This window comes from Shewanella fidelis ATCC BAA-318 (assembly GCF_000518605.1).
In the GTDB taxonomy this organism is placed as follows: domain Bacteria; phylum Pseudomonadota; class Gammaproteobacteria; order Enterobacterales; family Shewanellaceae; genus Shewanella; species Shewanella fidelis.
In genome coordinates this window covers 57,672-115,342 of the sequence record NZ_JADX01000011.1, presented here as the reverse complement: position 1 = coordinate 115,342, position 57,671 = coordinate 57,672, and the positions used below count along the sequence as shown (strand labels likewise).

At 44.3% G+C, this 57,671-nt stretch carries 49 protein-coding genes, 2 pseudogenes and 1 riboswitch (2 of these 52 cut by a window edge); of the genes and pseudogenes, 16 read left to right on the top strand and 35 right to left on the bottom strand.

Annotated features, from left to right (window positions below; genetic code table 11):
- Nucleotides 1-854: the 5' portion of a GTP 3',8-cyclase MoaA gene (gene moaA / locus L884_RS0106480; RefSeq protein ID WP_028766726.1), read on the bottom strand. It extends 127 nt beyond the left edge of the window; 854 of the gene's 981 nt are visible here — the first part of the coding sequence; its start codon is at nt 852-854; the stop codon falls past the left edge of the window.
- Nucleotides 842-978, bottom strand: a riboswitch (molybdenum cofactor riboswitch). Its footprint overlaps the gene before it by 13 nt.
- Before the next feature lie 254 nt (nt 979-1,232).
- Between moaA and L884_RS0106475 the strand changes: the two genes are divergently transcribed.
- Nucleotides 1,233-2,882: an electron transfer flavoprotein-ubiquinone oxidoreductase gene (locus tag L884_RS0106475; protein WP_028766725.1), complete on the top strand. Its 1,650-nt coding sequence runs from the start codon at nt 1,233-1,235 to the stop codon at nt 2,880-2,882.
- A gap of 288 nt (nt 2,883-3,170) precedes the next feature.
- Nucleotides 3,171-5,087, top strand: coding sequence for a methyl-accepting chemotaxis protein (locus tag L884_RS0106470; RefSeq protein WP_028766724.1), 1,917 nt, complete (start codon nt 3,171-3,173; stop codon nt 5,085-5,087).
- Between the two features lie 59 nt (nt 5,088-5,146).
- On the opposite strand, the gene L884_RS0106465 is transcribed toward L884_RS0106470, so the two are convergent.
- The 4 genes from L884_RS0106465 to L884_RS0106450 form a co-directional block, all read right to left on the bottom strand.
- Nucleotides 5,147-5,509: a DUF4870 domain-containing protein gene (locus L884_RS0106465; RefSeq protein WP_028766723.1), complete on the bottom strand. Its 363-nt coding sequence runs from the start codon at nt 5,507-5,509 to the stop codon at nt 5,147-5,149.
- 23 nt (nt 5,510-5,532) lie between these two features.
- Nucleotides 5,533-6,234, bottom strand: a complete 702-nt coding sequence (locus L884_RS0106460) for an MOSC domain-containing protein (RefSeq protein WP_028766722.1) — start codon at nt 6,232-6,234, stop codon at nt 5,533-5,535.
- Between the two features lie 90 nt (nt 6,235-6,324).
- A complete protein-coding gene (locus L884_RS0106455) occupies nt 6,325-7,782 on the bottom strand; it encodes a sensor domain-containing diguanylate cyclase (RefSeq protein ID WP_028766721.1) in 1,458 nt (485 codons plus the stop codon).
- Between the two features lie 237 nt (nt 7,783-8,019).
- Nucleotides 8,020-8,865 (bottom strand): PfkB family carbohydrate kinase, encoded by an 846-nt coding sequence (locus L884_RS0106450; protein WP_028766720.1) that lies wholly within the window; start codon nt 8,863-8,865, stop codon nt 8,020-8,022.
- 348 nt (nt 8,866-9,213) lie between these two features.
- Between L884_RS0106450 and L884_RS0106445 the strand changes: the two genes are divergently transcribed.
- The gene (locus tag L884_RS0106445) at nt 9,214-9,405 is read left to right on the top strand and encodes a hypothetical protein (protein WP_028766719.1); all 192 of its coding nucleotides are present in this window, start codon (nt 9,214-9,216) and stop codon (nt 9,403-9,405) included.
- Between the two features lie 61 nt (nt 9,406-9,466).
- On the opposite strand, the gene L884_RS0106440 is transcribed toward L884_RS0106445, so the two are convergent.
- The 17 genes and pseudogenes from L884_RS0106440 to L884_RS0106355 all read right to left on the bottom strand — a co-directional run bounded on the left by L884_RS0106440 (nt 9,467) and on the right by L884_RS0106355 (nt 30,769).
- Nucleotides 9,467-10,795: a coproporphyrinogen III oxidase family protein gene (locus tag L884_RS0106440; RefSeq protein WP_028766718.1), complete on the bottom strand. Its 1,329-nt coding sequence runs from the start codon at nt 10,793-10,795 to the stop codon at nt 9,467-9,469.
- A 299-nt stretch (nt 10,796-11,094) separates the two neighbouring features.
- Nucleotides 11,095-12,078: a formate dehydrogenase subunit gamma gene (locus tag L884_RS0106435; protein WP_028766717.1), complete on the bottom strand. Its 984-nt coding sequence runs from the start codon at nt 12,076-12,078 to the stop codon at nt 11,095-11,097.
- Between the two features lie 80 nt (nt 12,079-12,158).
- Nucleotides 12,159-12,728 (bottom strand): formate dehydrogenase FDH3 subunit beta, encoded by a 570-nt coding sequence (gene fdh3B / locus L884_RS0106430; protein WP_028766716.1) that lies wholly within the window; start codon nt 12,726-12,728, stop codon nt 12,159-12,161.
- Nucleotides 12,729-12,757: 29 nt separating this feature from the next.
- Nucleotides 12,758-15,631, bottom strand: a pseudogene (locus L884_RS21835) (formate dehydrogenase subunit alpha).
- A gap of 18 nt (nt 15,632-15,649) precedes the next feature.
- Complete coding sequence (locus tag L884_RS0106420) at nt 15,650-15,847, bottom strand: twin-arginine translocation signal domain-containing protein (protein ID WP_028766715.1); 198 nt, start codon at nt 15,845-15,847, stop codon at nt 15,650-15,652.
- A gap of 1,070 nt (nt 15,848-16,917) precedes the next feature.
- Nucleotides 16,918-17,845: pseudogene (locus L884_RS21830) on the bottom strand (formate dehydrogenase subunit gamma).
- Nucleotides 17,846-17,925: 80 nt separating this feature from the next.
- Nucleotides 17,926-18,495 (bottom strand): formate dehydrogenase FDH3 subunit beta, encoded by a 570-nt coding sequence (gene fdh3B / locus L884_RS0106410; protein ID WP_028766714.1) that lies wholly within the window; start codon nt 18,493-18,495, stop codon nt 17,926-17,928.
- Nucleotides 18,496-18,524: 29 nt separating this feature from the next.
- A complete protein-coding gene (locus tag L884_RS0106405; RefSeq protein ID WP_028766713.1) occupies nt 18,525-21,380 on the bottom strand; it encodes a formate dehydrogenase subunit alpha in 2,856 nt (951 codons plus the stop codon).
- A gap of 18 nt (nt 21,381-21,398) precedes the next feature.
- The gene (locus tag L884_RS0106400; RefSeq protein ID WP_028766712.1) at nt 21,399-21,596 is read right to left on the bottom strand and encodes a twin-arginine translocation signal domain-containing protein; all 198 of its coding nucleotides are present in this window, start codon (nt 21,594-21,596) and stop codon (nt 21,399-21,401) included.
- A 635-nt stretch (nt 21,597-22,231) separates the two neighbouring features.
- Nucleotides 22,232-23,242, bottom strand: a complete 1,011-nt coding sequence (locus tag L884_RS0106390; RefSeq protein ID WP_028766711.1) for a formate dehydrogenase subunit gamma — start codon at nt 23,240-23,242, stop codon at nt 22,232-22,234.
- 51 nt (nt 23,243-23,293) lie between these two features.
- Nucleotides 23,294-23,881, bottom strand: coding sequence for a formate dehydrogenase FDH3 subunit beta (fdh3B, locus tag L884_RS0106385; protein ID WP_028766710.1), 588 nt, complete (start codon nt 23,879-23,881; stop codon nt 23,294-23,296).
- Between the two features lie 26 nt (nt 23,882-23,907).
- Nucleotides 23,908-26,757 carry a formate dehydrogenase subunit alpha gene (locus L884_RS0106380; protein WP_028766709.1) on the bottom strand — a complete coding sequence of 950 codons (2,850 nt, stop codon included), beginning with the start codon at nt 26,755-26,757 and terminating at the stop codon, nt 23,908-23,910.
- Between the two features lie 15 nt (nt 26,758-26,772).
- Nucleotides 26,773-26,973 (bottom strand): twin-arginine translocation signal domain-containing protein, encoded by a 201-nt coding sequence (locus L884_RS0106375; RefSeq protein ID WP_028766708.1) that lies wholly within the window; start codon nt 26,971-26,973, stop codon nt 26,773-26,775.
- A gap of 172 nt (nt 26,974-27,145) precedes the next feature.
- The gene (locus L884_RS0106370; protein ID WP_028766707.1) at nt 27,146-27,820 is read right to left on the bottom strand and encodes a TorD/DmsD family molecular chaperone; all 675 of its coding nucleotides are present in this window, start codon (nt 27,818-27,820) and stop codon (nt 27,146-27,148) included.
- Nucleotides 27,821-27,830: 10 nt separating this feature from the next.
- Entirely contained in the window at nt 27,831-29,510 is a 1,680-nt protein-coding gene (locus L884_RS0106365; protein ID WP_028766706.1) for a 4Fe-4S binding protein, read from the bottom strand.
- Nucleotides 29,511-29,657: 147 nt separating this feature from the next.
- On the bottom strand, nt 29,658-30,305 hold the full coding sequence (locus L884_RS0106360) for a DUF3306 domain-containing protein (RefSeq protein WP_028766705.1): 648 nt from the start codon (nt 30,303-30,305) through the stop codon (nt 29,658-29,660).
- A complete protein-coding gene (locus tag L884_RS0106355) occupies nt 30,302-30,769 on the bottom strand; it encodes a DUF3305 domain-containing protein (RefSeq protein ID WP_028766704.1) in 468 nt (155 codons plus the stop codon). The genes L884_RS0106360 and L884_RS0106355 overlap by 4 nt, the downstream gene beginning before the upstream one ends.
- A 284-nt stretch (nt 30,770-31,053) precedes the next feature.
- On the opposite strand from L884_RS0106355, the gene L884_RS0106350 reads away from it, so the two are divergent.
- Both L884_RS0106350 and L884_RS0106345 read left to right on the top strand, forming a co-directional pair.
- Nucleotides 31,054-31,896 (top strand): formate dehydrogenase accessory sulfurtransferase FdhD, encoded by an 843-nt coding sequence (locus L884_RS0106350; protein WP_028766703.1) that lies wholly within the window; start codon nt 31,054-31,056, stop codon nt 31,894-31,896.
- A 47-nt stretch (nt 31,897-31,943) separates the two neighbouring features.
- Nucleotides 31,944-32,849, top strand: a complete 906-nt coding sequence (locus L884_RS0106345; RefSeq protein WP_028766702.1) for a helix-turn-helix transcriptional regulator — start codon at nt 31,944-31,946, stop codon at nt 32,847-32,849.
- A 33-nt stretch (nt 32,850-32,882) separates the two neighbouring features.
- Here the strand turns inward: L884_RS0106345 and L884_RS0106340 are convergent, their stop codons facing one another.
- The 3 genes from L884_RS0106340 to L884_RS0106330 form a co-directional block, all read right to left on the bottom strand.
- Nucleotides 32,883-33,254, bottom strand: coding sequence for a nuclear transport factor 2 family protein (locus tag L884_RS0106340; RefSeq protein WP_051435566.1), 372 nt, complete (start codon nt 33,252-33,254; stop codon nt 32,883-32,885).
- Nucleotides 33,255-33,351: 97 nt separating this feature from the next.
- Nucleotides 33,352-34,452 (bottom strand): 23S rRNA (adenine(1618)-N(6))-methyltransferase RlmF, encoded by a 1,101-nt coding sequence (gene rlmF, locus L884_RS0106335; protein WP_028766700.1) that lies wholly within the window; start codon nt 34,450-34,452, stop codon nt 33,352-33,354.
- Between the two features lie 73 nt (nt 34,453-34,525).
- Nucleotides 34,526-34,927, bottom strand: a complete 402-nt coding sequence (locus tag L884_RS0106330; protein WP_028766699.1) for a flagellar basal body-associated protein FliL — start codon at nt 34,925-34,927, stop codon at nt 34,526-34,528.
- Nucleotides 34,928-35,070: 143 nt separating this feature from the next.
- Between L884_RS0106330 and L884_RS0106325 the strand changes: the two genes are divergently transcribed.
- Nucleotides 35,071-35,634 carry a chorismate--pyruvate lyase family protein gene (locus tag L884_RS0106325; RefSeq protein ID WP_028766698.1) on the top strand — a complete coding sequence of 188 codons (564 nt, stop codon included), beginning with the start codon at nt 35,071-35,073 and terminating at the stop codon, nt 35,632-35,634.
- Between the two features lie 41 nt (nt 35,635-35,675).
- Here the strand turns inward: L884_RS0106325 and L884_RS0106320 are convergent, their stop codons facing one another.
- Entirely contained in the window at nt 35,676-36,272 is a 597-nt protein-coding gene (locus L884_RS0106320) for a YhgN family NAAT transporter (protein ID WP_028766697.1), read from the bottom strand.
- Nucleotides 36,273-36,489: 217 nt separating this feature from the next.
- Between L884_RS0106320 and L884_RS0106315 the strand changes: the two genes are divergently transcribed.
- Both L884_RS0106315 and L884_RS0106310 read left to right on the top strand, forming a co-directional pair.
- On the top strand, nt 36,490-38,067 hold the full coding sequence (locus L884_RS0106315; RefSeq protein WP_028766696.1) for a ZIP family metal transporter: 1,578 nt from the start codon (nt 36,490-36,492) through the stop codon (nt 38,065-38,067).
- A gap of 83 nt (nt 38,068-38,150) precedes the next feature.
- Nucleotides 38,151-38,915: an NRDE family protein gene (locus L884_RS0106310; RefSeq protein ID WP_028766695.1), complete on the top strand. Its 765-nt coding sequence runs from the start codon at nt 38,151-38,153 to the stop codon at nt 38,913-38,915.
- 62 nt (nt 38,916-38,977) lie between these two features.
- Here L884_RS0106310 and L884_RS0106305 read toward each other — a convergent pair whose 3' ends face one another.
- Nucleotides 38,978-39,400, bottom strand: a complete 423-nt coding sequence (locus tag L884_RS0106305; RefSeq protein ID WP_037410504.1) for a YybH family protein — start codon at nt 39,398-39,400, stop codon at nt 38,978-38,980.
- Nucleotides 39,401-39,541: 141 nt separating this feature from the next.
- Here L884_RS0106305 and L884_RS0106300 point away from each other — a divergent pair, with 141 nt between their 5' ends.
- Together L884_RS0106300 and L884_RS0106295 are read left to right on the top strand one after the other, a co-directional pair.
- Nucleotides 39,542-40,093, top strand: a complete 552-nt coding sequence (locus tag L884_RS0106300; RefSeq protein ID WP_028766693.1) for a lysophospholipid acyltransferase family protein — start codon at nt 39,542-39,544, stop codon at nt 40,091-40,093.
- A 75-nt stretch (nt 40,094-40,168) separates the two neighbouring features.
- Entirely contained in the window at nt 40,169-40,795 is a 627-nt protein-coding gene (locus L884_RS0106295) for a LysE family translocator (RefSeq protein WP_028766692.1), read from the top strand.
- A gap of 58 nt (nt 40,796-40,853) precedes the next feature.
- On the opposite strand, the gene L884_RS0106290 is transcribed toward L884_RS0106295, so the two are convergent.
- Nucleotides 40,854-42,107 carry a mechanosensitive ion channel family protein gene (locus L884_RS0106290; protein WP_028766691.1) on the bottom strand — a complete coding sequence of 418 codons (1,254 nt, stop codon included), beginning with the start codon at nt 42,105-42,107 and terminating at the stop codon, nt 40,854-40,856.
- Nucleotides 42,108-42,294: 187 nt separating this feature from the next.
- On the opposite strand from L884_RS0106290, the gene L884_RS0106285 reads away from it, so the two are divergent.
- Nucleotides 42,295-42,831 (top strand): hypothetical protein, encoded by a 537-nt coding sequence (locus L884_RS0106285; RefSeq protein ID WP_028766690.1) that lies wholly within the window; start codon nt 42,295-42,297, stop codon nt 42,829-42,831.
- Nucleotides 42,832-43,163: 332 nt separating this feature from the next.
- Nucleotides 43,164-44,315 carry an iron-containing alcohol dehydrogenase gene (locus L884_RS0106280; protein ID WP_028766689.1) on the top strand — a complete coding sequence of 384 codons (1,152 nt, stop codon included), beginning with the start codon at nt 43,164-43,166 and terminating at the stop codon, nt 44,313-44,315.
- A gap of 125 nt (nt 44,316-44,440) precedes the next feature.
- Here L884_RS0106280 and L884_RS0106275 read toward each other — a convergent pair whose 3' ends face one another.
- Nucleotides 44,441-44,683, bottom strand: coding sequence for a hypothetical protein (locus tag L884_RS0106275; protein WP_028766688.1), 243 nt, complete (start codon nt 44,681-44,683; stop codon nt 44,441-44,443).
- 289 nt (nt 44,684-44,972) lie between these two features.
- Here L884_RS0106275 and L884_RS0106270 point away from each other — a divergent pair, with 289 nt between their 5' ends.
- A complete protein-coding gene (locus tag L884_RS0106270) occupies nt 44,973-45,617 on the top strand; it encodes a DUF3157 family protein (RefSeq protein WP_028766687.1) in 645 nt (214 codons plus the stop codon).
- A gap of 509 nt (nt 45,618-46,126) precedes the next feature.
- Here L884_RS0106270 and hutH read toward each other — a convergent pair.
- From hutH to hutC, 3 genes are all read right to left on the bottom strand, one after another.
- Nucleotides 46,127-47,659, bottom strand: a complete 1,533-nt coding sequence (gene hutH, locus L884_RS0106265) for a histidine ammonia-lyase (RefSeq protein WP_028766686.1) — start codon at nt 47,657-47,659, stop codon at nt 46,127-46,129.
- Between the two features lie 40 nt (nt 47,660-47,699).
- Nucleotides 47,700-49,364 carry a urocanate hydratase gene (hutU, locus tag L884_RS0106260; protein ID WP_028766685.1) on the bottom strand — a complete coding sequence of 555 codons (1,665 nt, stop codon included), beginning with the start codon at nt 49,362-49,364 and terminating at the stop codon, nt 47,700-47,702.
- Between the two features lie 95 nt (nt 49,365-49,459).
- Nucleotides 49,460-50,164 carry a histidine utilization transcriptional repressor HutC gene (hutC, locus tag L884_RS0106255; RefSeq protein ID WP_028766684.1) on the bottom strand — a complete coding sequence of 235 codons (705 nt, stop codon included), beginning with the start codon at nt 50,162-50,164 and terminating at the stop codon, nt 49,460-49,462.
- 163 nt (nt 50,165-50,327) lie between these two features.
- On the opposite strand from hutC, the gene hutI reads away from it, so the two are divergent.
- Both hutI and L884_RS0106240 read left to right on the top strand, forming a co-directional pair.
- Nucleotides 50,328-51,554: an imidazolonepropionase gene (gene hutI, locus L884_RS0106250; RefSeq protein WP_028766683.1), complete on the top strand. Its 1,227-nt coding sequence runs from the start codon at nt 50,328-50,330 to the stop codon at nt 51,552-51,554.
- Nucleotides 51,555-52,532: 978 nt separating this feature from the next.
- Nucleotides 52,533-53,579, top strand: coding sequence for a murein transglycosylase domain-containing protein (locus L884_RS0106240; RefSeq protein WP_028766682.1), 1,047 nt, complete (start codon nt 52,533-52,535; stop codon nt 53,577-53,579).
- 80 nt (nt 53,580-53,659) lie between these two features.
- Here the strand turns inward: L884_RS0106240 and L884_RS0106235 are convergent, their stop codons facing one another.
- A complete protein-coding gene (locus L884_RS0106235) occupies nt 53,660-54,820 on the bottom strand; it encodes an alpha/beta hydrolase-fold protein (protein WP_028766681.1) in 1,161 nt (386 codons plus the stop codon).
- 327 nt (nt 54,821-55,147) lie between these two features.
- Here L884_RS0106235 and mtnC point away from each other — a divergent pair, with 327 nt between their 5' ends.
- A complete protein-coding gene (mtnC, locus tag L884_RS0106230) occupies nt 55,148-55,828 on the top strand; it encodes an acireductone synthase (RefSeq protein ID WP_028766680.1) in 681 nt (226 codons plus the stop codon).
- 51 nt (nt 55,829-55,879) lie between these two features.
- On the opposite strand, the gene L884_RS0106225 is transcribed toward mtnC, so the two are convergent.
- Nucleotides 55,880-56,827, bottom strand: a complete 948-nt coding sequence (locus L884_RS0106225) for a hypothetical protein (RefSeq protein WP_028766679.1) — start codon at nt 56,825-56,827, stop codon at nt 55,880-55,882.
- Nucleotides 56,828-56,926: 99 nt separating this feature from the next.
- On the bottom strand, nt 56,927-57,671 hold the 3' portion of the coding sequence (locus L884_RS0106220; protein ID WP_028766678.1) for a DUF4344 domain-containing metallopeptidase. Its footprint extends 2 nt past the window's final position; 745 of the gene's 747 nt are visible here — the last part of the coding sequence; its start codon straddles the right edge of the window (only 1 of its three bases is visible, at nt 57,671); the stop codon is at nt 56,927-56,929.

Genomic DNA, 57,671 nt, shown 5'->3' with positions numbered 1-57,671 from the left:
TGCAGCAAATCACGCAAGTCCACACCATTTTCAGTAAATAAACACAGGTGTAATTTACCTTTAGCAGAGACTCGCAATCGATTACAGCTGGCACAGAAGTTTTTCGCGTATGGCATGATAAGACCAATACGGCCTTGATAGTCTTGATGACTAAAGTTTTGTGCAGGACCGTCATCAGGCGCAGGAATATCAAACTGCCAACCAGCTTGCTCTAGCTGCTGCTTAATATCGTTACCCGCTAAATGATGCGCTTTAAAGTAATCGTGACCCAAGCCTGTTTCCATCAACTCAATAAAACGTAAGTCGATTGGCGTATGTTTAATCCAGTGCAGAAAACGCGGCAGATCTTTATCATTTAGCCCTTTCAGCAATACCGCATTGATTTTTACCCGCTCAAAACCCGCTTCTAATGCAGCATCAACCCCACGCATCACTTCATCGAACTTATTCTCACCAGTGATTTGATAGAACATTTTAGGATCTAAACTATCAACCGAGATATTAATCCGTCTTAGCCCTGCGTCATACCACTCTTGGGCATGCTTAGCTAAACGATAACCGTTTGTTGTTGTAGCAATGGTGTTGATTTTATCGTTGTCATTAACGATACGAATGATGTCGGTAAAGTCTTTACGCAACGAGGGCTCACCGCCAGTAATGCGGATTTTTTGCGTGCCCACTTGTGAAAACGCCGAAACTAAATTCTCAATCTCGTTAAGATCAAGAAACTTAGGCTTACCGTCTGGGCGGTAGCCATCAGGGAGGCAATAGGTGCATTTAAAGTTACATACGTCAGTCACTGACATACGTAGATAATGAAACCGTCGACCAAAATTGTCTTGTAGTTGGGACATGATCACCTTTCCAAGTAAGGGGAGGTGAGATCATTTCTTTTCCCACCCCGGTGGCGTTATTGCCACGGCTAAAAACCCGTATCTGTCTCGACGTAGGGTAAGAAGCTCGGAGAACCGTCAACCTTGATTATAGGCGTATTTCTGTGACAAACCATACCCTAGAGCCCACATTTGCTGTCAAAAAACGCCACATATAAAGTTTTTGTGACACTAATCACGCCATAAATTGCTTAAAATATCTGCATCACAAGTAGAGAAACGCTGTGACCTTACGCGATTTTCAGGTAAGGTGAAGCAAACAATAAAACACCCGTTTATGGTGAGATTGATTCAATCGACACTATTGTTAGCGGGGGAATAAGAAGGAAAGGTGATCTGATGGAACGCGAATCGATGGAATTCGATGTAGTAATCGTGGGTGCAGGCCCCTCTGGGTTAGCGGCTGCATGTCGTTTAATGCAAATATCTAAAGACAGTGGCCAAGAGCTGACAGTATGTGTTGTAGAGAAAGGCTCTGAAGTTGGCGCACATATTTTATCAGGTGCAGTGTTCGAGCCAAAAGTGCTTGATGAACTATTTGATGATTGGCGTGAAAAAGGTGCCCCGCTCAATACTGCGGTAACCCATGACGAAATCCATATGCTCAGCTCGGCAACCGACGCACGAGCCATGCCTAATGCCCTTGTTCCCAAAACCATGCACAACCACGGTAACTACATTATCAGTGTTGGTAACCTCTGCCGCTGGTTAGCTGAGCGTGCTGAAGAGCTTGGGGTTGAGGTGTTTCCAGGCTTCCCTGCAAGCGAGCTACTCTTTAACCCTGATGGTAGTGTTAAAGGTATTCAAATTGGTGATATGGGCGTGGGTGAAGATGGTCAACCCAAAGACGCTTACGAACCCGGTATGGAACTGCACGCTAAATATACTGTCTTTGGCGAAGGCTGCCGTGGCCACTTAGGTAAGCAACTGATTGAAAAATTCCACCTCGATAATGGCAAAACCGCGCAGCATTATGGCTTAGGCTTTAAAGAGATCTGGACCGTGCCTAGCGAGCAACATGAGCTAGGTAAAGTCGTGCACACTGGTGGCTGGCCATTAAATGATGGTGCTTCAGGTGGCGGCTTTATGTATCACCTTGAAGATAACCAAATTGCAGTGGGATTAATTGTCGACTTAAATTACAAAAATCCACACCTAAGCCCGTTTGATGAGTTCCAGCGCTTTAAGACTCACCCAGTGATTGCTAAAACGCTATCTGGGGGCGAGCGTATTGCCTACGGCGCGCGAGCCATCACTAAAGGCGGCCTAAACTCTTTACCTAAGATGACCTTCCCTGGCGGCATGATTATTGGCTGTGACGCTGGTACCCTTAACTTTGCCAAAATCAAAGGCACGCATACCGCAATGAAGAGCGGCATATTAGCTGCCGAAACTCTCGGACAAGCAATGCTTGCAGGAGTTGAGTCGGGTAAAGATCTTGATTGCCTACAAGACCGCTTTGATCAAAGCTGGCTAAAAGAAGAGTTATACGCTTCGCGCAATTTTGGCCCCGCCATGCATAAGTTTGGCACTTACTTGGGCGGCGCATTTAACTTTATCGACCAAAATTGGTTTGGTGGCAAACTGCCAATTACTTTGCGCGACGATCAACCGGACTACGCACAAATGGGTGAAGCCAGCGCCTACAATAAAATTGATTATCCGAAGCCAGATGGCAAATTGAGTTTCGATAAACTGTCTTCTGTATATCTGTCTAATACCTATCACGAAGAAGACCAGCTATGTCATTTACGCTTAAAAGACGCTCGGATCCCGATTGACGTTAACTTAGTCAAGTTCGATGAACCGGCACAACGATACTGCCCTGCAGGAGTCTATGAAGTCGTTGAAGAAGCAGGCGAGAAAAAGTTTGTTATCAATGGCCAAAACTGCATCCACTGTAAGACCTGTGACATTAAAGATCCAAGCCAAAATATCACTTGGGTAACACCAGAAGGCGGCGGTGGTCCAAACTACCCTAATATGTAGCTTTAGCAGAGCATTAGGCCAACCAGAGCAACAATACAAAGTAAACGCATACCAAAAGGTGTGCGTTTACTATTGCACCCAGCATAAAACATCGCCATAATCCGCATCTCTAATAAAAGCGTACAAATTTCAGACTGAAATTCAGATACCTACCTCTAACTCCTACAGTTTGTATCCATTTACTCGTCATTGATAGCACGAGCTAAATTTAGCTTGTGTACTTGCTGACAACTCTGCAATTAATAACTTCCAGCCCAATTATTTGGCTGAATAGGCAATCTAATTTTTATGAAATTGAATATGCTCACCATCAAACAAAAAATACTTCTATGCGTCACTATTGCGGTATTACTATCAACAGCGCTAGTTGGATTCCTCAGCCAGCAAAGTGCAAAGCAAGTTATTGAGCAACGTATGCTCAGCTCTGAAATGCCCAGTATGCTGGCGCAGATCCGCAATAAAATCGATCTGAATATCTCAACCTTAATGCACGCAGCCGAGCAACTAGCCAACAACCGCATGCTGTTACAATGGTTAGAAGATGGCCGCCCTGTAAGCCATGAAGATCTAGTGGTCAATTTATTAGGTGATGTAACACGCCAATATCAATTAGCTCAAGCATCCTTCGCTGATAGAGACACCGGTGCCTATTACACTCAAGAAGGCTTCTTACGCCTACTGTCACCAATGCAAGATAAATGGTTCTTTGATTATCGAAATAGTGGCCAAGAGAAAATGCTCAATGTATTCACAGAGCAAAATGGCGATGTAAAACTATTTATCAATTATCAGCAACCTAATGGTCGTGGTTTAGTAGGTCTGGCGAAATCTCTCGATGATATGGTGCAACTATTACGTTCTTTTAAAATTGAACAATCAGGCTTTGTATACCTAGTAGATAACAAAGGCCAAGTGCAGTTGCATCAAGATCCAAATCAGATGGGGCGTGAAAGCTTAAGCAGTTTATATCGCGGTGTGAATACCGCTGGATTAATGCAAAAAAACGATTTCAATTTGCTCAAAGCCGATATTAATGGTCAGTCGATGCTTATCGCGAGTAGTTACATAGCATCAATGGATTGGTATTTAATCGCACAAGTTCCTGAAAGCGAAATCTTCTCTCTATTGGAGGAATCTGCTTATAAGATTCTTATTTGGACAGCATTAATTGCAGCAACCTTCATTGGTCTTGCAAGTATAGTGGCTAGCTCTGTCAGCCGCCCAATAGCGCAAGTGGCTGACATGTTGCAAAACATAGGTGAAGGTGAAGGTGACTTGCGTCAACGCTTGCCCGTTGAAGGCGATGACGAGTTAGCCCAGCTTGCTAAGGGCTTTAATAGTTTTATCAGTAAGATCCAAGCATCTGTCATCGAAGTTGCAGAAGCAAGCGCACTGTTGAGTTCATCTGCTAATGATGTATCTCATCAAGCGCAGCGCACACTTGAAGATAGCCAATTACAAAAAGACCAAACCATTATGGTGGTCACCGCGATCAATGAAATGGGGGCTACTGTTAATGAAATCGCCAATAACGCAGCCCAAGCAGCCGACACGGCAAGAGCTGCAGATACTGACTCAAACAACGGACAAGTGGTGGTAACTCGAGCTAGAGAAACCATTAATCAACTGTCTAATGATGTTGAGCAAGTTGGTGAAGTGGTTGAATCATTAGCTATTCATACCAAATCAATCGAATCTATTTTAGATGTTATTCGTGCGGTATCTGAGCAAACTAACTTACTGGCGCTTAATGCCGCAATTGAAGCGGCCAGAGCTGGAGAAGCCGGTCGTGGTTTTGCCGTGGTTGCCGACGAAGTACGTAACCTTGCGTCTCGTACGGCCACCTCAACCAATGAAGTACAAGTGATGATAGACAAGCTACAAACAGAGGCAACACGAGCAGTCGAGGCAATGCAACAAAGTCGGACTCGCTCTGCAGCAGGAGTTGCCGCAGTAGATGAAGCCAGTTTATCCCTCACTGGTATCAGTGAACGTATTGGTTCAATTAGCGATATGAATATTCAGGTCGCAGCCGCAACTGAAGAACAGTCTACCGTAGTTGAAGATATCAATCGTAATATCAGTGATATCAATGATATTACTTTACGTACAGCGGATACTGCCGAAGATGCCGCGAAGGCTAGCCAAAGCTTGATCCAATTAGCCCATAGGCTCGACTCGTTGGTTGCAAGCTTTAAGGTTTAATGCCAAATCAATATTTCCCAGCCTACCTTGATTAACGGTAGGCTGGTGATACCAAGCACTTAGGCTACATCAGAGCCAGCTCTAGGTTTGATGAAGTTAATCGTTAACGGATACTGGTAGCTCTTACCTTCACTTGCTTTAATTATTGCGATAATGGTAAACACAATATCGGCAATCGCTAACAAGCCTAATAATATAAAACCAATACCAACAAACATTAAAATGGCACTAATAGACACATATATAAACAAACTGATTTTAAAGTTAAGGCAATTCCGACCACAACTTTCGACAAAGGGAAATTCATCACGCTTCATCAGCCATACAATTAACGGCCCTAAAATACTGCCAAAAGGCACTAAGTAACCAGAAAAGCTCGCGACCTGAACTAATATCCCCATATTTTTTTCATCTTGGGTCATCACTTCTTCTCCTTGAATCCATATCAAATCTTATTTTGCGGGCCGTATAAGCGCATTTGCCAGTCTTCAATAGCTTGATTTTCAATGCGCCGATTTAAACTATTCACCCAAACTGTCGCTAAGCCTTCACAGTTAGCTAAACGCTGATATTGCTCAGCATTAAACTCAGGCAAAAAGTAAATATGCATGGCTTCCGCCACACTGATATCGGTTAAACGTTGTTGCAATACCACCGAATCGTTTTGATAAATGGTGCCGGGAGTTAATACTCGATAAAACCAGCCACAACGACCACTTTGTTGCATCGCCAAGGCAAAGTCTTGATGACCAAATTGTAAGTTAAGCTTAAAACATGGCGAACGCGGCTGAGTAACCTGTAACACTACCTCACCGATATTAATAATATCGCCAATATGCACTTGAGTTTCATCTAAGCCTACCGTGCTGATGTTCTCCCCCATGGCCGGCACATCTTTAAAGCTTGCCATCAAATCCCAACGCCGATATTGACCATAATGCTCACGTGGAAAATGATGTAACACGCGATCTGCACCGCCATGATGCTTAGGGTCAGCTTGTGCATCGCCATCGACGCCAGCAATCGTTACCGTTAACGCTGTTGCCGCAGATTTGTGGTTAATACCCGACTTAACACCTGCTAGTTCTGTGATTAACTTACCTGAATAGAGACCTGATATTTTGTCCACTAAAGTTTGCATTGCCATCGAGCCCATTCTGTTTTGAAATGAGCTCTATGCTAACATTGCTGACAAGAGTTGATGTAAAAAATAACCACGATAAACCTATCATTCCAGCTAATAAGAAATAACCACTCGATCACGGCCCTGCTCTTTAGCTTGATACAATGCAATATCAACACGGTTAATGAGCTCTTCCGGCTTTTCCGAACGCCGATACTCTGCAACACCAGTACTGATCGTCACCTTAATTTGTCCACCATTAACACTCAGCTCACGCTGTGCTACCGAGGTCCTCAGTTTTTCAGCCAGTTCTGCCGCTTGACTAACATTGCACTCCGGCAACAAAATCAAAAACTCCTCTCCTCCCCAGCGGCATAATAGATCATTAGGGCCAAGCTGCCCGGCCAGCAAACGGCTTAATGTTTGAATAACCAGATCACCCACATTGTGACCGTGAGCATCATTAATCTTTTTAAAATGATCTATGTCCATTAACAGAACAGAAATGGGTGAGTCTTCAACCACAGATTGAGCAAGTGACTGAGTGAAGGTTTCTTCAAATGCCTGACGATTGGCAGCGCCTGTGAGCTTGTCTGTTGACGCCATGATCTCGAGCTTTCGCTGATACTTGCCTAATGTAAGATTGGCAATAATCAACAGCCCAAGCGTGACTAATAAGCTCAAGCCTATATTAATCCAGAACGTAGTTAACAGCTTTTTTTCACTACGAGCATCATCCTGTTCGACCACCAGATACCACTTAAATTCGGGTACAAGTCGACTATTCAGGTAAATGGTTTGCCCCAATTTTTGGTAGGAAAATGAACTGCTAGGACTGGTTAAAATACGCGTGGCTAACTTTTCTAACCCAGGAATATCTTGTAGGTTCAATTCACCCTGATACTGCTGACTGTGAAGAGTGATATTGCCTTGCCTATCGGTAAAATAAACATTGCGGTTATACCGTTGCTGGTAAAGATCGATAAGACGCTTAACACTTTCAACCGCCAGACCAACCCCTGTCACCCCGATAAACTTACCGTTAAAATCAAATACCTTATAGTTCACATAAATAACGGTACGATTTGGATCGGCACTATCGGAGTCAATATTCACTTCATAATGTTCAGAATTAGGTAGCGAACGCACCCGAAAATACCACGCATCATCTGGATTAATATCCTCAATCTGCTTCAACACACCACTAGAGTGATAGTAATTTCGAGTCGATTCGGAAACAAAAAAGCTGGTAACTGTATGGTACTTTTCTTGGATCTCTTTTAAATAACGGATCAGATCTTCAGGTGTTTGCTCTTGATTGATCGCCCAGTCTCGCACAAACGTATCTTGTGCCATCAATGAAGAGATAAAAATCGGCTGCAATAAGTCTTGCTGAATTTCAGAGTAAATATTATCGCTCGTTAATGGCAGATTGTTATCTTTAATCTGCTTACTCAGCGAATCATGAGCAACTTGATAACTAATACCACTTGTCACCGCAAAGGCAGCGAGTAACAGCAACGATAAAATCCAAATAAAACGCTTTTTATCATTAAACACTTTATCGCCCATATTTAGCCCTCACTCAACAACTTGCAATTACGACTTCAGCAACAAATGTTACATAAGTGTGAATGGTAACTGAAAAAGCTGAGATCCGCATGGAATTTTCACTCGCAGAAATCATAAAAAATGCCCTGTTAAATAACAGGGCAAAAGCAAGTGTATCAGGAAGGAGTTCGCTAAGATTTATCTAGCGCCTATAGTAAATAGCCTTTATGACAATCAAGTGAATCCATGATGACAAAACTAAGTTGCGTCAGCTAAATATTGCTTAAGCGCTTTTCCCGGAATTGAGCTATCACTCGCAACGGCAAACCCAGACCAAACTGCCGCCTCAGCCATTGCCTCAACAATCGCCAAATGGTTAACTAAGCCATGAATTAATCCTGCCGCATAAGCGTCACCCGCACCGGTAGTATCAACAACAGTACTTGGCTCTGCAGCAATATGAACAGATTCTGTGGCCGTATATAAAGTCGAACCATTCTCACCATCGGTAACGACAAAATATTTTAGATCTTCACCGGCTACCGATTTAGCAAATTGCCATTTATCATCACCACAACGGCCCTGCATATCTGATAAGGAAGCAATCAATACGTGGCACGGGCGTGGCCGTTGATCTTTAGCTAGTTGAGCCAGCACCCAACAGTGACTCATCGCGGTTTTGGCCCAACTTGCCGCCCCCTCTGTGGATGAGTTGATATATAACGCATCTACATTTTGCCAGTTCGGCGGCAATGGCAATTCAAATTGAGGCCGCTCGGGTCGAATAATGGTGCGTTCACCGTCTGGAGTCATCATTAACAACATCTCATTGGTATTTCCTGGACGACGTTGAATAAGACTACAGTTGATCCCTTGAGTGCTCGCTTCAGCAAGTAACCAATCCCCCACGTCATCACGACCAACTTGACTGACTAAAGAGACCTGATGACCAGCCCATACCAAACCTATCCCTGTGTTTGCTCCGCCACCACCTAGACGCTGGCCGCCATCTTGATAATGAAAACGTCCGCCCGCTTTTAGGGTCTGATTAAGGTTGAAAATACGATCGCAATTGAGGTTTGCTACCAGCAATATATTCGCCATGATAACTCGGTATGAGAAACGGTTAATTTGATAGTAAGAGATTTTAGAAATGCTGCCAAGTGACCTAAAGCTGATTAGTCAATTATCCTTGAAGCCGAAATCGAAGTGTTAATATGTAAGCTTTCTCTTAAGCTAATGTGAGTTCATTGCGATAGCAAATAACACTAGCCAGCACCTCTTTTTAGGTAAGTTGTTGAAAATAATCTTTAGAATTCAGAGCAATTCGCTGAATATCAACTATTCTTAGTTTAAACATTCCAATACAGCGCTACGCAGAGTTAAATTTGCGAAATAAGATATTGGCAATATCACTAAAAGTAGTAGTGAGACAGCAAGAGGGATAGTTGAATGGACTCAATTATTGGCTTCCATGAGCAAATGGAATTTGGGGAAACACCAGAAAAACAGCTAGCTCGTTATCGGGCATGCCTAAACGCTTTTGAGCAGATGCAATACAGTGATAACTATATATTGCAGATCAAAGAAGACATTAACAAACTCGAGAAGTTGATTGCATCACGTTCAGAGGTTGATAGCTAACCCTCTGAGTACAAGAGACTAGAGTATTGGGCTATTACATCACGCAATAGCCCAATCGCAATTACATGTCGCAGGCTTTTAGAGGCTTACGCAGCTGGGCACGTACATTGTCCATGCCTGAGTAGAACTCTTTCATCATTAATAATCCCATCATCTTGCCGTTATCGGTAATGATGAGATTGTCTGGATCAGTAGGATCATTCTTAATCGCACCAATCGCTTTCATCGACGTCATCTCTTTAAACAACGCAGTGTCTAGGTTTACACCAAAGGTTTCACGGAAGTATTTACGTGATAAACGACCAGAGAACATACCGAGAAGGAAACGATACTGCATCACTTCTTTACGGCCGTAGTTCTTCTGTTGATCAACCCCCATTTGACCATTAGCAATACGCTCTTGATATTTACGTAATGAGAACGTATTTACATAAAGTGTGTCATTCAAGAAACTAAATGAACCTGAACCTACACCTAGGTACTCATCAAAATCGATAACGTATTCGTCAAAACCTTCGTCATTAGCTTTACCAAAAGCCCATGCTGACAACTGGTTATATTGTCCATTTAAGCTATTCAAAATTTGGCGGTATTGACGCGCCATGTCGCCTTGGGGCGCAGCTAATTTACCTTTTACACTCTTGCGAGTTTGGTGAGTAATCATCAACGGGTAAGTTGTGATCTGGCGCGGATCTAACTTAGATGCCATATCCAAATCATGCTGGATCACTTCGTCAGTTTGGCCACGGAAGCCAAAAATCAAATCAACGTTGATAATTGGGAACAGCTCTTTAGCCGCCATAATTTTATCGAACGTTTGCTGGCCATTACCGAATTTCTCAATGCGATCTGTCATCGCAAGAATGTCGTCATTGAAGCTCTGTACACCAATCGACATGCGATCCACTAAGCCCTCAAGCTGCTTAAAGCCCGGACTATCTAAATGCTGAGGATCAGACTCACATGAGACTTCTTTAATACTTGGGAACAACTTTTTAGCATGCTCAATAGTACGAGCTAGCTCATCTTCCAATACTGTGGTGGTACCGCCACCAATGTACATAGACTCAAAGTCATAACCTAACGCTTTGACCATATCCATCTCTTTGCGCAAAGAGATGAAGTAAGCACGAGCTTTATCTTCTTTAAATAGGAAGCGATGGAAGGTACAGTAAGAACATAAGGTATGACAGAAAGGCACGTGCGCATACAGCATGTACTTTTTACCTTCGATTGGATTTGGCATCATTTCTGCCGAAATCGTATCGAGTCGTAAGTTACGATCCACATAAAACTGCATGACTTTTTCCATACCGCTAATCATCCAATCTGGCGTGGTGATATTAGCGTTATAAGGTTGAGCAGTATCAGGCAGAATAATTGACGACATATAAGTTCCTATAAAAGAATGCTAACTACAAAAGAATCGGAAACATTGGAATGCGATAGCAGTGTGCAAAATTAGCACTTTAAATAAGCACAAAACGTGATTAGGTTATAACTTAACGTTTCCTATCAAAGAAATGTATGCTTTTTTGTTAAGTAAGTCATACTTTAGCTGTTGCTTATAAAACATACAACAATCCTTAAGCTATATTGAATTACCTCAAGCAGTACGGCCTTCACGGTAGATAAAAAAACACCCCAACTATAACTAGTTGAGGTGTTTAGGTTTAAGCTACAAGAGTATTACTCTTTATACTTAAGGGTACCGTTCTCTTTGATCTCATCGAACCAAAGGTTGTGGTGCTGGCTTGCCCATGTTTCATCACAGTAACCTGAAACCATACACTCCATACCACCTTCTGACATAACCGTTGCCATGAAGATATGCACGATTGAGAAAGCAGTAATGATGATAGCAGCAACTGAGTGAAGCACTAGTGCGATTAAGCTTAGTGTGCGGCTAGGCTCGAACAAGTTCGGGAATAGCAACAACATACCAGATGCAGAAACCACTAGACCGAACACTGCGAATGCCCAGAACCATAGTTTCTCACCAGCGTTAGCAAAACCTGCATCCGGGTGTTTACCTTTGAATGGACCGAAGTTGATGTAACCACCAACAACCATCATCCACTTAAGGTCATACATCTTAGGCATCTGGTTTTTAGCCCAAAGTACTGACATTAGTGCCCAACCAATCATGAACGGGATCGCCATGATGTCGTGCACTTGCTTAGCACCGTTAACTAAACCAGCCCAGAAACCTTCACCGATGTACGGCTGGAAGAAGAAACGTCCAGCAAGCAACGTCAAGCCTGTTAAGATCAATAACAGACAAGGGATTGCACCTAGCCAGTGAATTGATACGTCAAACTTAGACCAACGGTAAACCAGCTTGCCTGAGAATCCACCGTGCAGCTTAGAAATGCCGTTCACTTTGATAAACAGTACAAAAATGATGATCATGCCGAAAAGCGCAGCCATCATTGCTGGAGCAAGGATATCACTACGTAAGTCAAGAACACGTAAGTCATACGTGTTGATTGCTTGCGCGTGGAATTCACTTGTTGAAGTTGTACGACCTTCTTCGCCCGCTTTTAGCTGAGCCCAGATTTGGCCGTTATTAACTTCAATAGTGTCACCCACTTTATCAGTAGCGTGGGCAAATACTGACACACTGAAAAACAGTGCAATTGCCACGCCTATGTGTTTTAACCATTTGTTCATAATACGTCCTCATTTACCACTGAGTAACTCAAACTAATGAGCCACTCAGGGTAGGCTAGAAATTAGTCAACCTAAGTTGATTAACCCCAAGCTGCGTTTTTAGAACCACGGTATGCAACACGCTCACGGAAGATTGAAGAAACAATCTCAGCATCACCCGCTAGTAGCGACTTAGTTGCACACAACTCAGCACACATAGGTAGTTTGCCTTCAGCAATACGGTTTGCACCGTACTTCTGACGCTCTGCCTCAGAGAAGTTCTCTTCTGGGCCACCGGCACAGAAAGTACACTTATCCATCTTACCGCGAGCACCGAATGCACCCTGTTTAGGGAACTGTGGCGCACCAAATGGGCAAGCGTATAGGCAGTAACCACAACCGATACACGTATCTTTGTCGTGAAGTACGATGCCATCTTCTGTCTTGTAGAAACAGTTTGCAGGACAAACAGCCATACAAGGCGCATCGTCACAGTGCATACATGCTACAGAGATAGATGCTTCGCCTTTAACACCGTCGTTGATTGTCACAACGCGACGACGTTGAATACCCCACTCTAGTGCAGAGTCGTTTTCGTTCTTACAAGCTGTGACACAACCGTTACACTCGATGCAGCGCTTGGTATCACATAAAAATTTCATTGTAGCCATTCTGGCATTTCTCCTAGCTAATACTGCAATTAGGCTTTAGCAACTTGACAAAGTGATGCTTTAGTTTCCTGCATCTGAGTCACAGGGTCATAACCATAGGTCAGTACCGTGTTACAAGACTCACCAACTACGTAAGGCTTAGTGCTAATTCCACCAGATTCTGGGTATTGCAGATCTTCACCGTGCATTACACCCGCAAAGTGATAAGGCATCCAAGTTACGCCAGGTGCAACACGTGGAGTGACCATAACCTTAATCTTAATGCGGCCGCCTTCAGCGCCTTCAACCCAAACGTCATCACCGTCACGTAGGCTGCGATCTGCAGCATCAGCTGGGTTCATTTCGATAAACATTTCTTGTTGAAGCTCAGCTAGCCATGGGCATGAACGAGATTCTTCACCACCACCTTCGTACTCAACCAAACGGCCAGAAGTTACGATTAGTGGATATTTCTTATCTAAGTTATCGCTAATAACCTTGTCTTGTAACGTCTTGTACAAGGTTGGTAGACGGTGCACTTGCATGTCGTTATGAGTTGGGTATTTCTCAATTAGATCACGACGAGAAGTGTAGATAGGCTCACGGTGAACCGGCACTTCGTCTGGGAAAGTCCAAACGCGACAACGTGCTTTAGCGTTACCATATGGCACCATGTTGTGTGCTAACGCAACACGCACGATACCGCCACCTAAGTCAGTTGCCCAAGTGCGGTTTTCAGCTAGTGCTTTTTCTTCTGCAGTTAGCTCATCCCACCAGCCAAGTTGCTTAAGCATCTTGTCATCGAATTGTGGGTAACCGTCTTGAATATCTGCACCAACAGAAGCTGAATCTTCAGCTAGGATGCTAACGCCTTCATGCTCAACACCGAAACGAGCACGGAAGTTACCACCACCTTGGTTAACGTTCATACCTGTGCGGTATAGAATTTGAGTACCTGGGTGCTTCTGCTCTGGTGTGCCCCAACATGGCCAAGGTAGACCGTAAGTCTCGCCCTTGTTTACGCCACCTGCAGCTTCTAGGGTTTCAGAAGAGAAATCGCCCCAGTTCATAGTGTGAGCACGGATACGCTCTGGGCTCCAACCTGTGTAACCTACTGAACGCATACCTTTAGTGTATTCGCGCATAATGTCATCAGGATCTGGCATGTTGCCGTTAACCTTGATGTGCTTAGTCCATGTGTCAGCAATGCCCACATGCTTAGCGATACGGTACATGATCTCTAGGTCGTTCTTAGAGTCAAATAGCGGCTCAACAACTTGTTGACGCCATTGTGCACTACGACCAGAGTTGTTTACTGAACCTTCACACTCATACTGAGTTGCAGCAGGTAGTAAGTAAACGCCATCTTGACGACGGTGCATAACACCCGCCATTGTTGGGTATGGGTCTACAACAACAACTGTTTCTAGCTTGTCCAATGCATCACGTACTTCCATCTGACGAGTTTCAGTGTTGATAGACTGACCCCAGAAGAATGCTAGACGTAAATTGTCTTTTTGAGCTAGCTTGTCTTTTGCCTCTAACACACCATCTTGCCAGCGTGAACATGGCATACCAGGAGTGGTCATTGGGCTGCGACCTAAGTAAGCTTTTTGGTCGAAACGTGCTTTTACTGACTCATATGGTAGATCCCATACGCGAGACCAGTGGTGCCATGCGCCTTCGCCAACGCCGTAGTAACCAGGTAGGTTGTCGAATAGCAGACCCATGTCCGTTGCGCCCTGAACGTTGTCGTGGCCACGGAAAATGTTAGTACCACCACCAGACACACCCATGTTACCTAGCACTAGCTGTAGGATTGAGTACATACGCGTGTTAGCGTTACCAACGTGGTGCTGAGTACCACCCATACACCAAATAACAGTACCTGGACGGTTAGTCGCCATTTGCTTAGCAGCTGCATAAACTGCATCGCGAGAAACACCTGTTACGTTTTCAACTTCTTCAGGAGTCCAACGCGCAGCTTCTTCACGGATCTTGTCCATGCCATAAGCACGAGTACGGATAAACTCTTTATCTTCCCAACCATTTTCAAAAATGTGCCACATTAGACCGTAAACCAAAGGAATATCGGTACCTGGACGTAATGGTAGGTGGATATCGGCGTGAGCCATAGTGCGAGAGAAACGTGGATCAGCAACAGTTAACGTCGCGCCGCGCTCTTTAGCGATTAAGATGTGCTGCATCGCAACTGGATGCGCCTCTGCTGGGTTTGCCCCAATCAGGAAGATATTTTTTGCGTTACGAATATCGTTGAAAGAGTTGGTTTGTGCACCGTAACCCCAAGTGTTCGCAACACCAGCAACTGTAGTTGAGTGACAAATACGCGCTGAATGGTCAACGTTGTTTGTGCCCCACATTGCCGCTAACTTACGGTACATGTATGCACCTTCGTTAGAGAATTTCGCACTACCCATGAAGTAAACTGAGTCAGGGCCTGATGTTTGATTGATCTCAAGCATCTTGTCGCCGATTTCAGATACCGCTTGTTCCCATGAAAGCTTCTTTCACTTACCGCCTTCAAGTTTCATTGGGTATTTAACACGCTTATAAGAATGCGTGTGGTAGCGTAAGCTCGCGCCTTTAGCACAATGGCCGCCAGAGTTGAATGGATGGTCGAATGCTGGCTCTTGACCAGTCCACACACCATTTTGCACTTCAGCATATAAACCACAACCTACCGCACAAGCACTACATACAGTACGCTTGATTTCAGTTGGTGCATCATGAGCAACTGTTTGCACTTTAGCTTCTGCTTTACGCATCATGCCAGTGCCTAATAAAGAGGCTGCTGCGATACCACCAGATGTGATACCTGCTTGCTTCATAAACTGACGACGGCTAATACCTAGAGTGTTTTTCTCTACAGTAGGTGCCGCGTTGGAATTGCGAGTTAACTTCATCGCTGTACTTCTCCTAGACTAGCCGCGTAAGCTATTGTAATAACTGCGAATATGTGCAGTTTCATGATAGCCATCTACATTTTTCGTGCTGACTTTCGTTTCACTTGCTTGAGCAACACTTACGCCAGTTGCGGCGATAGCGACACTTGCAGTGCCACCAATAGTTAATGCTTTCAGCAAAGATCGGCGGTTCAGATCAGGCTGTTGCTTTTTCATTTTCACTCCTAGTAGGAAGGAATAGTTTTGTTGATAAACACTTAAGATAGATCCATTGACGCTACGACTTGCAACGCGGGTTAAGCATTTGTTAAACAACCACTTAACTTTGTAAAAAGTGTATATTCGTTAGAGCTATCCCCAATATAGCCGGCGTAATATAAAGAATTTCAATGGCCAAAAAGTTGATCTACATCCGATTAAACTTCCAATTTTGAGCCAAACTCAAAAAAAGTGTTAACCAAAGCATGTTTTACATACCAAACTAACGCACAACCCCAAATAATTTCGGGATAAACCTATATCCAAACAATAAAAACAAACCAATAGTCAGCAACTTATACAAACTTAGATCAATAACACCAATAGTTAACACATGTCGCACTCAAGTCGCCATTACCTAGCAAAAAAAGTGTATATAGCTACATTTTGATGTAGGTTTGTTGTTTTTTGGTGATAAATAAACAGCAATTTATGTAGGAAAAATCTCAACCACCAGACTCTTAACAGCATTTAACGTTAGCGAACATGAGGCGGTTGCCAACGAGTTGAAATCGAGTATTGAGGCCTGTAATCGAAGAGGATGTAACTGAGTTATTAACGCTATTGGATCTAATACCAATTAATATAAGAAGTTGATCTACTCAGAGCGGTTTTGGAAAACTAATTCAAGGCGAATAATTGAAAGAATGGTTGCTCCCTTGTGAAGTTATTCAACGCAGAAGTAGCCAGCCAAAAACGCTCCAGAATGGCGAGTTTTAGCGGCTCTGATTACTGCGACTCTTGATAATAAAGAGGAAGCTTGAACCTAGTTCAACTATGCTCTGCACTTGTTGCCTTGCCTCAGTGCCGCTAAATTCTCGCTGAGCGACCAAATCTTTATACTAATTGGTATTGCCGTCATTAAGCGCTCTGAGCGCCATAGCGCTTTAATAACGGCGATAATGGTTATTCCCTTATAAAGCTAATCAACGCAGAAGTAGGCAGCCAAACGCTCCAGAATAGCGGGATTCGGCTAAAAAAATGCCCCGACTTAGTCGAGGCATTTCAAATCACTTAGCAAACAAGTATTACTCTTTATACTTAAGCGTACCGTTTGCTTTGATCTCATCAAACCATAGATTGTGGTGCTGGCTTGCCCATGTTTCATCACAGTAACCTGAAACCATACACTCCATACCACCTTCTGACATAATCGTTGCCATGAAGATATGCACGATTGAGAAAGCAGTGATCACAATTGCACTCACAGAGTGAAGCACTAGCGCGATTAAGCTTAGCGTGCGGCTAGGCTCGAACAAGTTCGGGAATAGCAGCAACATACCAGATGCAGAAATAACTAGACCGAACACTGCGAATGCCCAGAACCATAACTTCTCACCGGCGTTAGCAAAGCCAGCGTCAGGGTGCTTTTCGTTCCTTAGGCATCTGGTTTTTAGCCCAAAGTACTGACATTAGTGCCCAACCAATCATGAACGGGATCGCCATGACATCGTGCACTTGTTTAGCACCGTTAACTAAACCAGCCCAGAAACCTTCACCAATGTACGGCTGGAAGAAGAAACGTCCAGCAAGTAACGTCAAGCCTGTTAAGATCAACAACAGACAAGGGATTGCACCTAGCCAGTGAATTGATACGTCAAACTTAGACCAGCGATATACCAACTTACCTGAGAACCCACCGTGCAGCTTGGAAATACCGTTCACTTTAATAAACAGTACAAAAATAATGATCATCCCAAATAGGGCTGCCATTAATGCTGGCGCTAAAATGTCACTGCGCAGCTCAAGTACACGTAGGTCATAGGTGTTAATTGCTTGACCGTGGAATTCACTTTTTGACGTGGTATAGCCTTCTTCACCCGCTTTTAGCTGAGCCCAGATTTGGCCATTATTCACTTCATTAGTGTCACCCACTTTAGGGGCGTCGTGGGCAAATACTGACACACTGAAAAGCAGTGCAATTGCCACGCCTATGTGTTTTAACCATTTGTTCATAATACGTCCTCATTTACCACTGAGTAACTCAAGCTAATGAGCCACTCAGGGTAGGCTAGAAGTTAGTCAACCTAAGTTGATTAACCCCAAGCTGCGTTTTTAGAACCACGGTATGCAACACGCTCACGGAAGATGGCAGAAACAACTTCTGCGTCACCCGCTAGTAGCGCTTTAGTTGCACACAACTCAGCACACATAGGTAGCTTGCCTTCAGCAATACGGTTTGCACCGTACTTTTGACGCTCTGCATCAGAGAAGTTCTCTTCTGGGCCACCTGCACAGAAAGTACACTTATCCATCTTACCGCGAGCACCAAAAGCACCTGATTTAGGGAACTGTGGCGCACCAAATGGGCAAGCGTATAGGCAGTAACCACAACCGATACAAGTATCTTTGTCGTGAAGTACGATGCCGTCTTCTGTTTTGTAGAAACAGTTTGCTGGGCAAACAGCCATACAAGGTGCATCGCTACAGTGCATACATGCTACTGAGATAGATGCTTCGCCTTTAACACCGTCGTTGATTGTCACAACGCGACGACGTTGAATACCCCACTCTAGTGCAGAGTCGTTTTCGTTCTTACATGCTGTGACACAACCATTACACTCGATGCAGCGCTTGGTATCACATAAAAATTTCATTGTAGCCATTCTGGCAATTCTCCTAGCTAATTCAGCACTTAGGCTTTAGTGATCTGACAAAGCGAAGCTTTGGTTTCCTGCATCTGAGTCACAGGGTCATAACCATAAGTCAATGCAGTGTTAGCTGATTCACCAATAACGTAAGGAACCGTACCTTCTGGGTAGTTAGGTGCTAAGCTTTCGCCATGCATCTCACCCGCAAAGTGGTAAGGCATCCAAGTTACACCAGGCTTAACGCGAGGAGTGACCATTGCCTTAATCTTAATACGGCCACCTTCAGCACCTTCTAGCCATACTGTGTCACCGTCACGAATACCGCGATCTGCCGCATCAGCTGGGTTAATTTCAACAAACATCTCTTGTTGAAGTTCTGCTAGCCATGGGTTTGAACGCGACTCTTCACCACCACCTTCATACTCAACTAGACGACCAGAAGTAAGACCCAGTGGGTACTTATCTGTGTTGTCATTATCCTGAATAGTCTTGTACAACGTTGGTAGACGGTGAACTTGCATATCAGCGTATGTTGGGTACTTAGACACAAGATCACGACGTGGCGTGTATAGCGGCTCACGGTGAACAGGTACTTCGTCTGGGAAAGTCCAAACAATACAGCGTGCCTTAGCATTACCAAATGGAATACAACCGTGCTTCATTGCTACGCGTTGGATACCACCAGAGATGTCGGTCTTCCAGTTTTTGCCTTCTGCTTCTGCTTTTTCAGCCGCAGTTAGGTCATCCCACCAGCCTAGTTGCTTAAGCATGTCAGCTGTAAATTCTGGGTAACCATCTTGGATTTCAGCGCCTTTAGAGTAGCTACCTTCAGCAAGTAGGTTCTTACCTTTATACTCAACACCATAACGAGCACGGAAGTTACCACCGCCCTCAAGTACATGTTTGTGTGTGTTATAAAGGATTTGAGTACCTGGATGCTTCTGCTCTGGCGTACCCCAACATGGCCAAGGTAGACCATAAGTTTCACCTTTCGCAGGGCCACCAGCAGCTTCAAGAGTCTTGTTGCTAAATGTACCCCAGTTTTGGGTATGTAATTTCAAACGCTCAGGGCTTTGACCTGACATACCAATCGTCCACATACCGCGGTTGATTTCGCGAGTCACGTCTTCAATAACCAATAGGTCGTTGGCATCTTTAGCGATACGCTTAGTGTACTCATCAGCAAAACCAAGTTTTTGCGATAGACGGTACATGATCTCTAGGTCAGTCTTAGATTCAAATAGCGGTTGAATAACCTGCTCACGCCACTGCTGTGAACGACCAGAGTTCGATACAGAACCTTGGGTTTCAAACTGAGTTGCAGCTGGTAGCAAGTAAACGCCATTCTTACGACGGTGCATAACACCCGCCATTGTTGGGAATGGGTCCACAACAACGACTGTATCCATCTTATCTAGCGCATCACGCACATCGTTCTGACGGGTTTCAGTGTTCACTGATTGGCCCCAGAAGAATGCCATGCGAACACGGTCTTTCTGTGCTAGTTTTTCAGGTGTTTCAAGTACACCATCATGCCAACGAGAACAAGGAATACCAGGAGTATTCATTGGAATGCGGCCTAGGTAAGAGTTCTGATCGAAACGTCCCTTAACCCAGTCATAATCTAGATCCCAAACGTTACACCAGTGCTTCCAAGAACCTGTCTTAAGACCGTAGTAACCTGGTAGTGTATCGAACAATAGACCTAAGTCAGTTGCACCCTGTACGTTATCGTGACCACGGAAGATGTTAGTACCGCCACCAGATACACCCATGTTACCTAGGGCTAGCTGAAGGATACAGTAAGCACGAGTGTTAGCGTTACCCACGTGATGCTGAGTACCACCCATACACCAAACAACGGTACCTGGACGGTTTTCCGCCATTAACTTAGCCGCTTGATATACTTCTTCTTCGCTACAACCTGTGATGTTAGCAACTTCTTTTGGTGGGAACTTCTTCACTTCCTCACGGATAGTATCCATTTCGAATACACGTTGCTGGATAAATGTCTTATCTTCCCAACCGTTTTCGAAGATGTGCCAAAGCATACCGTAAATGAATGGAATATCAGTACCTGGACGTAGACCACAGTGCAGATCTGCATGAGCAGCTGTACGAGAGAAACGTGGATCAACAACGATGATTTTAGCGTTGTTTTTCTCTTTCGCGATCAAGATATGCTGCATTGCAACAGGATGCGCTTCAGCCGGGTTTGAACCGATGAAGAAGATTGCATTAGCATTTTGGATATCGTTGAAAGAGTTAGTTTGCGCACCATAACCCCAAGTGTTAGCAACACCGGCTACAGTGGTAGAGTGACAAATACGAGCTGAGTGGTCGACGTTGTTCGTGCCCCACATTGCTGCAAATTTACGGTACATGTAGCAGCCTTCGTTCGAGAACTTAGCGCTACCCATAAAGTAAACAGAGTCTGGACCTGATTCTTTACGAATGTTCTGCATTTGGTCGCCAACTTCGTTAAAAGCTTGCTCCCAAGATAGTTTTTTCCACTTGCCATCAACAAGCTTCATTGGGTACTTAAGACGCTTTTCGCCGTGACCATGTTCACGTAACGCAGCACCTTTAGCACAGTGGCCACCCGCGTTGAATGGGTGATCGAAAGCTGGCTCTTGACCTGTCCACACACCGTTTTGTACTTCAGCATATAGACCACAACCTACCGCACACGCACTACATACGGTACGTTTGATTTCAGTTGGCGCATCATGTGGGATATCTTTGGCTTCTGCGCGACGCATCATGCCTGTACCCAAGAAAGAAGCCGCTGCGATACCACCAGATGCGATACCTGCTTGCTTCATAAATTGACGGCGACTTAGACCTAGAGTTTGTTTCTCTACGGTTGGTGCCGCATTGGATTTGCGAGTTAACTTCATCGCTTAAATTCTCCTAAACTATCCGCGTAAGCTGTTGTAGTAGCTACGGATATGTGCAGTTTCATGATAGCCGTTGTCTTTGTTTGAACTGACTTTAGTTTCACTTGCTTGAGCAACACTTACGCCAGTAGCGGCGATAGCAACACTTGCGGTGCCACCAATGGTTAGTGCTTTCAGCAAAGATCTGCGGTTCAGATCAGGCTGTTGCTTGTTCATCTTTACTCCTGAAAGAAAGGAATACTCTAATTACAGAAAAATAAGATAAGTCTAATAATGCGACTATTTACGTTGCCAACACCCAGTTGTTAAACCAATGATCCACAATGTAAAATTTGTTTACTTATTAGAGGTATCCAACAAAATTGCCCGGCTAATATAAAGAAAATTACTTTAGGAAAAATTGATCTGAGTTAGGTTAAATTTCGACTTTTTGGGGAGGATCGGCCAAAGTGTTAACTGGCGCATATTTAAAAGCCAAAAATCTGTGTAGCAAATCAAAATTACACAGCAGAATAGACAGCTGACGCCATATTTAAATTTAACAAATACAAAACATTAAAGGATTTGCTGATATAAATGCTAATTATTAACATTTGGTATTGGTGAGGAACATTTTTTATACAAAATCCTATTTAAATATTATTTTCCTTAGGGCAACCCAAAATGCACAAGCACAAATTTGCTACCAAAAAACAACAACCTAGGGGACTTGGTGCTGAATATGCTGCCCATAATATTCATTTACAGACAGGAATATCGTCTTATACCTTTCCCTCGAGTAAACAACTGCTAAAAACAAAAATGCCCCGACTATATGTCGAGGCATTGTTATGATGAAACGCAAGCAAGGTTTAGTTTTTATAAACGATGCTGTTGCTATCTTTCATTTCATCGTACCAAACATTGTGATGCTGGATAGCCCAGTTCTCGTCACAATAGCCCGATACCATACACTCCATACCACCTTCACTCAGTACCGTTGCCATCCAAATGTGCACGATAGTAAACGCGATAATAATTACCGCACTAATTGAGTGAATGAGTAATGCAGCCATTGATGCTTCACGTGGTAGATCCAATCCCGGCAATACCAGCATTAGCCCAGATGCGGCAATAAATAGACCGAACAGGGTTAAGCTCCAAAACCATAGTTTTTCACCGGCGTTAGCAAAGCCACTATCAGGATGCTTACCTTTAAATGGACCAAAGTTGACATAACCACCAACTACAAGGAACCACTTAAGGTCATACATCTTAAACGTCTGCATTGGCATCCACTTAACCACAGATAACAGCCAAGACACGATAAATATCGGTCCAACCCAATCATGTATGGTCTTACTTCCATAAATCAGTGAAGCCCAGAGGCCTTCGCCAATGTACGGTTGCAATACGTGTTTACCTAGCATGATGTTCAGACCCGTGAATATTAGCGCCAAACATGAAGTCGCCATTACCCAGTGGATCCATAGATCTGCTTTGGTCCAACGTAGAACCATTTTTCCGGAAAAGCCCTTACTCAATTTAGAGGGGCCATTCACCAGATAAAAGAATAAGAATGCGGCAAACACACCGACAACAGTAATCCCCATTACTGGAGTTAAATACTGATTTCTTACTATTTCACCTTCATTACCAACGACGTTAATTAATACGCCCGTCTCAACGCCTTTGGCAACGGTGTAGCCAGACTCACCCGATTTAACCGCGCGCCAAAGATCGGCATCACTCGTTTTTCCAGCTTGTTGCTGACTCGATTGCTCATCCGCTGCCATTGCTGAAGCGCTTAGTCCCAACCCCATTGATAACACCAATGGAATAACCAGCATTGCAAACAGGCTGCGCAGTGACTTGATAAACATATTCACTCCTTTTTGGGGCTGAAACCAAGGTTTCAGCCCTATTCAGCCTGACTAACCAGTTGTTGGGGTATAGCCCCAAATGGTACCAGGTGCACCACGTGCTGCAGTACGCTCACGGTAGATATCAGATACCACACCCGCATCACCTGCCAGCAGCGCTTTAGTTGCACAAAGCTCTGCACACATAGGTAGTTTGCCTTCTGCAATACGGTTTGCACCATAAAGCTTGCGCTCTGCTTCAGAGAAGTCTGGCTCAGGACCACCTGCACAGAAAGTACATTTGTCCATTTTACCGCGACTACCAAATGCTGACTTTTTAGGGAACTGAGGCGCTCCGAAAGGACAAGCATAGAAGCAGTAACCACAGCCGATACAGGTTTCTTTGTTATGAAGAACGATGCCGTCTTCAGTACGATAGAAACAATCAGCCGGACAAACTGCCATACAAGGTGCGTCAGTACAGTGCATACATGCTACTGAGATTGACGCTTCGCCTGGCTCACCATCGTGTAGTGTAACCACACGACGACGCTGGATCCCCCAGCCAATAGCTGAGGCGTTTTCGTTTTTACATGCTGTGACGCAACCGTTACACTCGATGCAGCGCTTGGTGTCACATAAGAATTTCATGACTGCCATAATGGCTTATCTCCTCATCAAGTTAATTAGGCTTTGCTGACCTGACACAAGCTCACTTTCGTCTCTTGCATCTGTGTCACAACATCATAACCATAAGTCATTACAGTGTTGGCAGCTTCACCAATCACGTAAGGAACTGTGCCTTCTGGGTAGTTCTTCTCTAGGCTCTTACCTTCGAATACACCCGCGAAGTGATATGGCATGAAACATTCGCCCGGTACAACTCGTGGAATGACCATAGCCTTAACGGTGATTTTTGCACCTTCAGGACTATGAACGAACACGTCATCACCATCACGGATACCGCGATCTGCAGCATCTGCTGGGTTAATCTCGATAAACATCTCTTGCTGTAGCTCAGCAAGCCATGGATTCGAACGTGTTTCCTCACCACCACCTTCGTACTCAACCAAACGGCCAGTTGTAATGATTAATGGGAAGCCTTTACTGAAATCCTGATCCTGAATTGTTTTGTACAGGGTAGGAAGACGAGCAACCATACGATCTTCATAAGTTGGGTACTTAGCAACCAAATCACGACGCGGCGTATAGAGTGGCTCACGGTGTAATGGAATATCATCTGGGAAGTTCCACACGATACAACGCGCTTTCGCGTTACCGTAAGGAATACAGCCATGGTCAATCGCCACACGCTGAATACCGCCTGAGATATCTGTTTTCCAGTTCTTACCTTCTGCAGCAACTTTCTCTTCGGCAGTTAAGTCATCCCACCAACCAAGCTGCTTCAGCATCTTGTCGGTAAATTCTGGATAACCATCTTTGATTTCACTGCCCTTAGAGTAAGAACCTTCAGCCAAGATGTTGTTACCGTTATGCTCAACACCGTAACGTGCACGGAAGTTACCACCGCCGTATTTCACTTCTCGGCCTGTGCGATACAAGATCTGCGTACCCGGATGCTTCATCTCAGGTGTACCCCAACATGGCCAAGGTAAACCATAGGTTTCACCTTTAGCTGGGCCACCCGGTGCCTCTAGCGATTGAATATCGAATGTGCCCCAGTTTTCTTGGTGCATCTTCAAACGCTCAGGGCTTTGTCCTGTATAACCAATGGTCCACATACCTTTGTTGTACTCGCGAGTCATATCTTCAATTAATGGCTCATCACCATTAACTTGAATATGCTTACAGAACTCTTTTTCAAAGCCCCACTTCTTAGCAAGCTTGTACATGATCACATGGTCAGGCTTAGACTCGAATAGTGGTTCAATGACTTGTGAGCGCCACTGCAGTGAACGGTTAGAAGCTGAAACAGAACCGTAGGTTTCAAACTGAGTCGCCGCTGGCAGTAGATACACTCCATCAGTACGCTCATGCATGACACCAGCCATGGTTGGGAACGGATCCACTACCACTACTGTTTTCATTTTGTTCAGCGCTTCACGCACTTCACGACCACGGGTTTCAGTGTTAACTGATTGCCCCCAGAAGAACGCCATGTGAATGTTATCTTTCTGGGCAATCTTAGATTTGTCTTCAAGTACACCATCATGCCAACGCGAACATGGAATACCCGTCGAAGTCATAGGATCTTGGCCTAAACGTGGCTCCTGATCGAAGCGGCTCTTAACCCACTCATAATCAAGATCCCATACGTTACACCAATGCTTCCAAGAACCTGTCTTTAAGCCATAGTAGCCCGGTAGCGTATCGAACAATAGACCAAAGTCAGTCGCGCCCTGTACGTTATCGTGGCCACGGAAGATGTTAGTACCGCCACCAGATACACCCATGTTACCTAGGGCTAGCTGAAGGATACAGTACGCACGCGTGTTAGCATTACCGACGTGATGCTGAGTACCACCCATACACCAAACGATAGTGCCCGGCTTAGTTTCAGCTAATAGCTTAGCGACACGGTACATTTGCTCTTCTGATGCACCAACAATGTTGGCAACTTCAGCAGGCGGATACTTCTTCACCTCTTCACGGATACGTTCCATACCGTAAACACGTTGGTCGATAAAGGTTTGATCTTCCCAACCATTTTCGAAGATGTGCCAGAGCAAGCCATAAATGAAAGGAATATCCGTACCTGGACGAATATGCACGAACTCGTCAGACTTAGCTGCAGTTCGGGTGAAACGAGGATCGACAACGATAATTTTCGCGCCGCGCTCTTTACCTTCCAAAATATGTTGCATTGCAACTGGGTGAGCTTCACATGGGTTTGAGCCGATAAACATCATCGCTTTCGCGTTACGAATATCGTTGAAAGAGTTGGTTTGCGCACCATAGCCCCAAGTGTTAGCAACACCGGCTACAGTGGTAGAGTGACAAATACGTGCTGAGTGGTCGACGTTGTTCGTGCCCCACATCGCCGCAAATTTGCGGTACATATATGCTTGTTCGTTTGAAAACTTTGCACTACCCATGAAGAAGATCGAATCTGGACCCGACTCTTTACGAATATCTAGTGCTTGTTGACCCACTTCTTCAATCGCTTGATCCCATGAAAGACGCTTCCACTTACCGCCTTCTAACTTCATTGGATACTTAAGACGCTTCTCACCGTGACCATGTTCACGCAATGCAGCACCTTTGGCACAATGGCCACCGGCATTGAATGGGTGATCAAACGCAGGTTCTTGACCTGTCCATACGCCATTTTGGACTTCGGCATAAATACCGCAGCCTACAGAACAGTGAGAACAGATAGTACGTTTGGTTTCAGTGGGGGTGTCGTGGGGAATATCTTTTGCTTCGGCTTTGCGCATCATTCCTGCGCCTAGCATCGATGCCGCTGCAATACCGCCTGTCGCGAGGCTCGCGGACTTGAGGAATTGGCGACGGTTTAAACCTAAAACTGCTTTGTTGCTTACTGCAGCTTGGTCTGTTTTGCGGGTTAATCGCATCACACTCTCCTTTAATTATTTACTGCGCAGTGTGTCGTAATAACTACGAACATGGTCAGACTCTTGGTAGCCGCTACCTTTTTTCGCAGTAGGTGCGACTTCAGGTTGTGCAGCAAGAGCTTGTCCACTTGCAGTTGCAACTGCGCTGGCCGCACCGCCGATTGCCAATGCCTTAAGCAGTTGACGACGGCCCATGTCGGAAGCTTGCTTCTTCATAGTGTCTCCTTAGATTTACTGAAATTAAGATAGAAAGTGATAATTCCGCTTTCTATCCAGTTCTTGTTGGGCGCTAAAATAGCGTCCCAGTTTTGTCTATGTCAGCTCAGACTGCGGTGATCAACCAACAACGACTGAACTGACATATATTCAAACCAAATACCAACAGCGACTAAGACGCTAACTCGTTGGTAGATGGCTCAATTTTTTCAACTTTCTCAGCTTCGCTGCCTGGGCAGTTAACTGGAATGTTTAAACTTAACTGCTCAAACTCTTTGGCTTCGATAATAAAAAACTCTTTTGCCAACTGAGCAACTGTCGCATAAAACGCGGCACTTGGTGCTTTTGCTAGGTTGTCGCAAAAGCGCTCAATCCAGCTACCAATATGGCGCTGATAGAAAGCAAGCTGACGGTAGCCAGGCGCTTCTAAAATAAGGGTGCCCATCACTTCACATAAAGCAGCAACATGGTCTTCCGGCTCTTTAACGTCTTCTTCACGCTCAAAGCCTAGTTGCATCAAGTCATTGCGCAGTAAAGCTAATGGTTTATCCATTAAAGAACCTGTCATAAACCAGCTACCGTAAGGTAGGATTTCACCACTACCCACGCCTAGGAATATGTTGAAATATTCGTCTTCAAGCTGCTCTTCACTAAATTGATCGGCGGCTAATTTTAAGCTCACCCACGCTTTAGTCATGCCACTGTCGTCATTGGCATCAATCTCCAAGCCTGAAAGAAACGCAAGTAGCTCTGGGCTTGGCTGACGACGCAGTAATGCAGCTAGCAACTGATAAATATCGGCTCTTAACTGATCGTTTTCTGAAACTTCTCTTACTAATTCGGTCATGGTTAAACTCTTATCGCAGTTGCTTTTCAGGATCTTGAAGAATGTCTTCAAACATGTCTTTTACTCGGCAGTCACCACACATTTTTAAACGGTCTGTGTTGGCACTGAAGGCACTGTGGGTTCCCACCACATCTAACATCCGCTTCACCATGGATTGCGTTGCGAACGGTGTGCCGCAAGTAATACATTCGAACGGGGCTTCCTCATGCAGGGTTTGACGCGCCTGACGCGCAGCTTTATCGAAATTAACCTGAGGCGTTAAGCTGATGACTTTCTCAGGACAGGCGGCTTCACATAAGCCACACTGCACGCAATCTTGCTCAACAAAATGCAATGCTGGGCGATCACCGCCATCAGTCAATGCCATCGTTGGACATGTCGCTACACACGACATACACAAGGTACAGTTATCGGTATTTACGCTAACTTGGCCGTATGGAATATTACTTTGTGATAAGCAAGTATCTACTGATGCCGCTTGCTCATTTAAATGGTCAATAGCGTTGTAAATGGTTTCACGCTTGGTCGTAGCCGCAAACTCTGCCGGCACTATCACTGGCCAGCTAGCACTGGTAATAAGTAGCTCAGAAAGCTCCTTAGCCCCCACTTCTGTTAAGTGCGCTTCAGTGATTAAGCTAATGCGCTGTGGTTGCCCCATCTCATCAAGAATGGCATTGGCAAGTGATAATTCACCTTGCAGCATTTGCGTTAATGTCGGTGCTGTGGCATCAGTTTGTAACACAAGGATTTGACGCGCGCCCCAAGCAAGCGCCGACATCCAATGATCCATGCTAGCAACAGTGATCTCTTCCAGCTCAACCGGGATAACCTCACCTGCGAGTGCTTCAGTCACTAGCTGTGCACCTTTGCCCATATCATGGAACAAAATCACAGGTGCCGTTTGCGCTTGCGAGCGGAAGCTAGTGACTAACTTTTGCAAATAAGTATGCATAGCTTGTGGTGTTGGCAAGTCGTAGCTAATTGCGCCTGTTGGGCAAGCGTTAGTACAGCTACCTGCACCGTGACAAAGATATGGATCGATTTCGATTTTCTTCTGTACGCTAGCAATTGCGTCTGCTGGGCAGAAGTTTAAACAGCGAGTACAACCCTCATTACCATTACGGTTGTGAGCACATAAGTCACTGTTTACTTTTACATAACGCGGCTTATCGAATGAACCGATCAGATCCGGTAGCTGCTCTAGTGCATCATCTAGCTTGGCTTGATCTTGGCCGACGTAGAAATAGCCAGGTGGCAACATTTCTAGGTTGATACAAGGACTCATGCTGAGATCGAGGATAAGGTCAAAGTGAGCTTTACGGATCGCTACAGTACTTAACTCAGCACTGCCACTTTCATGCTCGACTTTAACTTGGAACTGACCTAAGAAACCTTTGATTTCAATTAACTTGTTGTAATAACTTTCTACGTTTTCCGCAGCAGTCATTACTTTTTCAAGGTGTTCTTCATCTTGGCTAGTAATAGGTTCGTTGGCCAAAATCGCACACTTGCCCATGTTGGACAATTTGTCTGCAGCCAAACGTGCCAAATCCTCCGGACCGATAACCAAAACGTTACCTTCGGTGGTATAGCTGACGGTCGGCGGGATCAGGTTTTGAATCACCTGAGTTCCAGCAAGGACCTTTTGACGAACTTCTTTGAGTCCGACTTGTGTTTCACTATTGCTCACATTGCGTTCCTGAACAGTTCTTTGGCTGCTTCTGTATACGAGTATCGCTGTTCTCATCATGCCTATATTGGCATCAGCTTATTTTTACTCTCTAATACAGCAATTCACATACCAAATTTATGGAATTAAAAACACTCTATAGTGACGTTAAACAACTTTTCCAGTAGAGCTATCATCATTTTCTGGTCCATTTTGGGACAAGGCTTGTTGCTCACCGTCCAAAATGTCCGACACAGGCTCAACGTCATTAACAGATTCATTTTGCGTTGATTTTTCAGCCGCGATCATCTCATCTGATGCGTCTAATTCATCTTGCGGCAACGCCTCTTTATCTTCATCTTTGACCATATGACGGAAGACCTTCTTGGCGATTTCCGCCGACACATCAGCTGAGAGTAAAGGTTGATTGCTGTAATCAAGCGCATATTCAAGCAAGCCGTCGATTTCATTGTAATGTGGCTGCTTCCATAAGGCTTTTAACGCTGCAGATTTAGCGGCTGGGTCAACATTTGCTCCCATAAAGCTAGCAAAGCTACCCCCAACCTCGATTTTTTCAGGATCAGGTAAATCTTCAGCCGTTAATATTTTTTCACTAGGCGCGTCTGCAGAGCTGTTATCTGCGTCTTGCTGCGGATTTTGCGCTGCTAATTGCTCCGCTTCTGCCTGCTTTTGCGCAGCCAGTGCGAGCTCTTCAGCTTCCTTTTGTGCTGCGGCTTCTGCTGCAGCTACTTCCGCTTCACCTTTTTCTTCAACTTGCTGTTTACGCAAGTTCCAACGAGATAAGAAACCGCTCATAGGTGTTCTGCCGTATGGTCTGTACTAGGACCTTGATTTTTGCGACGGTTAACGTGCTTACGACGATGAGCACAGATCTCAACTTCACCATGGCGAGTGATAAAAGCTTCAATCCAGCAAGCAATCGCTTTTGGCATTGGGATATTAAGAACAGGGGTGTCAGCCTCTAAACATCCAGCTGCGACATTCTGGTCTGCCGATATTGCAGCAGGCTTCCAATCGCCTAACTCAGTTTCGTCACAAACGATGTATAGCATGGCGTTATCCATATCGAGATTGATACGATAGCTACCGCGCTCATCTTTATGCAGTTCAAGTAGGACTAGGTGGGCACCTTCAGGTGCGGCGTGCGTAGCAGGAAGCATTTGGTCGACTTCCCACTGTACTGAGGTCCATCTTCCGACTTGTTTCTCAATCTTTTTCAGAGAAACGTACATTGGCCATTGGCTTTCGGTATGTTGCATTCAGTCTCCGTCTTGCCTGAGGTGGTTGCCGCTTGAGCAGACCAGTTAAATTAATTCTCCTCCAGATTAAAGCAATATGTGTGCCATTAGCTAAAGCCAAAATAGTTTGAACTAGATCAAATATTATTCTCAAAGACTAGGACATTTTGTCTAAATAGCAATTAGTGATAGGACATAAAAGGGCGACTCAAGTGGCATAAATGTGATCTACTGCATAGTTTAACTCTCTATTCATTTAGGTATAGATATTGCTTAGATCCAGCAGCAACGCTTTCTTTAAACTGATGATGAGCCCTATGACTGCATACAAAAGCAATCCAAAATTGATTAAAACCAATACTGATGTTCCATTGACTATTGCAGTCACTGCAATCAATGAAAATGGCGAAAAAGTCGATAAATTCATTGCTTGTGAGCGCCCTTTAACGGTTTATCTCAACTGGCAACCCATTGTTACCTTAATGACACTAGGAGCTCGCGCTGAAGCACTATCGCTTGGGTACCTTAAGAATCAAGGGTTTATATCTGATATCAGCAAGTTGGAATCGGTAATTGTCGACTGGGATGTAAACTCTGCGGCAATTCTGACATCTGAAAAAATTGAAAATCTAGACGATAAGTTGTCTGAAAAAACCGTAACCACTGGCTGCGGTCAAGGTACTGTATACGGCGACTTTATGACCGGTCTCGATGATATCGATTTACCCAAGCCAGAGCTAAAGCAAAGCATGATCTATAGCTTGTTAAAAAACATCAATGCCTACAACGAAACTTATAAAAATGCCGGTGCTGTGCATGGTTGCGGTTTATGCCATCAAGATCAAATCATTGGTTTTGTTGAAGACGTTGGCCGTCACAATGCGGTAGATACCCTAGCCGGTGAAATGTGGTTAAATCAAGATAATGGCAACGATAAACTATTTTACACCACAGGTCGTCTAACCTCAGAGATGGTAATTAAGGTCGCCAAAATGGGGATCCCGGTTGTGCTATCGCGTAGTGGTGCTACCCAAATGGGCTTAGAGCTCGCTCAAAAGCTTGGGATCACTATGATTGCTCGCGCCAAAGGTCGCCATTTCTTGGTTTACAATGGTGCAGAGAATATTGAATTTGATGCACTTTCTTAAGCAATTAGCCTTTATCAATAGTATTACATGCGCAACAAGGACCAATAATGACTGAGCCTACTGACCTGATCTATATGAGTGCCAAACAGGTCTCTGAGTATCTAGATCTAAACGAGAAAAAAGTTTACTCAATGGCCAATGACCGCATTCTTCCGGCGACTAAGATCACTGGTAAATGGCTGTTTCCAAAAATCCTAATCGACAGATGGGTAATGGACTCTTGCCATAGTGGTATGCTGTCTGACCGTATGCATATTACTGGCAGTGATGACCCACTGTTGTCTATGTTAGTCGCACGCATGATGTCGCAAGTCGGTAAAAGCGAGCTCATTAGTTATAGCTCTACTGGCTCACGTCTCGGCCTTGACTTGCTTTCTCGCGGCTATGCCGATGTATGTACGTTACACTGGGGCAGCGTGGAAGAACGCAGCGTACGCCATCCAGCTCTGTTGCAAGGTTATGCGAACCATCAACAGTGGGTTATGGTGCATGGCTACACCCGTAAACAGGGCCTAATGATGCGCCCTGATATGCATCATCGCTGCCAAGAGTTAGACAAAGTGTCGCAACAGTCGTGGCGTTGGGTTGCCCGCCAAGCTGGTGCTGGTAGCCAGCAACATTTAGAGCAATGGCTAATGAAGCAAGGCGCTTCTTTTGAGGAGTTAAACTCTAATATTGTGGCTCAGAGTGAACGCGAACTTGCGGGTTATATTGCCCGTAATAACGCAGATATTGGTTTTGGTTGCCAATCAGTAGCACTTGAAAGTGGCTTAAGCTTTGTACCATTAGTCACTGAATCTTTTGACTTTGTGATGCCACAAGGGATCTACTTTAGACGCCAACTTCAACGACTATTTAACTTGCTTGCTGAGCCGCAAACCCAGCAACTCGCAGCGACACTTGGCGGTTATGACTTAACAGATTGTGGTAAGTTGTTATGGAATGGCAATTAACAGACTAATTGCCCGATATCGCGAATACCGCAGTTAAAACGGCTTACATGGAGTGCCTTGGTGAAACACTATTTGCCAATCACCTTGATATTGACGCCAAATTGAACTGCGCATAGAAAAGCTGGTGACATTGTCATCAGCTTTTTTTAATTTAGCTCGATACGTCACTTGGCACACCCCCTCGAGTAATTCTCTAACCGCAAATTGACTCGTTTCAATAGTTGGTGCGCGTTCATCAGGTAAGCGTGCTAAGACTTCCGCCTTACCAAAGCTACAGCCAGTTGCAGCAAACTCAATGAAGTCGTCACTAATTAAACGTGCTAACTCTGAATAATTGCTACGCACTTCAGGCTTTTGTAAGTGAAGCTCTAACTCTACTAGCAAGTTTTCCAGTTTAAAATTCACAATAGTGCCCAATGAGGAAAAGTAACACTCTTTTAGTCTAGAAGAGGATTGGGCATTTTTGAAATGAGATAAAAAGTTATTTAATTGATGAACTTGCCTAGCAATTCGCATCTCGATATTGCTGCCAAAGCAGTTGCTGCTCTTCAGTCAAAAAAGTCCAAGCCAATATGCGGGTGATCTTGTTACCTTGCTGCATTTCGATTTCGCGCACCTGTTTAGCCTTTACTTGGCTTAATAACGCCTTAGCTGGCTTAAGATTCTCTTTTTTGGACACTAAACTCGTAAACCACAAACATTGGCTAGCAAACTGTTGGCTTTCGTTAATCATCAACGTTAAAAATGCTTGCTCGCCGCCATCACACCATAACTCGGCTTTTTGACCACCAAAATTAAGTACTGTATCCGCAGCTGATTTAGCGGGTTCTTGCGGCAGCACTTTAGCTGTACCTCTCGCCCTTTGATTCGCAGCTAAATTTTGCAGTTTTCGGGAGGTTCCGGCACTCGCTTCAGCTAATGAGCTATGAAATGGTGGATTACACAAGGTCACGTCAAAGCGTTCATCTTGATTAATGATGCCAGCAAATATTTGTTTAGCGTTGGTTTGTAATCGTGCAGAAAATCTATCACTTAACGACGTATTCGCAGCCAAAATGCGCTCAGCATTAGCAATCGAAACGGGGTCAATATCACTGGCCACAAACTGCCAACCATAAGCGTTTATGCCTATCAGTGGATAAATCACGTTAGCACCAGTGCCAATATCTAATGCTCTAACTCGCGGACCTTTAGGCACACGTTTTTTATTGGTTTTCTTTACCGCGAGCAAATCAGCAATATAGTGAATGTAATCAGCACGGCCAGGAATTGGTGGACACAAAAAACCTGCAGGAATATCCCATTGTTCGACACCATAATGGTGCTTTAACAAGGCATTATTCAGTGCTTTCACCGCGTTAGGATTGGCAAAGTCTATCGATAAGTTGCCATAAGGGTTAGGCTTGACGAAAGATTTTAACGCTGGCAAACAAGCAATTAACGAGTCAAAGTCGTAACCGTTATTGTGCAGATTCCTCGGGTGTAAACCTTTACTTGGCGACGGCGTTGCCGCTTTTGCGCTGGTTGCTTGTTTATTGGCTAAACGTTTAGATGCCGCAGCCCTATTAGGCTTTTTTACTGAAGATTTAGATTGATGAGTCATGAGTTAATGCGTCGGCACCTAAAACGTGAGCAGGTACCTCACAGTACCCGCATGGAGTTTATGTTAATGGGTATTAATCATATAAATATTTAGTAAAGAGTAAATTAACCACTAGCGGCTCACCCGTTTCTTGCTCTAAAAGTAGATTTAACTTCTCAAAGCACTCACGGCGGATCTCTTCTTTACCGGTTAAGGATTTCACTTTGTCTTCGGTCTGGTTACCCAAGATCTCAACAATTGCAGCTCTTAGTAATGGGTCATGACGTTCAAGGCTAACTAGCTGTTCAGGCTTTTTAACCATAAGTTCAACACTGATCCGTACATAGCCTAACTTCTTTCGATTAGAAATGTAGTTAGTTACGATCTCAGGTTCAAAACCATAGTAGGCGTAATCTGCCAGCTCTTTTTTATCAGCGGCGCTGACATTAAAGCTACTACATAATGCAATCAGTAATACGGCGATTATTCTATTCATCTTCAAACTGAGCCCCTAGTTATATTTGATGTTGCTATTCCTTTACCTAATGCCAAGGATGGAGGTCATCACTGACAATAGCTACCTGCTGCGCCATGAGCGTGCTAGACTGCTTCGGTTTGCTGTATTGTACCGAGAATTAGATGACTGTGACTAGGTTAAGCTTTCCTTATGGTGAATCAATAGAATGGTTTTCACCAGAACAAATCACCAACTTACCCCAGCAGCCTTTTCAGGACTGGTTACTGAGCACCTGCAGTTTAACTAAAAAATTAAAAACGCAGTGCCAACATTTTGAAGTCAAAATCCTTGGTGAAGACACCTTAGCACCATTGGAACATGGCGTTACGCCGCAAAAAATGTGGATCAGAGAAGTACTGTTAATTTTAGATGGCACCCCATGGGTATTTGCGCGAACCTTAATTCCCGGTGACTTGCTTGCAAAAAAACAACAAGCATTTCTTGGCCTTGGGGTGAGACCTTTAGGTGAACTGCTATATTCAGCTGACGAATTTACCCCAGGAAAAATTGAAGTCGCTCATTTTGAGGCCTGCACTAAAATCGCTAAACTGGCTAAATCACTTAATCAAGAGGTTAACCAGCCGCTATGGGGACGTCGCCGTTATTTCCAGTATGAAACCGAGCAGCTAGTAGTAAGTGAAGTGTTCCTGCCCGCTGCACAACAAGCAATTGAAAAGTTAGTATAAAAAACGCCCATTTCGCTGGGCGTTGTTTTAACCAACTATGATTACAAGCCTGTGTGGCTAATATAATTTGCCACACCATCAAGAAACATCTGCACAGAGATCATCACTAACACCATGCCCATAAGGCGCTCTACAGCCGTTAATCCCTTCTCGCCCAAGACTTTAGTAAACAACTTGTAGAACAACAGAATAACCGCGCTAGCGCCCCAAGCTGAAATCAATGCAATGCTCCAGTCAAACATCCGCGAGCTATCGGTGTGCGCCAGTAAAATCAATGCCGCTAAAACCGAAGGGCCAGCCATTAATGGGATCGCCATCGGCACAATAAACGGTTCTTCACCAGCGGCGAGACCAACGACACCCCCCGGTTGTGGAAAGATCATACGAATTGCGATTAAAAATAAGATAATGCCGCCAGCAATGCTCACGGACTCAGTACGCAGATTCAAAAAGCTTAATATCGCTTCGCCCGCAAACAGAAATAACATCATGATCACCAGCGCTATGATGAGCTCTCTCACCAACACCATACGTCGCTTTTTCGGTTCTATATGACGCAATATCGAGGCAAAAATAGGCAAATTTCCCAACGGATCCATAATAAGAAATAACATGACTGCCGCTGAAAAAGTGTCCATAGTAATACCTGTCTATTTGCGATAACTGCAATATTCGATTGAATTTTACAGCTAAACTAACAAATGGACACCAAATTGCACCCTAAAAGTTCACAAATTTACTCATTTAGTCATGACTGAATATCAATGTAAATTCGATATTGCACTCTGCTAATTAGTAACAACACTGGTATACTATGGCGTTTTTTTCGCGCTGCCAGTTTAACTTTGGAATTCCATGCTGTATCTCTTAGCTAGTTGTATCGCACTCTTATTAGGTCCGCTGTTCTACCGATTCTTTTCGGAAGGCAACGGTCTGCAAAAAGGCCTAGACGGATTTATATTCGTATCACTGGGTGGTTTGGTGTTGCTGCATATTTTGCCAGAGTTACTCGAGCATGGTGGTTTTCTTGCCATTGTATTTGTACTTATTGGCATGTGGGGACCGACACTCAGTGAACGCCTATTTCATCGTTATTCAGAAGTTACCCATAACCTAACTCTATCCTTAGGTATTGGCGGTTTACTACTGCATACCATCACTGATGGTGGTGCAATGGTCTTGGCGCAGCAAGAAGGCAATTCTCCGCTATTAGCGTTGGGGATCATATTGCACCGACTTCCTGTGGGAGTCGCGATTTGGTGGCTACTTAAACCGCAAGTAGGCAGCCGCTGGGCAATGCTAGTATTGGCTGCGATGATGCTACTAACCGGATTTGGTTATTTCGCAGGCGAGCAGTTACTTACACACTTAAGCCTAGAAAATACTGTTTACTTACAAGCTTTTGTCACCGGTTCAATTTTACATGTGGTGCTACATCAGCCTCACGGTTCGCCGGATACCGATAAACAAGGTAAGTATGAATATCAAGCCGGTATTGGCAGCTTATTAGGCATTGTATTACTGGCACTACTATTGATGATGGATTCTGGCGGCCATGATCATCACCACCATAGCCATTCAACTGAGCACTTGCTCGATTGGATGCAAACCATAGCGCCAGTGCTACTTGTAGCTTATGCAGTCGCAAGCTTGCGTTTTTATTTTGGCTTAACCCCTCATAATCAACAGCTTAGCCATTTATGGCTACAACGCTTACTTGGGCCTGAAGCCATTGTCATTACAGGTTTACTGCTTGGGCCCATGTTTGCCCTGCTACAAGCCATTTCAGTATTAGCGATTGGCTGGCAACTCACTCGCTGCCAAGTAGAACCAACTGATCCCCATGAATATTTGCCCGACTCAGCATGGCGCTTTGGTTTCGCGCATCTAGTCGATCGCAGTGCACCATGGATTTTACTCAGCTTAGTATTGGCAAACTTAATTGGTCACCCTGCGGTGCCGCTATCCAGCCCGCTAGTACAAGTTATAGTGCTGCTTTTGGTATTCTTACCGATGCGTTTCTGTAATTTAGGAGCAGCGGTATTATCTTTGTCATTAGCCTATAGCGGCTGGACAACGACTGCCGTTATGCTGCCATTGATTGCTGCGCCAATATTCAATTTGGCGCAATTAAAACTGATGAATTGGAGCCAAAAAGCCAGCCTATTTGCATTGCTAATTGCATTACTTGGGGTAATCGAGCTCTTGCATCCAAAGTGGCAAGCCTTAGTGCATTTACCTGCAAACCTAAACAATATCTGCTTAATTATTGTGGCAATTTTATTCGCCACAAGTTTACTGCGATTAGGGCCACGTAAGTTCCTAAGTCGCTTAATGTTACTGAAAGCAAAGCCACATCATCATGATCATGACCACGGTCACTCTCATACTCATGACCAACATAAGCATGATGAGCATAAGCACCACCATTAACCACGGGTGGTAATGACTAGCGCTAGCTTTTCCAAGTCATGGGCATTAATCTAATTCCATGACTTGGTTTTGAGCTGCGTAATATGTGTATTCTTTTTGTCGCATTACAAACACACCCTAAATTCCCGCTTATTATCTGCGCCAACCGCGACGAATTTCATCACCGCCCTACCGAGCCAGCTCACCTTTGGCCGACTGAGAACCCAATACTAGCAGGTAAAGATTTACAAGCTGGCGGCACTTGGCTTGGAGTCAATCAACAAGGCAAGGTTGCAGGACTTACCAATATCCGCGCCCCAGAATTAAACCAAATTGATATGCAAAGCAGAGGAGAATTGGTCCTTAAAGCCCTCTCAGAGCAAGGCATTAATCAAGATTGGCTGCAGCGCTATAGTCAATTCTACAATCCATTTAATTTACTCTTTGGTGATGAACTGCAGTTACAGTGCTTTGATAGCCGTAAAAAGCAGTTGACGCATTTAAGTGCAGGCTTTCATGCTATTAGTAACGGGGCTCTTGATGAAATATGGCCGAAAATGGCTCGGGGCACCCAAGCAATAGAGCAACACATCAATAGTCATAGCACACCCGATGTTGATGCCTTGCTCAACATTATGACAGACAAAACTCAAGCGCCTGACAGCGAACTACCTACCACAGGTGTGAGTGTTGAATGGGAGCGACATTTATCATCGATTTATATTCAGCACCAAGAATATGGCACTCGCTCGACCAGCATTATCATGAAAGATCAGCAAGGTAAGCTGTATTTCACTGAAGTAAGATATGACGGTAAAGGCCGTAATTTAGGCCGAGATGAATTTGTTATCGAGCCTAAAAGTGAATAATGGCCATCAAGGCAATAAGATTGCTAACAAAAAATAATAGCAATCTTATTCCTGAATATGCGCTAATCCGAGGTGTGATCATGGGTGATCACCCAGCGATCATCAATCTTCTCAACTAATAAGGTAAACACGCCATTAGGGTTATCTTTCGCCCGTGCTAACGACCAACGCCCCACAACAATTGCGGCATAGTTGCTAAGCATTTTGGTTTCTTTAATGGTAAAAGTTAGCGTGCCTAAAGTGGCTTTATCTGGATAATGTTTTTTGTAAGCGGCTAAAGTTTCCTCCCAGCCATAGCGGAATTTACCGTTGGAAACAAAGCGCATTTTCTCGTTGTTCCAATAGCCTTGCATATAGGCATCTAAGTCACCACGATTCCATGCGGCTTCTTGCTCGGCCAAAATATTAGCAATTTCATCAGTGGGTACTGCATTGACATTAAAAGCTAAACATAACAATAAGACACTCATTGCTTTTTTAAACATTGCCACTCTCCAATCTGGCTTTATTACGTGTACTATACCGCAATTATCCATATGCCGTCTTGCCAGTAATCATAGCTAGCAATTGGCTAAAGCGGCAGAAAACAGTAATACTCACAGAAAAGGCCGGAAGGTTTTCACTATATGTTTCAATTATTTTGCAAAGGGCTGTTTAAGCTCATGGGCTGGAAGATTGTTGGCGAGCTCCCCAAAGATCGTCAGTTTATCGCCATTGTCGCCCCACACACCAGCAACTGGGATTTTATAATTGGTGTTATTGCTCGCGGCGTACTCGGCGTTAAAATTAACTTTTTAGGTAAACATCAGTTGTTTATACCACCTTGGGGTTGGTTCTTTAAAGCAATTGGTGGTACGCCGGTCGATCGGCGTAAAAGCAATAACTTGGTCGATGCTGTCGCGGAAATGTTTAAAACCAACCCTGATTTCAGCCTAGCGCTCGCACCAGAAGGCACCCGTAGCCCAGTTACTCGTTGGAAAACAGGCTTTTATCATATTGCCAATAAGGCTCAAGTCCCTGTCGTTGCAGTGGGCTTAGACTTTGGTAAGAAAACCATCGTCATTGCTGAAGGTATTACTCCTAGCGGTGATATTGTGCAAGATATGCAACCACTGGTTGAGTTTTATCGCTCGATTGAAGGTCGCCATCCAAAAACCATTCCTGATTTTAGTGCCTAACGTTATTGAGTTAATTGCCTAAATAATAACTGGCAGCTATAGTGCTGCCAATTATTCAAAATTGTATAAAATTATATGAGCTTCGATACTTGGCTGCTGTACCTATTTGCAATTTTACTGATTGCGGTCTCGCCCGGCACTATGGCTGTACTGTCTATGGGGCACGGTATTCATTACGGTAAAACTCGTAGTCTTGCCACCGCTTTAGGCAGCGTGTGCTCTGCATTGATTTTAATGATGGCGTCAGCCGCTGGCTTAGGCGCACTATTAAGTGCAACTGAGTATGGCTTCACCATATTAAAGTGGTGTGGTGCAGCTTACCTTTTATTTCTAGGTGTAAAATTACTGCTAACTAAAGGCGATGGTAAAGGCTTAGAGCTGAAAACCGCCGAGGGCAAAGGCGCACCAAAGCAACTATTCAAACAAGCTTTTTTGGTTGGTATTAGTAATCCCAAAGATCTGCTATTTTTTGCTGCACTGTTTCCGCAGTTTATCGATATCAGTGCGCCCCAAGGACCTCAATTAGCGATCTTGGCAGCCACTTGGGCGGTAGTCGATTTTAGTTTTGTCATGATCTACGCCTGCATGGCCAATGTCCTTGCACCAACCTTGAAGTCGAGCAATAAACTGCATTGGTTTGACCGCACCAGCGGTGGTGTATTTGTGGCCTTGGCAGCTATTTTAGTTTCTCGCGAAAACTAGCTTTCGATGAATTGAAATAGAAAAGCCAGCTTTCAAGCTGGCTTTTTACTGTAAGGCATTAATGTCTCAAACTACGTATATCTGCGCCTGTTGGGCCTTGATAAACACGCAGATCAAACTCCGGCAGTATCGCAAAGATATGGTCAAAAATATCCGCCTGGATCCCTTCGTAATACTCCCAACGGGTATCATTAGTAAAGATATACAGCTCAATGGGTACGCCAAGTTCTGTTGGTGCAAGTTGACGTACCATTAAGGTCATATCTTTGCGGATCTTTTCATGTTGAGTTAAATACTCTTGGATATACGCTCTAAAGGTGCCTAAGTTAGTTAAGTGGCGGCTGTTTACGTACATATCAGCATCTTCTACTTGGGCATTATAGGTAATGATTTCTGCCGACTTCGACGAAAAGTAATCTTTGAGGTGGTTAATCTTACTTAAACTACGCATATCGCTCTCAGTAAGAAAACGCACCGATTGGATATCGATTTGTACCGCCCGCTTAATACGACGACCACCCGATTCCGACATGCCGCGCCAGTTTCTAAACGAACCAGAAGTTAACGAATAAGCGGGTAACATAGTTAATGTCTGATCAAAGTTGCGTACTTTAACTGTGGTTAGCGACACTTCTTCGACCGTACCATTAGCGCCAAAGTTATCCATCTCAATCCAATCGCCCGGGCTCACCATACGGTTAGCAGCCAATTGGATCCCTGCAACAAAGCCTAAAATAGTGTCTCTAAATACCAACATCACCAAACCGGTAGCAACACCTAAACCACTTAGGAAATAGATAGGCGATTGGTCGGCGAGTACTGAAATAGAAATAATAATGGCAACAAAAAACATGAACAGTTTTGCCAGTTGCACAAAGCTTTTAATAGGTAAGCGGCGACTCACTAAATTGTAATCTGCAATCTCATTTGCAGCATCTAACGCGCTATATATCGCCCGTACAAATAGTACAACTATGGTCACATCAAGCAGACGATCACTTAAGCTACTCAGCACTTTATGGTCGTTTAATGCCAATGGCATTAAGATATTCAAAATCAGCACTGGCACCATCACTGCCATTTTCTCTAATACTTGATGGCGCATAAAAATGTCGTCCCAGTGTGCTTTCGAACGCTGGATCACTAAGTTCATCGTGGTAACCACACCACGCTTAACAAAGATATAAGCTGCTAACGCAATCACTAGACACGCTACCACCATAATCGCACTAGAAATGCCGTCAGAAGGCTGAGTATCTATTCCGATACTGGTTAACCAATGGGCAATTCCTGTTCGCAACTCTTGATCCAAAACCTTTCTCCTATTCGCACCACATGGCGTAACACACTGTATAAACTTCGCTTACATCAATCCAAACAGCTGCAAGCAATACAGTTACAACTCGCTCTTAATTAGGGCATTTTAGCACTGTTGGTTGACTGTAAACTAAAGATTCACAACAATCTATGCTCATATCTTCAGCAACCTAGCGAGACTCATGAACAAATTACTATTAGCAGGTGTATTTAGCTTAATGAGTCAGAGCGTCATGGCTAACGATTTTACATTTGAAGCTGACACTCAGCCCGCTCCGGTTATGGCTATAACTGTAGACTATATACCAGCAGCCGAAGATATGTATGGCGTCACGTTTGCCCCTCGACATTACGACCGAGACTACGCCAATTGGGGATATTACATTGGCTATGCTCAAAGCAAAAAAGAAGATGTATATGTAGAACCACCGGGAGAAGCTTATACACAAGACTCACTGTGGCGCTTTGGTATTAGCTACAGTCTTACCCGGGATTTAAGCCTTTATGGTGGCGCAACGGCTTATACTACTGAGTACTCCTCAACCACCAATATTGTGCCTTATGTCGTTGGCGCTGAACCGGTGTGGGAGACTGAAAAAGACACCACATGGGGAGCAGAGCTAGGTCTACGATATGTCATTGGTAAACATTTTGTTGTGGGTGCGGGTTATAACTCCGCGACAGAGTCTGCCGTGATCAGCATAGGCTACTCGATGTAACCAGCAATCCTGGCTACTTTTCATCATTCACAAAGCGCTTTTATACTGCTGTCAACGGCCTGTTAATTCAGGCTGTTCCACTCTGCTTTATTCACCTCAATAGCTGCTTATCTTCAATTAGCATGGATCACTACCAAACAATTATTACTATCTGGTAAAAATGATTTTCAATTTTAGCTAATTATCATTTCAAATGGAAAGAGTAAACTCTGCTTCATCGATAGAGCACAGCCCATTATAGCAAGTGCTTTTAATCAACTTTTTATTCTCAATCTATTCAATTTTTTTATTTAACAATTTGATTTTAAACTTTAAAAATTTAAGGAAATATTATGAGCAGCGTATTTTACATGCCTCCAATGACTCTTATGGGCCAAAACGCAATTCAATCTCTAGGTTCAGAACTAACAAGCAAAGAGCTAAGCAAAGCACTTATTGTTACCGACAGTGTGTTAGTTGAAATCGGCTTAATTAATCGTCTAACTGATGAGCTAAAAAGCCATAACATCGACTTTGCAATTTATGATGGCGTAAAACCAAACCCAACTGAAAAAAATATTGAAGATGGCCTTGCCATACTCACACAAGAAAACTGTGACTTTGTTATTTCATTTGGTGGTGGTTCTTCACATGATGCAGCTAAAGGTATCGCTTTGGTTGCTGCAAATGGTGGCCATATTCGTGACTACTCCAAAGGTGTTCATACATCTAAGAAGCCACAGTTACCACTGGTGACCATCAATACTACTGCAGGTACTGCGTCAGAAATGACTGTATTTGCCATCATCACTAACGAAGCTGATGAAACCAAATACCCAGTGGTTGATAAGCACTTTACTCCAATTATTGCGGTAAACGACTCAGAACTTATGGTCGCTATGCCTAAGTTTCTAACTGCTGCAACGGGTATGGACGCGTTAACCCACGCTGTTGAAGCTTATGTTTCTACTGCAGCCACACCGATAACAGATGCATCAGCTATTAAGGCTATTGAGTTAATCTCACAAAACTTAGCCACAGCAGTTGAAAATGGTGAAGATCGTCAGGCTCGTGATGCCATGCAATATGGTGAATACCTTGCAGGCATGGCGTTCTCTAATGCTTCACTCGGTTATGTACACTCTATGGCGCATCAACTAGGTGGTGTTTACGATTTAGTACACGGTTTATGTAACGCAATTCTTCTTCCAGAAGTATCACGTTTCAACGCAGTTGCAACACCTGCACGTTTTGTTGATATCGCTAAAGCCATGGGCGTAGATGTATCAAATATGACCCAAGAGCAAGCAATTGAAGCCGGTATTGCCGCTATCGAAGCACTTTCTCAACAGGTTGGCACAGCACAACGCCTAGCAGACTTAGGAGTAACAGAAGATAAGCTGGCATTTATGGCGCAAAACGCCCTAAACGATGCATGTTCTTTAACTAACCCACGTAAAGCAAGCCTTGAAGAAATCATCGACATCTTTAAAGCACGCTTATAAGCATTAGTCAGCACAATTAAATTATGTAGCAACATAAAAAGGGAAGATATCGTCTTCCCTTTTTTTATAAAAGTTAGCGATAAACTTTTATCCCATGCTATAAATTGTAAAACGACCAATTAGTATTAATTAAAATAATTAAACCCACGACAATATAACATTGCCCCTTCAGCCTGATACTCCCCAGCTTTAAAGGAAGTGAAAGGTGTATTACCATCATAATTATGCTGAGTGAAAAACGGATTATCTACATGCTGACATGAAATACTATAATCAGCAGCCTTTTTTGCCCCAATTATCAAATTAGTAATAACAAAACACACTTGCAGAATAATAACTGAAGCTATCGTCCATTTTAGTAAATTCATGCATCCCTTCTTTAGCAACTAGAACAGCTTAATACTTTAGATGTTTGATTTAAGCTACCACTGAAATTGACAGCCGAGTGTAATCGATAGCTCAGATATCAGCCACTGCCCAAAGCCGCGACTTAGCGAAAAGAGTGTTCTCCCCTTTTGCAGCAAACATTGGTTTATCTTTGCAAAAGTAGCAGCACATACTAAAACACTGCATATCACAATATTCTGAATCTAACAGGTATTAATCCAACCTTAGTTTGTCTATGCTAAGGCAATCAACTTAAACAGGTTAATGCTCATGTATAAAATGCTTCGCAACTATGCCTCAATCGCAATCTTAGTATTATCAGTCCCCGCTTTTGCCGATGAAGTGGCAAGAATTACCCTTGATAATGGTGCCAAAGTAAAACTCAATGACGATTTTACCTGGGAATACATAATCTTAGAAAGCCAAAGCCAACCAGATACAGCGGTTCCAGTGACCCTGCCAGCCACAGTCGGCACAGCAGCTTCAACAAGTGCTGCAGCAACTGAAGTCATCACTCCAGCCGTTAGTGCGGCCACAACAGAAACCCTAACCTCAAGTGCAATCGCGCAATCAGCATTACTTAAATCAACTGCAAAAAGCGGTGTCAAAGTGAGCTTTGCTAATAGTCAGTGGGATGATGATGGACGCTTAGGACTCACCTTCGAGCTTAGCAGTAATAGCCCTGAACACTACGTAATGGTTGAATTAGAGGTCAGCCTCTTTGCTGACTCTGGTGCACTAATCAAAAAAGAAGATATCAAAGTCTGGCAAGCCATTTTTAGAATGCCTGACACCTATTTACGCAGGGGACAAACCCGTGACAGCCGCGTATTTTGGATCGAAGGGATCGACAAATCCCAATGGACTAAACAGCTAATGAGCTTAAAAATAGGCGAAATGAAGTCACGTATGTAACTGCTTAAAAAAATTAACTCTTATTAAAGCCAGCAGAGGTTAGCCCTGCTGGCTTTTTTATTGCCTGCGATAACTCTAGCTAGCAATCGTTCATAACTAACCATATAGTAAACACTATTAATCACCGCCAAGGTAAACATATTCAAACTTATTAAACAGATATAAAATCTTACCATGCAACAAATTACACATAAGACAGCAAAAGATATTACACATTAATACAATAACAACAATATACAACAGAACCAACAAAACATTAGATAATATATTATACATATGACTATTGACGATTTTTAAAATAAAATTTACTGATAGGCTATTTTGAGACAGCGACATTTTTAGACTCAAAAAAGATCGACATATGCATCTGCATAAGGATCTGTTGTGGATTGGCATAAGCTACGGCCAAAAAAAAGAGCCCGCAGGCTCTTTGATTAAGTCGAAAGCCCAGTTTTACTAGGCTGAGGGCTTAGTCTGACAAGGCTGAAGGCTCTTTACTCATTGTCAGCTTATAGGCTTGGCAGAATATCTGCTGGCAGGTAAGCGTTGTAACTCGCAGTCAGCAGCAAGTCTGTTGCCGCTTCGATATCAGGGCCGAAGAAACGGTCCTTATCGTAGTAAGTGACTAGCTCACGTAGCTCAGCTTTAGCCTGCGCAACCGCTTTGCTTGGTTGCAGTGGTGCACGGAAATCTAGTCCTTGCGCGGCAGCTAATAGTTCAACCGCCAATACACCACGGGTATTTTCAGACATATCACGCAAACGGCGCGCCGCGAAGGTAGCCATAGACACATGATCTTCTTGGTTAGCCGATGTAGGTAAGCTGTCTACCGATGCAGGATGAGCGTAAGTTTTATTCTCAGAAGCCAATGCAGCAGCAGTTACCTGCGCAATCATAAAGCCTGAGTTTACTCCGCCATTTTCAACCAAGAATGGTGGCAGTTTAGATAGATTTGAGTCGATAAGCAGCGCAATACGACGCTCGGCAATAGAACCTAGCTCAGCAATCGCAATCGCCAAGTTATCAGCTGCCATAGCAACTGGCTCTGCATGGAAGTTACCGCCAGAGATAATGTCGCCAGTATCTTGGAACACTAATGGATTATCGGTTACGCCGTTAGCTTCAGTTTGTAGCACCTCTGCCGCGTGACGAATTTGAGTCAAACATGCACCCAGTACTTGTGGCTGACAGCGTAATGAGTAAGGATCTTGCACCTTTTCACAGTTAACGTGATCTAAACTGATCTCAGACTCATCACCGAGTAAATGACGGAACACAGCAGCGGAATCGATTTGACCTTTCTGACCGCGAGCCGCATGAATACGCGGGTCAAACGGGCTACGACTGCCCATTGCCGCTTCAACGCTCATAGCACCGATCACCGAGCTTGCTGCAAATAGATCTTCTGCGTTAAACAAGCCCTCAAGTGCTAGCGCCGTTGATGCTTGAGTACCGTTAAGTAAGGCTAAGCCTTCTTTTGCAGCTAACTCAATTGGCTTAAGCCCTGCGATTTGCAGACCTTCTGCCGCCGAGATAATCTCGCCTTGATAGCTCATCTCACCTTCGCCAAGCAGCGGCAAACACATGTGTGATAACGGCGCTAAGTCGCCCGATGCACCTACTGAACCTTTCTCTGGTACGCATGGGTAAACACCCGCGTTAACCAAGGCGATAAGGAAGTTGATCACCTCTAAACGAATGCCAGAGAAACCACGACTTAGCGAGTTGATCTTCAACACCATCATCAAACGCACAGTCGCGTCTTGCATGTATTGGCCAGTACCTGCTGCGTGCGACAGCACGATTGAGCGCTGCAACAGTTGCAGATCATCAGCGGCAATCTTAGTGTTTGCCAGTAAGCCAAAACCTGTGTTGATGCCGTAAACTGTGCGGCCTTCATCCAATACTTGCTGCACTAAGCCAGCGCTAGTATTGATGTCAGCAATTGCGCTTTCTGCTAGCTCTAGAGTAACTTTGCCGCGGCTAATATCACGGATTTGTGCAAGGGTTAAGGTACCCGGAGTTAATACTAAATGACTCATTTAAATGCCTCTTATTGTTATACTGCTCAATATGAGCGGCTTATAGCATTGGCAGGTCTAGACCCTGCTCTTTTGCACAATTCTTCGCGATATCGTAACCCGCATCAGCATGACGCATTACGCCAGTTGCAGGGTCGTTCCACAATACACGGCCTAAGCGCGCTGCCGCGTCATCTGTACCGTCAGCCACAATCACTACACCTGAGTGCTGACTAAAGCCCATACCTACACCACCGCCATGATGCAACGATACCCAAGTTGCACCACTTGCAGTATTAAGCAGGGCGTTCATTAATGGCCAATCTGATACTGCATCAGAACCATCGAGCATAGATTCAGTTTCACGGTTAGGGCTGGCAACAGAGCCAGAGTCTAAGTGGTCACGACCGATAACCACTGGCGCAGAAAGCTCGCCATTTTTAACCATTTCGTTAAAGGCTAACGCCAAACGTGCACGGTCTTTTAGGCCCACCCAACAGATCCGCGATGGTAAACCTTGGAAAGCAATACGCTCACGCGCCATATCCAACCAGTTATGTAGGTGCGGATTATCAGGAATAAGCTCTTTAACTTTAGCGTCTGTTTTATAGATATCTTCAGGATCGCCAGAAAGCGCAGCCCAGCGGAATGGACCAATACCTTCACAGAACAGTGGACGTACATAAGCTGGTACGAAGCCTGGGAAATCAAATGCGTTTTCAACGCCTTCTTCAAATGCCATTTGGCGAATGTTGTTACCGTAATCGGTTGTCGCCGCGCCAGCAGCTTGCAGCGCTAGCATCGCCTTAACTTGCACCGCCATTGACTGCTTAGCCGCCTTAACCACAGCCGCTTCGTCAGTTTTACGCATCTCGATAGCTTGTTCTAGCGTCCAACCTTGAGGGAGGTAACCGTTCAGAGGGTCATGCGCCGATGTTTGGTCAGTCACCACATCTGGCGTAATACCACGCTCCACCAGCTCAGCAAATACGTCGGCAGCATTGGCTAACAGGCCAACTGAAACTGGCTTGCCACTCTTATTGGCTGCGTCGATCATTGCGAGAGCTTCATCAAGAGATTTGGCTTTTTTATCGACGTAGCGAGTACGCAAACGGAAATCGATACGAGTTTCATCCACTTCACAAGTCAGTACAGAATAACCCGCCATAGTGCCTGCAAGTGGTTGCGCGCCACCCATGCCACCTAAGCCGCCAGTTAAGATCCACTTACCGCTAGCGTCACCATTAAAGTGCTGCTTAGCCATCGCTACAAATGTCTCGTAAGTGCCTTGAACAATGCCTTGCGAACCAATGTAGATCCAAGAACCGGCGGTCATCTGGCCATACATGGCCAAGCCTTTTTTATCTAACTCATTAAAGTGTTCCCAGTTGGCCCAATGTGGCACTAGGTTTGAGTTAGCAATGATCACTCGCGGTGCATTATTGTGGGTTTTAAATACCCCAACCGGCTTACCTGATTGCACCAATAGGGTTTCGTCATCTTCAAGGCGTTGTAATACTTCAACGATTTTGTCGTAGCATTCCCAATCTCGGGCTGCACGGCCAATACCACCGTAAACCACTAAGTCTTCAGGACGCTCAGCCACATCTGGGTGCAAGTTGTTCATCAACATGCGCAGCGGGGCTTCGGTCAACCAGCTTTTACAGCTAAGCTCAGTTCCTGTCGGCGCGATAATGCGGCGGCTCGGATCGTGTCTCTTATCCATCGGTACTACCTCGTTCAATTTGTTTTTATGTTTCTTATCTGCTTGTAAAGCTTTTATATTTACTGCTTTGCTCTATGAGCTGTGCACAACTGACGTTAGCTAAACGTCAGGTGACCACCTAATCTGAAGCGACTGCCTGGGTGCACAAGACGTGCAAAACTCACCACACCTTGGCGTGACCAAGTACGGCGGGTAATTTGTAAACAGGGCTCAACCGCGGCGATTTCAAGTAGTGCCAGCTGCGCTACATCTGCCATTTTGGCCTCAATGGTGTGCTTAGCTTCGGTAAGCGGCGCCACCATCGACAGGTATTCATGTGGAGTTTGCTTGGTAAAATCTTGCGCTAAATATTCAGGTACTAACTTTGGATTGACGAAGCGTTCCTCTAACTGCAGTGGTGTGCCTTGCTCACAATGCACTAATACCGACTGAAACACTTGGCTGCCCTCTTCAAGCCCCAGTGCAATGGCAATAGCCCCCGTTGCGACTGTTTGCGTCAGCAGCACTTGCTGCACGCTATAACCATGACCACGATCTTTTATCTCATCGGCAATATTACGAATTGCCATCATTGAGGACTGCGACTTTAAGCCTGCAACAAAAGTCCCCAAACCTTGAGAACGCTCTAGTACACCTGATTCAGTTAACTCAGTTAACGCACGGCGTGCCGTCATGCGGCTACAACTAAACAACTCAGCAAGTTGATTTTCTGATGGCACCCGGCTGTCTTCTGCCCACTCGCCAGACTCAATTTGCGCTAAAATATATTGCTTAATTTCTTCAAACTTTGGCTTCGCCATTGGCCATCCCGTTACCGCTAAACTTGTCACTGACTATTTACTTGCTTAAAAACTCGGCTACAATCCTAGCTTGTATATACAAGTAAATACAAGCTAGCTCACAAATTATTTTTAGTGTTAGTATTTGGCTGCCACAAAAAACAACTTAAAAGAGAACTGCATCATGTCGTGGGATCAAGTCTGGATAGATATCAATATAGCTACAATGTCGCCAAATATTTCAGAGCCTTACGGCGCAATTACTGACGCAGCTCTTGCGGTTAAAGACGGTAAAATCGCTTGGGTAGGTAAACGCAGTGAGCTACCTGAGTTTGATGTATTCGCCACACCAGTTTACAAAGGTAAAGGCGGTTGGATCACCCCAGGTCTTATTGATGCCCACACTCATTTAGTGTTTGCTGGCAATCGAGCTAATGAATTTGAACTACGCCTCAACGGTGCCAGTTATGAAGAGATAGCCCGCAGTGGCGGTGGCATTATTTCTACCGTCAACGCCTGTCGTGAAGCCGATGAAGCAGAATTATTTGAGCTTGGTCGTCAACGTCTAAACGCACTCGCTAAAGAAGGAGTTACCACGGTAGAAATCAAGTCAGGTTATGGCTTAGATATCGACACAGAGCTGAAGATTTTGCGGGTTGCCCGTGAACTAGGCAAGCATCACCATGTAGATGTAAAAACCACCTTCTTAGGCGCGCACGCAATTCCACCAGAATATAAACATGATAGTGACGCCTACGTCGACTTAGTCATCAACGAGATGTTACCTAAAGTGATTGCTGAAGATCTTGCCGATGCTGTGGATGTGTTTTGCGAAAATATCGCCTTTAACCTTGAGCAAACCGAACGTGTACTTGCAGCCGCTAAAGCCGCTGGTCTGCAAATCAAGCTGCATGCAGAGCAGTTATCTAACATGGGTGGTTCAGCACTGGCCGCCAAGCTAGGCGCCAAGTCAGTTGATCATATTGAATACTTAGATGAAGACGGCGTAAAAGCCCTCAGCGAAAGTGGCACCTGCGCCACGCTATTACCCGGCGCATTTTACTTTTTACGTGAAACTCAACACCCGCCTATCGATTTACTGCGCAAATACAAGGTGCCTATGGTGGTTGCCAGCGATTACAACCCCGGCTCATCGCCACTTTGCTCAAGCCTATTGATGCTCAATATGGCCTGTACCTTACTGCGTTTAACCCCAGAGGAAGCGCTAACAGGCATGACTAGTAATGCAGCTAAGGCTTTGGGTATTGAAGATAAGGTCGGCGTTATTGAGGTCGGCATGAGCGCCGATTTCTGCATGTGGAATATCAGCACACCAGCAGAGCTAGCATACACTTATGGTGTGGCCTCATGTGTGGATGTGGTGAAGAATGGTCACTTAGTACACCAGTAGTTGGCAATGCCTGAGCGATGAGGCATGTTCATCGTTTTGGGCATACTGTTTGGTCTCAGTGTTTACCTTTTTGGTGTGGCTTTGGGCAGCAATGTTGCGAATTACCTCAGAGGTAACTGTCTGCATCAGATGCAGCTAATTGCTTGCAGCAGGCGTATGTGCAGATACTTCTTAGGCACGCTTTACGTCATCCCTGACCGCTCTGCGATGGCATCCATGCCATCAAAGGCCTAAGCCGCATCTACACGGGGTTAGAAAAGCACAATCATTTAGCTATGGTGGCTTCAACCGTTTAAGCACAGCAGCTTAACTGTTTCTGCTTTTCGTATCTAATCACCTCTGTTGTGACTTTCTACATCTGATGCAGCCAATGACCTGCGGTCGGCGTATGTGCAGATACTTCTTAGGCACGCTTTACGTCATCCCTGACCGCTCTGCGATGGCATCCATGCCATCAAAGGCCTAAGCCGCATCTGCACTGGGTTAGAAAAGCACAATCATTTAGCTATGGTGCCTTAAATATCAAAAGGCAGTAATAGCTGCCCACCATTGCAACAGGAAGCACCTATTCCCCATCGAAGTTGCCGAGGTCATTGAAGTAAATCGCGTGAGCGAGGCATGGATGCCGAGATAGCCTCAGGTGAGCCAGGGATGGCGAATATGAGGCGATAGCGATTTTCGAAAATGACTGAGGATCAACAACTTCGTAGGGGCGGCTGGGGTGATGCAAGAGGGGGAAGCTGTTGTCCCCCTTTTGCCCGAGTGTGAGCTGGAAGCTCACGACCTTTATCAAGCGGAGCTTGATTAGCCGTAAATGTGGGATGGAATCCCACGACTTTGGTTGTTAGACGAAGTCTAACTATAGACTTCAGGCGTAGCCTGATAGCTCTATCAAAGTTTGAAAAATTAATCCTCAACTATGAGGGTTATACCCAACCATTGTATAATCAAAAAACACCAACTCTAACCCTCTGATAAATGTCTAAATACCTCTGCCAACTCGTTATCATTTTCTGCAGCATAATTGCGATAACACTCGCAAGCTCCGCCAATGCTAGTAGTGCATTAGACTTAAACGACTACGAAGACGATGTTGCAGCGCTGCTACTGGAATATCAGGGGCAAGACTCTTACTCAAGACCAATCGTGCCATCGGTTTTGGTGTATAAAGACACTGAACAAGCCTCCACTTATGTCGACTTTAAACGAGGTTTGATCTTAGTAGAAACCCGCACCAAAGCACAGCTTAAAGAGGCTGTGGTGCAGGTGCTATTAACCCAAATTGATCCAACTGTTATCGATGCACAAACCGCTGAAGACTTTGGCTTAATCAGTAAAAAGAAAAAACCATTTTTTTGGGGGCAAGTGCTCGATAGAGACGGGAAAGCCATTGAGTTTGAATGGCGTGCATCACGTTATGCCGATTACTTAGTCAGTAAGAGCAAACGCAGTAACTCGCGCTTTCAAGTGGCGATCCACATGGTGAAAGAGCACACTACCATTGCAGGTAATAAGTATATTAACTATGCCCGCAATGCCAGTCGCAAACATGGTATTAGCACAGATTTGATCATGGCGATTATCGAAACGGAGAGCTCGTTTAACCCATTGGCGCGCTCACGTTCCAATGCGCTAGGCTTGATGCAAATTAAGGCCAATACCGCTGGCCGCGATTATTTCAGTATCATTCAGGGCTATAAACACACACCTTCATCAGCATATCTTTATGATCCGGCTAAAAATATTGAGGTAGGCACCGGTTACTTAAAGATCCTTTCAAGCCGCTACCTTAAGGGGATCACCCACCCTAAGAAACGTGAGTATGCTGTGATCTCAAGTTATAACGGCGGCGCGGGGAATCTCTGGAAAAGCCTAGACCCACGAGGCAATCGCACCAAGGCCTTAGCGCGAATTAATAAGATGACGGTAAGCGAGTTTTATTGGTTTCTAACGAATCGCCATAACCGCGAAGAAACCCGTAACTACTTGAAAAAAGTCAGTAGTCGACAGAAGAAATACCTGTAATAGCACTTAAAAAACATCAAACGATAGCCACAAGGCTATCGTTTTTGTTAGTAAATTCTATAGAGTCAGCAAGTAAGCCGTTAAAGCTTGCTCTGCTCTTTATACTTAGCCAACTTGTTAGTGTACTTATTTTGATAAAAAGGGTGATCGGTAATATCTAGCGCCAAAGCCTGATATTTAATTGCCAACTCAATTTCCCCCATTTTTGCATAAGCATCTGCAACGGCGTCATAAGCTGTATAGGCTTTAGGAGCATCACTAATCGCCACTTTATATACTTCAACCGCCTTGGCAGGCTCTTTCTCAAGGTAGCTGTTGCCAAGCTTTATTAGTGAGCTAGTCGCTGGCACTTTAAATCCATATTTTTGCCCAGACAAATATTGATAATGCGCCACAATAGCTTGCGGACCTTGCTTTGAAATTTCTGAATCTGCCGCTAATACTTGATGATAATCATCAAACAAAGCTTCTATCCCGTAGGCTGCTGCCAACACAGGTTGAGTCATATAGTAACTGCCATCAAAACGCGTTATCTGGTAGTCCAAAGTGGAGTTAGCATTAGCTTTAACAATGGCTTCCATCTGAGCAAACGATGCGAGTTGGCGCTGCTCAAAGCCGCTATCGCTAGTACTCATAAATAGGAAACGCGGCTTACCTTGCATAGCTGCAAGTTTTTTGGGTGCATCCTTAATGACATAAGCAAAATCTTTACTGAGCACAGGGCTTGCTACAAAGTAGGCATTAAACAAACTCGGACGGTTAATCAAAGTATACAGCCCTAGCCCAGCATTACCTGTAAAGCCGTTTAAAATCCGAAAGCCATTAGTGCGGTATTGTTTGTCGATAGCGGGCAACAAATCACGCTCAAAGTAATCCAATAGTTGTTGATTGCCTTGCTCCTCAATAGCTAAGGTTTTTAATTCCCCTAATCCTTGATGGCCATCAGGCGCGGTGACGATAATCGTTTCTAACCAAGGCCAATCACCGTTATGACTCATCCAGTCATGCATGCCTGCAAGTAAAGCGTGACTTCGAGGGTGAAAATCGAATAGCACCACATATTGTTTATCAGGCTTTTTGCCATAGTTAGGTGGCAAGGTCACCACAAAATCTGCCTTTTCAATTAAGCTCGAATTGACCGTTAATAACTGCGTATTTTCTGCGGTCAGTTTTGTGGCCGCCAATACTTGAATACTAATCAACTGCAGCATACAGGCTAAGATTACTAATTTTTTCACCATTCATTCCTTGAGATGTTAAAACTAAGTTACCAACCTAGCAGCTAGATCTTGACTTAACAACGCTAGTTCAACTAACAAATGCGACTCTACCTGATATAGAAAACTGACTTTTAAGTTATAACTCAGTAACTTTTGCCAGTATTGCTTATAAAGCTTTATCAAAAGCTAAAAACTGAAAATTTAGTACAAACTGAGGTGCGATTACACTAGCCAAAACGGGGAATTCAGCTTAGGATCTGAGCAATAACAGATCTCGACTATTAGAATTACCAATCAAGTTGGATCAGTGTGATTGGTACAATGTACATTGCGGAGTGAGCAAATATTATGGGTATCAGAGCCATCGTCGTAGATACAGCCGGTACGACTACCGATCTTAACTTTATTGAAGATGTACTTTTTCCTTACTCAGCAAAGGAATTAGCAGGCTTTCTTGAAGCCAACCAACACAATGTACTAGTAGATAACTGCATTTGTGATGTGCAAGATATCGCCCTTGAGCCTGATGCAGATCTTGCTCGCGTGACTGAAATCTTACTGCAGTGGATTGCGGAAGATCGCAAAGCAACCCCACTTAAAACCCTACAAGGATTGATCTGGAAACAGGGCTACGCCAATGGCGAGTTCAAAGGCCATATCTTCCCTGACTTTATTGAAGCATTAGCTGGTTATAAGCAACAAGGCCTGCGCGTATATAGCTTCTCATCTGGCTCTGTTGAAGCGCAAAAACTGCTATTTAGCCATAGCGATGCTGGCGATTTAACTGAACAGTTTAATGGTCACTTTGACACTCGCACAGGTAACAAACGCTTCAAACAAGCTTACTGCAATATCGTAAATACGATTAGCTTAAGCCCTAAGCAAATTTTATTTGTATCTGATGTACTAGAAGAACTGAAAGCCGCAAGCGAAGCAGGTTTAAACGTAGTGCAAATGGTACGTGATACCAATCAGCGCACTGGCGACTTTAAAACCATTAGCAGCTTTAGTGAACTAACGGTCGACTAACTCATAGTCAATTCCAAAAAGGGCCTTAAGGCCCTTTTTTGTTAAGTTGAATTAAGCAGGAAAGGCGGGAGAAATACATTTTTTCACTTCAAAACGAAAGCCGTTCTTTTGATTGTCATCGCGAAAAATCTCCACAATTTCATAGTCATTCAATTCAACCACCTTCGAGCTAGCCTGCTTCTGACAACGAGACTTACTGTCTGCTTCAAACTCAAATGCAAATAAGGCAATCATTTTCCTTACAGATGATTGGTATTTATGGCGAGTCTGCGAATATTCATCTTGAAGATCCTGTTCTGCGCTAGCGACATCTGTGCTAACGGTTATCAAGGGTTGCTCAATCCCGACTGAAACATCTGCAGACAAGTTTTTCTTCAACGCCCCGTTTTCTATCTCAGGCACAATATATAAAACCAAATGCACCAGTAAGCCAGTCGCTAGCATTAATCTTAGGATCCAAGTGGTTTTTCTAAAGTGAGTATTTTGGGTTAACTTGGGTAACGCTACCCCCAAAGGTTTTAGCGATATAAAGAGTAGAAAATAAAAGGGCACTAGCATTTGCGCCGCTAAAATAAGCAGCGCAGTAATAAATACAAACCACACTGGGATATACAGCAAAATTGCCAGATTATGGGTGTATGCAAAATGTTCCGCTGACACACCGATAACCTCGTTAACAACTCCCCCCGCCCAACTCAATGCAAAATTCGCCACAACAGCATAAAACAGTAACAACACCGCTTTACCTAATAAACTATGCCAAATTCGCTCAAACAGCGGCAATAACTCTATAGTTAACGCCAGCACTGTAATAGCCGCCACCCAAGTAAACGAGTCTGAAGAGATCGCCAGTAGAAATGCGAAGAAATATAAATATTGAGCCAAGGTAAAAAATGATAGCTTTTGGCCTAAGCTCGATATTTGCTGATATAAACCTTTAAATGCAGCGCCAATAGATATCACTACATTAGGCATTTTTATTATTTTTGTTGCCGTCATTTAAACTGCTAGTCCTTGCTATTCAAACAGCGTTTTACAATAAACGCTTTTTAACAATTTACCAACAGTTGCTATGGGTGTTTTAGCTTACTGGTTTTGCTAATTACTATTGCGGCGGATTAATCTATCCCAATTATCACTTTGACGCTGATACTCCTGTTGGCACATTAAAGCTCTATCTTCTCTCTGCGCGGAATCCGCTAATAACCCTGCATACTGCTTAGGATCACTGCCATAAATCAAACATACTGTTGCATGGTAACGCTGAACATCAAGGCTATGTTCATCACTAAAATCATCAACCACTAACTCGTCGATCTCTTCATCTTCAAGTGCAAACAAATCTGCAGCACTCAAGGCGATTTCAGCACCCTCTTCAAAAGCATTTATCAATAGTAAGGTTGCTAACGTATCGACAGCATCTTCTTCTCGTCCAAGTACAATAACCTCGTTGGCATAAATATAAGCATGACCATATTCATGACCTAGCGTATGCAACAAGGCATCCTGAGTTGCTTGTTTTGGTGTCACACCGGTTTGTTGATAATCATCCTTGCTAAAGCGATTCAGTACCTCTGTGACAAAGTGATAAGGAATTTGAATTTGCATAACCTCGGGGTCGAATAACGGCCCATCTTGAGCACCATAAACCACAGTTAGTTTTGATTGCAGCGGTAATGCCTGATAAAGCAACTGAATTTGTGGCTCAATAACTTTAATGAGCCTATACGCCTGTGTCTCTTGTCGAGTTTGCGGCTCTATAAACTGATTAGTTACCACTGCTTGTGCGCTGAAGGCCAAGCCGAGTCCACATATGCCGCTTAACACACTTAATAACTTGCCC

Coding starts and splice junctions, on each gene's coding strand:
- L884_RS0106475 (WP_028766725.1), top strand. CDS start 1,233: ATGGAACGCGAATCGATGGAATTCGATGTAGTAATCGTGGGTGCAGGC.
- L884_RS0106470 (WP_028766724.1), top strand. CDS start 3,171: ATGAAATTGAATATGCTCACCATCAAACAAAAAATACTTCTATGCGTC.
- L884_RS0106465 (WP_028766723.1), bottom strand. CDS start 5,509: ATGACCCAAGATGAAAAAAATATGGGGATATTAGTTCAGGTCGCGAGC.
- L884_RS0106460 (WP_028766722.1), bottom strand. CDS start 6,234: ATGGCAATGCAAACTTTAGTGGACAAAATATCAGGTCTCTATTCAGGT.
- L884_RS0106455 (WP_028766721.1), bottom strand. CDS start 7,782: ATGGGCGATAAAGTGTTTAATGATAAAAAGCGTTTTATTTGGATTTTA.
- L884_RS0106450 (WP_028766720.1), bottom strand. CDS start 8,865: ATGGCGAATATATTGCTGGTAGCAAACCTCAATTGCGATCGTATTTTC.
- L884_RS0106445 (WP_028766719.1), top strand. CDS start 9,214: ATGGACTCAATTATTGGCTTCCATGAGCAAATGGAATTTGGGGAAACA.
- L884_RS0106440 (WP_028766718.1), bottom strand. CDS start 10,795: ATGTCGTCAATTATTCTGCCTGATACTGCTCAACCTTATAACGCTAAT.
- L884_RS0106435 (WP_028766717.1), bottom strand. CDS start 12,078: ATGAACAAATGGTTAAAACACATAGGCGTGGCAATTGCACTGTTTTTC.
- fdh3B (WP_028766716.1), bottom strand. CDS start 12,728: ATGGCTACAATGAAATTTTTATGTGATACCAAGCGCTGCATCGAGTGT.
- L884_RS0106420 (WP_028766715.1), bottom strand. CDS start 15,847: ATGAAAAAGCAACAGCCTGATCTGAACCGCCGATCTTTGCTGAAAGCA.
- fdh3B (WP_028766714.1), bottom strand. CDS start 18,495: ATGGCTACAATGAAATTTTTATGTGATACCAAGCGCTGCATCGAGTGT.
- L884_RS0106405 (WP_028766713.1), bottom strand. CDS start 21,380: ATGAAGTTAACTCGCAAATCCAATGCGGCACCAACCGTAGAGAAACAA.
- L884_RS0106400 (WP_028766712.1), bottom strand. CDS start 21,596: ATGAACAAGCAACAGCCTGATCTGAACCGCAGATCTTTGCTGAAAGCA.
- L884_RS0106390 (WP_028766711.1), bottom strand. CDS start 23,242: ATGTTTATCAAGTCACTGCGCAGCCTGTTTGCAATGCTGGTTATTCCA.
- fdh3B (WP_028766710.1), bottom strand. CDS start 23,881: ATGGCAGTCATGAAATTCTTATGTGACACCAAGCGCTGCATCGAGTGT.
- L884_RS0106380 (WP_028766709.1), bottom strand. CDS start 26,757: ATGCGATTAACCCGCAAAACAGACCAAGCTGCAGTAAGCAACAAAGCA.
- L884_RS0106375 (WP_028766708.1), bottom strand. CDS start 26,973: ATGAAGAAGCAAGCTTCCGACATGGGCCGTCGTCAACTGCTTAAGGCA.
- L884_RS0106370 (WP_028766707.1), bottom strand. CDS start 27,820: ATGACCGAATTAGTAAGAGAAGTTTCAGAAAACGATCAGTTAAGAGCC.
- L884_RS0106360 (WP_028766705.1), bottom strand. CDS start 30,305: ATGAGCGGTTTCTTATCTCGTTGGAACTTGCGTAAACAGCAAGTTGAA.
- L884_RS0106355 (WP_028766704.1), bottom strand. CDS start 30,769: ATGCAACATACCGAAAGCCAATGGCCAATGTACGTTTCTCTGAAAAAG.
- L884_RS0106350 (WP_028766703.1), top strand. CDS start 31,054: ATGATGAGCCCTATGACTGCATACAAAAGCAATCCAAAATTGATTAAA.
- L884_RS0106345 (WP_028766702.1), top strand. CDS start 31,944: ATGACTGAGCCTACTGACCTGATCTATATGAGTGCCAAACAGGTCTCT.
- rlmF (WP_028766700.1), bottom strand. CDS start 34,452: ATGACTCATCAATCTAAATCTTCAGTAAAAAAGCCTAATAGGGCTGCG.
- L884_RS0106330 (WP_028766699.1), bottom strand. CDS start 34,927: ATGAATAGAATAATCGCCGTATTACTGATTGCATTATGTAGTAGCTTT.
- L884_RS0106325 (WP_028766698.1), top strand. CDS start 35,071: ATGACTGTGACTAGGTTAAGCTTTCCTTATGGTGAATCAATAGAATGG.
- L884_RS0106320 (WP_028766697.1), bottom strand. CDS start 36,272: ATGGACACTTTTTCAGCGGCAGTCATGTTATTTCTTATTATGGATCCG.
- L884_RS0106315 (WP_028766696.1), top strand. CDS start 36,490: ATGCTGTATCTCTTAGCTAGTTGTATCGCACTCTTATTAGGTCCGCTG.
- L884_RS0106310 (WP_028766695.1), top strand. CDS start 38,151: ATGTGTATTCTTTTTGTCGCATTACAAACACACCCTAAATTCCCGCTT.
- L884_RS0106305 (WP_037410504.1), bottom strand. CDS start 39,400: ATGTTTAAAAAAGCAATGAGTGTCTTATTGTTATGTTTAGCTTTTAAT.
- L884_RS0106300 (WP_028766693.1), top strand. CDS start 39,542: ATGTTTCAATTATTTTGCAAAGGGCTGTTTAAGCTCATGGGCTGGAAG.
- L884_RS0106295 (WP_028766692.1), top strand. CDS start 40,169: ATGAGCTTCGATACTTGGCTGCTGTACCTATTTGCAATTTTACTGATT.
- L884_RS0106285 (WP_028766690.1), top strand. CDS start 42,295: ATGAACAAATTACTATTAGCAGGTGTATTTAGCTTAATGAGTCAGAGC.
- L884_RS0106280 (WP_028766689.1), top strand. CDS start 43,164: ATGAGCAGCGTATTTTACATGCCTCCAATGACTCTTATGGGCCAAAAC.
- L884_RS0106275 (WP_028766688.1), bottom strand. CDS start 44,683: ATGAATTTACTAAAATGGACGATAGCTTCAGTTATTATTCTGCAAGTG.
- L884_RS0106270 (WP_028766687.1), top strand. CDS start 44,973: ATGTATAAAATGCTTCGCAACTATGCCTCAATCGCAATCTTAGTATTA.
- hutH (WP_028766686.1), bottom strand. CDS start 47,659: ATGAGTCATTTAGTATTAACTCCGGGTACCTTAACCCTTGCACAAATC.
- hutU (WP_028766685.1), bottom strand. CDS start 49,364: ATGGATAAGAGACACGATCCGAGCCGCCGCATTATCGCGCCGACAGGA.
- hutC (WP_028766684.1), bottom strand. CDS start 50,164: ATGGCGAAGCCAAAGTTTGAAGAAATTAAGCAATATATTTTAGCGCAA.
- hutI (WP_028766683.1), top strand. CDS start 50,328: ATGTCGTGGGATCAAGTCTGGATAGATATCAATATAGCTACAATGTCG.
- L884_RS0106240 (WP_028766682.1), top strand. CDS start 52,533: ATGTCTAAATACCTCTGCCAACTCGTTATCATTTTCTGCAGCATAATT.
- L884_RS0106235 (WP_028766681.1), bottom strand. CDS start 54,820: ATGGTGAAAAAATTAGTAATCTTAGCCTGTATGCTGCAGTTGATTAGT.
- mtnC (WP_028766680.1), top strand. CDS start 55,148: ATGGGTATCAGAGCCATCGTCGTAGATACAGCCGGTACGACTACCGAT.
- L884_RS0106225 (WP_028766679.1), bottom strand. CDS start 56,827: ATGACGGCAACAAAAATAATAAAAATGCCTAATGTAGTGATATCTATT.